A 57671-nucleotide genomic window follows, 5' to 3' on the forward strand; every position below is an offset into this window, starting at 1 on the left:
GAATCGAATTAATAAGAATCCGATGGAAACCATCGATCGTCTGCTTGTTCGGTTATGATCTTAAGTGCGCTCTATATAACTCGTTAACTTTTACAGAGTACCAAGTAAGTTCTCGTTCCTTACCAGATGTCCAGATGCTCCTATCATTAGTTCTATATAAATCATAGATGACCTGAATAATTCCAGTGCTCGTACTATGAAACATTGTTTTTGAATCTTCCTTCAAAAATTGCATATTAACAACACTGATTTCATCTTCATAATAAACAATCTTTACATTTTCAAAATGCGGTGCTACATCATTAAATAAGAGCTCTCGAACAGTTTTATCTTTCGCAGAATAAGAATTCATCACATTGTCTTCGAGAAGCGCACTTGCAGAAGAAATAAATCGTGCTAATTCAGTCATTGCTAAAGGCGATTCGAATGCAGCCTTTTTCAAATGAAATCGAGGATGACTTATTTCTCTCAACTCTTTATTTGTTGATTTATATTTTTCAGTCCAATCGAACATAAAAGTTATCGGCTCTTCGCTCTATTGGATGGGCAATGCTCGAAAAAATAGTGTAATAGCCATGCAAATTCGTAAGAGTTTCTTTAAAACAGGGTATAAATGGGAGAGGGTAAAAAGGATTTAGACCCTGCGTGCTCCAAGCGCTGGAAGCCGAAGTTTGTTCGCGGTCATATAAACCATAGCAATCAGATTATGAACGTTTCTGTACCCCCGGGCTTTTCGTTTGGCAGCTTGCACAAGGCCATTAATGCCTTCGAGTAGACCGTTTGTCATCTTGCTGTGAAACCAACGAAGAATGCCTTCTTCATGGTTTTTCACCGTATTAGCAAGATCGATCATGGGTTCCAACTGGGAACGTCTCGCCCAACCTAACCATGCGCGTAAATAGACGTCAGCGAGTAGATGCGGCGTCGTCCATAGATCCTGCAAAGCCAACTTCAAGCGGTAGGCTCGGCCGGTTTTCAAGTTACTTCTAGTCAGATTGTTCAGTTGTTCTTTCTGTTCTGCTTTTAGGTTGGTTTCATTTTTCAACCATAAATATTTCGTTCGCTTTAGTTCTGGGTTTTCTTTTTGTTCGGCCTTGCGCACGTCATCAACGGCTTCATTCACCATTTTCATGACGTGAAACTTATCAAAGGTTATTTCTGCTGTGGGGAATTGCTCCTCAATTCCTCGAATAAATGCGACAGACATATCGCAGCAGATCTCCTGTATTTGTGCGGTTTCTGCGCCTTTATCATGCAGATGTTGGTTGAAACGCGCAAGGGTATCTTTCCCTTTTCCTTCTGTAGCGAACAGCACCGTCTTGGTATCCACATCCACAAACAACGTAATGTAGCGGTGACCGCGGCGTGATGAAGTTTCATCGATCGCTATTCGGCTGACTGAAGTTAGATCCACCTCAGCCATAGCTTGGTCGACGTAGTGATGGAAGATCCGCCACATCCGGGTGTCATGCTCTCGTAATTCACGAGCTGCTGCATTCACCGGCATTTCAGCCATTAATCGCATGGCCCATGCGTCAAATTGCAAGGTGAAATGCGATTTGGGACGTGACCATTTCACGGGTACTAGCGTTACCTTATTACAGTTCTTGCAGTCCGTTCTTGGAACTCTGGCATGCAAATAGGTTTTCCAGTTCCAGAAGTCGAGATGACGCCACATTTTTTTCTCTGTATCGTAAGCCTTACATGCGGTTCCGCAATTCGGACATGGAAACAGAGCTCCACGTTCAAAGTCGATAAATAAAGACCAAGCTTCATCTTGTTCATCGTACTCAATATGAGTTAATTTCCATGGTTCTTCAAGGGCTAACGCAACGTTGAACATGTCTGAAATTAGATTTTCGTTATGGCTGAATGAGGTCCACATCGTATATACCACCCTATTAATAGTCTTAATAGGCAGTATGCTCAACTTCTCTAGTGAACAGACATCTGCCATTCACTGTAGCGAGGAAGCAAAACATCTTGCATTATGATTCATATACAGAATATCTTCATAATGTCCAGGTACAACAAAGCCGTCTCCATATCTCTCTAAGTTGGTTCGATTATATTCAACCAGCTTCCTCACAAACTCTTCAACTTGGGGGATTCTTAACATCTCATCATATACATATCCCAAGCGCTCATGAGTTGCGAATGGACCCACTGCTACATCTAACCTTGGAGAATATATCGAGAGGCTATACTCATCCCTCATTGAAGACCATTCTTCCTGAATAGCATCAATATTAAATATTTGCTTTAAATAATCTTTCAGTTGCAATTGATACGAGCGAAGAACATTATTTCCAAATCTTCCCCTAGGATCTCTCACAAAATCAGTCCATTCAAGTGAATTTATTCCGTTCCATCCTCGTCATCTTCGTCATCCTCGCCTGTATAAAACACAGCCGTTTCAGCTAGTGTTGAAACTACTGGAAGCAACTGGTCTTCTTCATTCCAACAAATCCCGCCTGCTGGCACATCTTTCGTAAAATCTAACAAACTGGATAAAAGACTTTCCACAACCGAGAATAACTCCTCGTTCTTCTTTAATTGTATTAATGCGTTATACGGTTTGCCTGATTTAATAACCTGTCCAAAATATGCCCCTTCAAAATTCGGTAATGAAGCAACTACTCTTACTTTACTTGGAGCTACAGCTTCATTAACCACTCCTACAATATTATTATTCTGTGCCCACGCTGAGTTTCTCCTTTTACCATCCTTAGTTCGAGGAAAGTCACTGTCATGCAACACCGAATAACCTGAGCCAAAATGATTTAATATCTTACAAAGTGATACAATTGTAGCCTTGCCTCGTGCCCTTATAATATGCACGTTCTTGTAAAGATCAGGCCTTTTTGAAATTATGTACTTAAAGGCTGTATATTCAGTGTCACCTTCAACAATAATTGAATGTCCGCCAAAGAAAAATTCAGCCACATGCGGATCAAACATGTTTAACAGCTTAAGATGTTCGCGGTCGTTGTCATCAAGCTTTACCTTTTCTGGACGAAAAACGGTTGTGCCTAAAATCTCGCCATTGTCAGCCCTCTCCACTCTGACGATAGTTGTGTTATCTCTTGATACATCAATAAATGCTGGGGAATGCGTAGTAACCATCACTTGCCAGTCACTTTTGGCAGGAAGATCATATAATACTTTACAGGCCTCTCTAACGGCATTAGGATGAAGGCACAATTCAGGTTCGTCTAATAAAAGAACATGCGGACGGGATGATTTTGATTTCTTAGCAGTCTCAGCCTGAGCTATTAGTCTAAGAGCAGACCACAATAATGTTCTCCTAGCCCCACTCCCTTGTTTATCAATAGCACTTTGATAACCAAGCTCAGGGCCCATTAGTAATTTGGACGATGTTTTAAATAAAGAAAGATCGTTTTCAATGTTGTCATCCGCTTTGGAATCAAATTTCACTACATACCCTGGAAATATACTCGAAATGGCTACGGATAGTTCTGTTTCAATTGATTCTATCTCCGACTTGGACTCATCCAGTATTTTTTTCCGAATACCGGAAAGTTGATTAAGGAGTCTAGCATACTCTGTTTCCTCCCCGTCGTCAGTAGAAGCTTGCTGTATTGCTTTAACACGCTCTTTAACAATAGCAGTCAGTAGTTCAACTATTTGTTTCTCTTGCTCCAGAGGATGAGCAAAAGCTTCTACCATGTGTGGTTGGGGTCTATTTTCCTTTGCAACATTAGGTGCTCCCCAAGGGACTTGATTATCCCATTCATTTTTTTCAACATCAAAGCCTTGACGCTTAGGGTCTGTGTTGGGAGAACTCCAAATCCAGCGCTCTCTGACCAGTGCTTCCTCGTTTTCATTGTTTTTTTGAACCCATCGAGTTGCGGGTGAGGTATCCCCGTTAACAATAGTATGTAGTTCAATTTCCGGAAGATTATCAGAGTCAACAATACCATTTGGAAAATCAGCTTCAGTGAGTCGTGCCTTATTAGAACCATGGCTCATAACTACTTCATATGCTTTCAATATTGAGCTTTTGCCAGCATTGTTTGAGCCGACTAAAACTACGATTTCGTCCAAATCTATTGCTACAGGGCTACTGCCTATACAACGATAGTTCTTAATAATCATTCTTCTAAGCTTTGGACGACTTGCTTCAAACCATGAAAATAGGTCTTCAGTAACCTCTTGAGCCTTCTTCTTAGGTGGCATCCGCATCACTCCAATGGTTAAATTTTACTTATTTAATAGGATTATAGCACCATTGGAAGTGTTGTTCCACATATAAACAGAACTATATACAAGCCCAGCAAAACGCGTTCCTACCGCCAAGAACACGTCACTGACATCAATCGCCTTCAACAAGAAACTCAGACCTTTCTTAAAGCTCTTCTGATTCATCAGCAACTGACTCCAACTGTGCAAACAGAAACAATGAAAAAATTTCAAAGTCCTTAAGGAGCCTGTGGCAATCGTTCATACTCACAAAAATCATATTTGAATCATGATCAAAACTCATATCCACGGCAAATATTTTTTCAAACTGCTTATCTGTCTCCGCAGTTCCATAATGATGTGTTAGTAAATTCCTCACTTCTAACCATTCAATTACCCTTTTATACTCAGAACTCTTGCTTAGTTTCAATTTAAAAAGTGCATCAAAATAGTTGGCGACATTTCTAATCCCGCTCCCATGCACATCCTTATGGCTGACCCCTATTTCTAAAGCCCTTTGCACCACCTCGCAAACCAGGATAAGGTGGTACTCAAACCTGCCACAAGTCGTAATCATTAGTCCACTATGAAGAGAGTGGATGATTTCATTCTTCGCAACTGTTTCGTCTCCTTCGAACTCGAAATAATCCGTAGTAGTTAGCTTGCTTAGGGAGTTGACAATCCCCATCTGTTCAAACCTATTCTGTAGAAAACTAAGATTCTTCTTCTCTTGTTCAATGAAATTACGGAATTGATGTTTATAGGTCTCTATACTCGAAAGAAAATCATCCCTGTCGAAGATCATTTTCGCATCCTCCTACTGAATATTTTTGCCGTCACTTATGGTGCTGTTCCCCCGATTAATCTAATCGCCCGATACATCTGCTCTAGCAGTGCACATGCATCAGTTGGTGCGAATAGATCAGCGGCCAAATGAGAGCTCCCTGTCGGCGCGTGAGCAGCCGCGATGCGATTGGTTAATGGGTACAGATATGAAATCATAAATCAATTTTATTACGGTAACACTGGCCCTAATTTAAAACGAACTTTTGAGAAAATTTCAAGCGCGTAGGCTATATTGTCTATAACTTCAAGTGAAAAGATTAATACTGTCCCAAAATTAGCATTCAGATTTGTTAACTCTTTTCTCAAAATTGATATGTTTTCCTTTATCCAAATCTCATAAAGACTAAGTTGATTAAAACAAAAATCGCTTACTCGAAGAACTTCCGCATTCAATCCTGAAGTTGTATAGCCTCCCCCTAAAGGACCATAGATGACTCCATCCCTCATTTCTAGTACCGTATTAACATGTAACCTTCTCAAGCTTTTTCGGACCTCGTCTGTAATCTCTTTGTCTAGCCTATCTATTTTCATTCTGAACTGTGCTATTGATTCTGGCCAATTTTCATGAACCGTAGTAATTATTTCTTTCTTAGTCCAACTGCCGTGAGGCAATACATTAATTAAATATGCTCTAGCGTTATCGAACCTTGCCAAGAGCAAAGGGCCTGTACGCTCGACAAATCCTTCATTGTCTAAAGAAGTCCCCAAATGTAGGTGGTGAACTCCCCAATCATTCAATAAATCATCGTTATATTCTAGATTCACGATTTTTTTACTTAAATTAGATTTTATAGACTCGCCTTTGGCTATTTTCTCTACGACAGAATCCAGACCAGCTTGAAGCTGAACCGGACAAGCAAAGTTATTAGAGAATAACAGTTCTCTCGGGACAGGTATAACCAAACGACGTTGTAAATTGAAGTATTGTAAGCTTATATTTTCGTCCGATGTCCCTTGTCTGACTTTATATCCTTGTGACTCAATATTATGTTTCAGTAATCTTGCCCAATCTCTATGAAAGTCAATCTTGACTTGATATGTAAAAGGCATTACGTACCCGCCCCCTGTTAAGTCCCGCTCATATGAATTAACATTGCCTCCAGATGCAATGGAAGCAATGTAGCTTCTATGGGTCCATCCTTTCCAGTTAGAATCAGGTGAACAAAGACCATCAAGTGCAAATATTAAAGACAAAAACCTTGCTTCATCATAAATTGTCACTAGCGTTGCATAAACCTTCACAATAAAATAAATTGAATATTCAAACACACTATCGATGTCAACAAAACCAAAAGGTCGAACTCCTCTCAAAGGTAGTCCTGTCCATTTGGTAGTTTATGTATATTCTGCTACGTGAATACCAACAGGCCTCAGGCCCTTTTGCTCAGGTTGAATTCAACCTTCGGCGTCCTGCCGACTTGCGGCTCGGTGGCCGATGAATCCGCCTTAACCATTGCTCTGCCGGCTTCCACAACAGTACCCGGAGCCAGCGGCTTAGCATCAGCAGCGAATGCGGCGTCTGCGTCTTTTTTTTCACCAGCACGAGCAGGCAGTAGGCAATGAGCGCCATCCAGACCTGGTTTTGCACGGCCCGTTCGCTGGTGCCGTAAAACCGTTTGATTCGAAGATGCTGCTTCATCCACTTGAAGAACGTTTCAATTGCCCAGCGGCTCCGGTACATATCCGAAATCTCGTCGCACGTCAGTTCGAAGCGGTTGGTCACTAGGATGAGCAGATTTCCTTCCGAATCCGCCGTTTCAATCATGCGGTACTCCCGCTTAGCCCGCTTGGACGCCGATCCGATCCGTACGCGTTCATCCATCGTCACCCTGCTTTCCATCGGGATGGGGAAGGATTCTAGGGGTTCAATGACAGCGTTGTTTTTCAGCCGGGTGACGAAGTGGATGCCGCGCTCCGTGTAATCATCGAACGCCTTGTAATCCACATAACCGCGATCGAATAGATACGTGGCGCCTTCCTCGTCGATAAGGGCGTCCATCTGTGTACGGTCGTTTTTCTTCGCCGTCGTAATTGTCGCACGCTCAGGCAGAACGCTCTCTTTCCCCATAAACGCCAGACGTAGATGAATCTTAATGCCCGCTTTGGTTTGACGGAATTCGGCCCATTTGTATCTCTGCAGGCACAGGGAAATGGTGGTCGAGTCGATCACCTGGACGGTTTTACGATCTGCAGCCGTGGCGCCTTCGCTACGTAGGACCTTCCTGGCTAGCTGCTCAAACAGATTTTCGAGCAAGGCAGGATTCACCTGGTTGTTCTTGCGGCATAGCTGGCTAAACGAGATGGACTCAAAACCCAGTTCTTGCTGAAAGTCTTTGCTCAGGACATCATCTGCAATGCTCCGGAGTCCTTCGCGCTGTTGAAGCTGGGCATGCAAGAATAGTTTCAAATAGGCCGGAACCGTAAGCTTCTTGACGTAGGCATCTGCGTGATTCTGAGCAAGTTGATCTAAAAACGTTGTTGAAAAAATGGGTGCAACCCATTTACCAAATGAAGAAAATAGGGTATCCTTATCCATGCGCTGATCCTTTCAGTGGATTATGGACAGGAACTACCTCCCATACCCATTGTAAAGGATCTTTTTTTGTGTCGAAATAGGGAAACTGAAGATTTTGAACATTCGGAAATTATTTATGCAACGCTAGTGATAAATTGTATAAAAAGCCTGGCTTAATGAAATAACTGTACTTCGAATCGATTGTTCAATCTCGTTACTAACTTCGCCTTTAAGTATCCCTGCCAGCCATTCAATAAATGGATCAGATATATATTCTGCCTCTAGCCCCAACCAGTTATTAGTTGTTCTCATAGGATAAACGATATGGATCAACAATTTTTCTTTATATTCTTGCTGTTCAGGAATGATATAAGCTGCTGTAAAACCATCAGCAAGCTGGCCGGCTCTATCTGGTAGATATTCAATTCTACTATAACTACAATGAGTAATCCTTAATAAGTCCAAAGCTGGATCTGCTTGTTCACTTGCAATCCGAAGTAGTTTCATTTCTGATCTTAAATCTTTATCCAACCCAAAAAGTTCTGTCTCATTTACTTCAATTGTTAACTCAATTTGTGGATAACGAAGTAGGTCTATTTCGTTTCTTATTTCTTCATCCCGGTCCTCGATGTATTCTTCACCATGTAGTTGGTAACCACCAAAATAATCAACCCACGGGCTTTCTAAGTCTCTAGGAGACCAAAACTTGTAATCTCCTATTTGAAAAGAATTTTCAATTTGGAGACTTCTGATTGGTACTAGGATATTACAATCTAATTTTCGACCTACTAATAATTCTTTCATTTTATCATTCAATTCTGATAATTCACACTACTCTATTTCTATCCAACTAAATGAGTTTGCGAAATCTTCCAATGCTTGTTCTGAACAATAATTATCTCTGGAAAATGTAATTCCATCCCCTTCAGATAAAGCACTGACCCCGTATCCAAGTTCTCTGATTCCCTCAATAGATTTAATTACTCCCGTAGGGAGTTGTCCGCAGCTCCGCCTTCCTTGCAATTACTTCAGAAGATCGAGGGCCGGATGGCCCAATGCATGATCGGGATGTTATGTGATGTCCCCGCTCCACTTCGAAATTTATTCAAAGCCCTTGTTCATAATCCATTACTTTAGATTTCTCTTCCCATGAAGAAAATAAAAAGTCAGCCATGGCTCCTGCAAGATTAACAGCTAATTGCGCATGTCGCTTCGACGGTTTTGGTGCTTTATGACTTCTACCATGTGCATCGCTATGCTTATTTCGCAATGAACCTAATCCATTAACAACAGAAGAGCACCCACCTAATATTTGTTTAAATATGTCTTCGGTATGGTTATCGGGCGATAAGTTCAATACCGATTGCACTCCCTTATAAAGTTGAGACATTTCCCACTTATCCTCATATTTAATTCCTTCTTGATCCATAATAAATTTACAAACACTTTCTAATAACGTACGTGCGATTGTAATTGCGCCTTCCGGGTCTGATTCTCTTCGTTCAAGAGATTTTGTCCAAGCCTCTTGAATATACTGAGCATTTACTTTGTTTGATAGAGCCTCGGTAATAATATTATCTGCTGGCACTTCACCCTCGTTCTCTAAAAGGGTTAGCACTTCATCAAATTCATCTCTCAAATAATCACGGCGACCCTGATAAGTGTCTGATTTCTGCTTTACGTATCCCCAAAATTCAGATACAGTACGGCAAGTATGTAAAAATCGCGGTAGATTTTTGTTTATTCGTTGGTTCTTAAGTAATGCTTCTCTTAGATTTCTATAATCAAATTCATTAGCAACGCCTCCAGTTGCCTTTGAAACTAACATATTCTTTAGTGTCTCAACTTGTATTAAAGTGGCCTTCAAGCCGATCACATCCTTTGACATTTTTTAATTTGCGGAGATGTCTTAATAATGTTTCTGACACTGACGAACTTCACGATATAGCCCGTTCTAGCCTATTAGCCATATCTTTATGTTAATTATCCTTCATCACAAAGATCAAGAACAGGGCGAATATATGGCGAGACGAACTTTTTTACCAAGTTTTTTTGCCGTCACTTTTGGAATTATCCCCCAATAATCTAGTCGTTCGAAAACTGTTCCACCAACAGTGACACCCGCATCAACTGATGCGGGTAGGTGGGCGACTGTGTTCGGTTGTTAATGCTTTACTGCTTCAGAAATGCCTTGTTGAATCCTTAAATAACTGCTGCCGACCGAGGACTCTATGGCCGATAGTGCATTGGGTGTTACGCGTAGTTAATGCCCTTTTCGAATGCACTGTAGTTATTCTTGTTTCAATTAATCCTTTGCAGGCACTATATTTAATCCATCTGGGACATCATTTTTTTGATTTTCATTTTTAAATCTTCCCAATGGCATACTTACTTCTGATATAAACTGCATTAAAAATCCAAGGATAAAGTCTTTTTGCAATTCAAACAAATCATGATCAAAGCCGCCATCTTTATTCTTATGTCCCTCAATATCCATGTAAATCATTCTGTTCTTGTTTGGGTATTTTTCTTGAGCATTCTTAACTAAAGTAAACAAAATTTCTGCCGATTTCTCGGCTCTAGCTCGAGATCAGCGGTTGACGAGGTAAATCGAGGTTGAAAATAGAAAAACATCCGTAAATCCTGTATTGTTGTAAGTCCTACCCAACAACAAATGAGGATAAACAGATGCCACTCCAGTATATCAACGAAATGCTAGGATTACCAGAACTAGAGATCCATGAAATTCTATCCATAGGTGAAAACGAGGTGCACCTTCGAGCATATCCAACAGCCCGATTGCAGCCTTGTCCCATTTGCCATTCTGAACATTTCGTGAAACGAGAAGGCAAAAATACACCTCGTAAAATTAGGCATTTGTCCTTATTCGGCAAAAAGAGTTATTTACATGTGCCAGCACTCCGGTTGTCCTGTTCACGTTGTCGAATCGGCTTCGTGTGGGCCTATTATTTTGTGGGTCCTAAACAGCGCTACAGTCGACTCTTTCGTAATCAAACGGTGGAGCAAGCGCTTGGGTCCACGGCAGCGCATAGCGCAAAAATGCAAGAGACTCCAGCCAGCACGGTACAGCGGATGCATCAAGACGCTATTCCCGCAGAGAGTGAGCGACTCGTGCAACAAGCTTGGAATGAAGCCAAGCAGATGGAGGGTTTGGTGCTGGGAATCGATGATTTTGCGATCAAGAAAGGGCATACCTACAATACCGGCATTCACAATTTACGGGGCGAAACTATGCTAGATCTGCTTGCTGGCCGCAAGCTAGAAGACTTGCGTGCTTATGCTCGCCAGCACCCTGAGTTCCTTGGCCTTCAACCTAAAGCCGTTGTTATGGATTTAGCCAAGGGATATCACACGTGGATAAACGAATGCTTTCCCAAGGCTATTCGTATTGCCGACCGATTTCATGTCCATGGTTATGTCATAGAAGCTGTTCAAGCTGTGCGTAAATCGGTACAACTCCTATTGACTCCAAAAGCCAAAGAAATGCTAAAGCGACACCACAGACTACTGAATCCACAAGCGGAAACACTGCCTGAACAAGAACTCAGTATGCTTCATACGCTGCTTGGCTACTCTTCGCTTTTGCGTAGCGTCTGGGAATGGAAAGAGTCCTTCTCTCGTTGGTATGATTATTCAGCGAATGTTAGCCTTGCTCAGATTGGTTTTAATCGTTGGTGTCAGCAAGGCACTCAGATCGATCATGAGGCGGTGCGAAGCGCCTTGAAAACCATGCGTAATTGGGAAGAAGAGATCGTGAATTACCACCGTTGTCGTTGGACCAATGCGACGGTAGAAGGTCGTCATAATCGCATCAAAGCCTACCAACGACGACATTACTTCACTCGTAATCGTGATTGTTACAAAGCTGGTATATTAATCGAATGCAATCGACATAAGCTGTTTGGATAAACGGTCAACCACTGATTTTGGGTTAGAGCCGATTTCTCAAACCCTTCTTTTCTTTTAACTACATGGTAGATTGCAATTCCACGATCGTTTTCTTTCATTCTTCATGTCTCCTTTACTATTAACAGTAATTCAGCATAACGTTCTTGTATTGACGAACTTCATTAATATCTTCGTAATGGCCTTGTATCCGAAACCAATTGCCTATTCTTCATAATATCATATTTTGGAAAATAGTGGGTGATTACCTAATCAAAAAGAACTACGAACTCCTGAAACATAAGAACTCAGAGGCTCTGCAAATTCTTATGTCACACTCACTCCCCTGCCATATCCAACACCCCGACTTTTCGCCGTCACTTATGGTAGGGTTCCCCCCGATTAATCTTCACCGCCCGGTAAACCTGCTCCACCAGCACCAGCCTCATCAACTGATGAGGCAGCGTCATGCGCCCGAAGCAAAGCTTCTGCTGCGCCCGCCGCAGCACGTCGTCGCTCAACCCGTGGCTGCCACCGATGACAAACACAACATGACTGCTGCCGTACGTGCCGAGCCGATCCATCTCGCGGGCCAGATCCTCCGAGCTCCACAGCGCGCCGTCCAGACTGAGCGCCACGACATGTGCGTCCGGCTTAATCTGTGCCAGGATACGCTCGCCTTCTTTGCCCTTAACGATGCCCACCTCAGCGTCGCTAAGCGTATCAGGCGCTTTTTCGTCCGCAACCTCGATTACCTGGAACTTCAAATAAGGTGCCAGACGCTTCGCGTATTCAGCGATCCCCAGCACCAGATATTTCTCCTTGAGCTTGCCGACACCGATAATCTGTATGAACATAATTCCTTATCCAACCTCTCTTCGCCCCCGCATAACAGGACAGGCATATCCGATTTAAAATCCACTGTCGCTATCATACCTTAATGGGGCTCTATTCCCTAGTCGGACCAGCCGTACGATCCATCCTGTTCCCCAGTTCTTCCTTCGAGGCCATAACTTTTTCCTCTCTTTTTGCATCCAATCGTTCCCCATAAAGCCCTACAATTTTTGACACGAAATTTGTCGAATTATGCGTACAAAGTTTACAGAAAGCGGTATAATTCGAGTGAGAATTATGATCGACGGAGGAATACATGAAAACGCTTCCCAATTTACGAGTCTTAGCCTCTATGGCCCTAGTTATAATACTTTTGCTGTCATGGCCTTCAATTATTTATGCGTCCGCCCCTCCAACTGCGCTTGATCGCTGGCAGGTCATGCTGATCGGTGCAGCTGAGGAGCCCGGAACGGCACCTCCAGTCAGCGGCAATTGGAAAAAAGCCAATGCCGGCGAGACGTTGGTAGAGCTGCCACCGGGCGCCAAAGGCGTTTGGATTCGGCTGCAAATTCCATCAACGGAAGACTGGCATCGTCCTGGCATTCTCGCGGGCCGGATGTACGGTCTCAATATAAACGTCTACAAAGATGGCGAGCTGCTTTATGAAACGAAGCGCGACTTTCAGGTCGAATTGTCCCGTCTGCTCCTGCCGGTCGACTCCTCTCCTGAAAAGAGCAAGCTGGATGTGCTCATCCTGACGAACGGCGAGCGAGCCGGGTTTTTAGCACCCGTTCAGTTAGGAGAGTTCGACGCTCTGGATAAAAGTTATATCCGCACCGAGCTGCCCAGCCTGTTGCTCGGCGCCTCGATTGTCTTTTTGGCGCTGCTAATGTCCGTTTGCTCCATCTTTCTAAGCAAGCATCAGCGTAATTTCTGGATTTCGCTTTGCATTATCGCTCTTAGCACCGGCCTATTAATTGCGTCCTATTCGCCGCTCCCATATCTGTACTATCCGTCGGGAGGGCCTATTTTCCTGGCTATGTTCGAGCTGTCGCTCTTCACGATGTTCCCCGCGCTGGGTTACTTCGTGAGTGAGACGTTTGAACGCAAATCGCCCCGTTTTCACCGTTTTACCCGCTGGCAGGCGTATTACTCCGTCTTCGGCGTGCTCTCGTTCCTTGCCTACAGCCTGGTGGGAGATAGGCTCTACCCTTTCTACTCTATCGTATCGGTCGTAGCAGTCGGGGTGCTCATGCTTGTCCAGATGGTTTGGATTTCTATCCTATCCGTTTCCTATTGGCGCCGCGGCGACAGCCAAGCAAGCGTTCTGTCGCTTGGTCTGCTGGCTTTTGCAGGAACCAGTGCCACGGACTTGATTCTTTATTATGCCAACGACAAAGGCTACGTACTTTTTCTTTGGAAGCTCGGCTTTGTCGCTTTCATCTTGTCGCTGGTCATTATTCTCGCACGGCGCATTTCGAACGACTACAAAACGTTGTTATCCTATTCCAAACAGCTGGAGCTGTTTAACCTGTCTCTGGAGCGGACGGAGAAGCTCAAAATCATTAGCGATCTGGCGGCGTCCGTAGCGCATGAAGTTCGCAATCCGCTGCAGGTAACAAGAGGTTTTCTCCAGCTGCTTTCCAAAAAAGACGATCAGCAAAGCCAGGGCTACATCACGATTGCAGTCAACGAGCTGGACCGGGCCGCCGAAATCATCACCGACTTTCTCACCTTCGCCAAGCCGGAGCTCGAAGCCATTTCGCGATTGGATATTCGTGAACTGTTGGAGCAGCTCGATCTAATCATGGGCCCACATGCCTCGATGCATGGAGGAAGGCTCGTCATTGTTTCGGAAGAGAAAATGGAGATTATGGGCAGCGCCTCCAAGCTAAAGCAAGCGCTCATTAATCTGATCAAAAACAGCGTGGAAGCTTTCAGAGAAGAGGGCCTGATTGAGCTTTCCGCCCGGGCCGAAGGCAGGGAAGTGGTTCTGCGGATTAAAGATAACGGTGAAGGCATGGACTCGGAGCAGTTGTCCAAGCTCGGCGTGCCCTATTTCTCTACCAAATCCAAGGGCACTGGACTGGGAACGATGGTGACGATGCGTATTATCGAGGTAATGAACGGCAGCATTATTTTCCAGAGTCAAAAAGGAAAGGGAACCGAAGTGACGATTCGGTTCCCCCTGGTAGACCAGCTTGCCCCTTCTACGGTAAAACTACCACATTAGCTCAACATTACCCGTGCCGTTTGCCACATCTTCCGGGTTCGGCGGAAGAACAAAGTAAAGGTTCTTGTCCGATTCGGCTACAGCCGTCAGTTGGATGTCGTCCGGAATCTCAACGCCGAAGGCGTCCTTGATTGCGGTTTTTGGATTAGCTAGCAACTGTTGCTTGAAGGCCTCGTCTTTCCATGCTTTTTGAATGATTTGAACTTTCAACGATTGGGAAGAAGACATACGATCACAGCCTCTCGTAAGATATGGGTAATTATTCCTATAACTTAGCATATTTTATACCAAAAGTCCCTATTTATTTTAGGCTATTCGACACAAAATGAGAGAATCCCCCTTGGGCGGCCAGATTGCTGGCCGTTTGTCGTATCGACTGAACATCGGCCTCGACGCCTTCCAGCACCGCTTGCTGAAAGCCCACCAACCCCGGCGGCGCTTCGCCAAGCCCGGACAGACTGCACCGATGATCATGGATCAGCACCGTCAACTTATCCAACGCATCATAATGAAAAATTGCCCGGCGTACGAGCTTCTCTGTCAGCTGCTGCTCCTCCGGCAGATCGAGCGCCCGGCGTGCCAAGGTTAGAAAGGCATTGCTGCGCTCTTCGCCAGCGGTCAGATCCTCCTGCCAGTCAGCCCAGTCGTCCGCCAACTGCAGCGAGGCGAGCGCCAGCTCAACAGCCTGCTCCGCAACGGGAATACGCTCTGGCTTCCCCGCCGCCAGCCAGGCAGCAGCCGCGCCGATTTTGACCGGTGCAGACTTGAGCGCCAGCCCTATTGCATTCCTGGGCTCTGCTTGCCGAATTCCCTCTTGCGACACCGCCGTGCTCCATTGCTCTGTGTAGGAGTAATAATAGTTCCATAGTCCCGCACTTCCGTTAAAATGACGCCCATACCGCTCGACAAACATCGTGTGCAGAAGCTGGCCTGCCGCCAGCGATGCTTTTGGCCCGAAGTCCATCTCCTCACCGTCCATTACATCGTCCAAAAGGAAATAATGCAGCATCATATACACGCTGCCCACGGCAAAATCGCGGGATAAAGAAGCCGGGATTCCCGCTTCTTCCCCAACCCAAATAGGCAGAAGATAGGTCATATAGTTGGACCCTCCTTCACGGACGGACGGATCGCAACGATCTATCAGCTTTTGCAGCATGTCGCGTAAAGGCTCCGGACACTGCGCCGTTCCGTCTCTCGCCTCAGCAAAAATCACACCTGCTTCGCGTTTTGCATCCACAAGGCTCCATTTCATAGCTATAACCTCCCCTTCACAGCTCTTAAAGAAGCGTTCATTATTCTCGATCGTTTATTCTGGTCCTTTGGTTATCTAGAGCTTTCGATATTTGAAATCGGATCTGCGATGGCGTTACGTTAGTCATCATAGAAAATTTATGTAATACGTGAGTCCCCGCAGAAAAAACCAGAACCGCAGTCTCCGCCGCAGCTCTGGTCCTAACCCAGAGCTCTGTTTAACTGACCATAATTATTGTCACAGTTCACTGGTATATTTCTTATCTTTTTTATCTCATATTCATGAAAGGTATAGGTCAATTGTTCCGCCCGATCCCTCTCAGAACTTAATATTAATTGGATCAGCAATAATCATTCTATCGATAGCACTCGTTCCTACTTGTCCATATGTATTGTCACCCCAACTATAAGCGAGTGCATTGCTTCCAAGTGCGATTGTATGATAGTATCCAGTATTTAATATGTGTATATCAGATATTCCATTCAATTTTACCGGCGTTAATTGATCTTTATTGGTCCCATTCCCCAACTGACCGTACTCATTCCAGCCCCATGTCCAGACTCCTCCGTCTTTCGCAAGTGCAATTGAATGGTTGAATCCACCTTCAACGGCTTGAATGTCTTTTAATCCTTTTATTTTAATAGGCTTGCCTTTATTATGATTACTCTGCAAAGAGCCATCCTCGGCGTATACATTTGCAGTGCCATCTCCTATTTGACCATTTGAATTGTATCCCCATGACCACACTAAGCCGTCTTTTGCTAAAGCAATAGAATGGTTGTCACCAGCACTAACTTTAATAACCTTTAAGTTTGGCACTTTTATAGGTTTAGTTTCATCCTTATCGCTACCATTGCCGAGTTGATTGAAAGAGTTCCTGCCCCATGCCCATACAGTTCCATCTTTAGATAATGCAAGTGCAAAATCACCACCCGCTTCTATTTGAACAATATCATGAATAGATATAATCTTCCGGGGCAGTGGGTTATCTTCTCCATTACCATTACCATTACCATTACCTAATTGACCGTATAAATTAGATCCCCAAGACCACACAGTCCCGTGCTTATCAAGTGCAAGCGAGAACGATCCGCCAGCGCTTACGCTAACTATATCATCCAGACCTTGAATGAGTACTGGGGTAGGATGGACTTCATCCCTACCATCAATCCGTCCATCTGGATTGTACCCCCAAGCCCAGACTTGTCCTTCTTTCGTAACAGCCAGCGTATGATCTACTTTACCGCTCAATGCAATTATATTTTCTAGCCCGTTAATTTTACTTGGCTCAAATCTGTCTATCGATAGTCCATCGCCAAGTTGACCTACATTATTCCGACCCCACGACCAAACGGTGCCATCCTTTTTTAAAGCAACCGAATGATAGCCTCCTGCTTCAACAACCGTAATATCGCTCTCATGATTGGTTTTTTTATTCTGGTTTGACACATTTGACTGCTGGCCACAACTGCTAAGCATAGATGTAATTATAATCATAGTTATTACAATAATAATATTATGCATGTTACTACGCTGGGATTGACTAATCTTCAAAATAATTCGATTCTCCTTTTTGACTATTATTGCTGCATCTAAAAAATTCATTAGAATTTTCGCATCTTCCGCAACTACGGCTAAAGGCCTATATCGACAAAAAGAGGGCCAGCTTTTAGCCGCCCTCTCGTAAAACTCCAAATCATACATAACTTTCTATATGGTTAAGTCCCGCAGAACGTCCGATAAGGACGGTCGCAACTCTCTGGGAGCGATGTATACTCTTCCTGCTCAGCTGAGTAGGCGTACGGATCGGCAAGAACGGCGAGTAGCCGTTCCATCACACCTAAATCCCCCTGAACAGCAGCGGCGGCCAGTGCTTCTTCGACCCGATGATTCCGCGCAATAACTGCCGGGTTGCTGCGGCGCATCAGCTCCTGTGAGCGTAGAAGGCCTTCTGCCTTATCACCGCTCTCATTGACCAACCGTCCCTGTCTCTCCCGCCATTTCCCCAGCCAATCCGTGAACTCCGACGTCCCATGCAGCGGTGTATCTTCCGGCTTACCCAAAGTCAACAAGCGGAACGTATTCGTATAATCCGCTCGATGCTCCTTCATCAAAGTCAGCAGCCCGCTCGCAAGTGCCTCGTCCTCCGGCTCCTCCCCGAACAGGCCCAACTTCGCTCTCATCCCGGCAAGCCAGTGGCCATGGTATTGCTCGGTAAAACCGGCCAACACCTGCTCGGCCAGCTTAAGTGCCTGTTCCTGCTCCTCATGAAGCAATGGCAGCAGCGCTTCCGCCAAACGCGCCAAATTCCACGCGCCAATATATGGCTGGTTGCCATAAGCATAGCGACCTTGAGCGTCGATAGAGCTGAACACCGTGGCTGGATCAAAAGTATCCAAAAAAGCGCATGGACCGTAATCGATCGTTTCCCCGCTGATCGACATATTATCGGTGTTCATGACGCCATGCACGAAGCCAACGAGCTGCCATTTAGCAATAAGCTTGGCTTGCCGGCCGACAACCTGCTCCAGCAGATGAAGGTACTTGTTCGCCCCCTCTGCGGGCTCCGAATAATGCCGCTCCAGCGCATAGTCCGCGAGCGCCTGAAGCTCCTCCAGCGTGCCCCATTGCGCGGCAAATTGGAACGTACCCACGCGCAAATGGCTCGCCGCCACCCGCGTCATAATCGCACCCGGCTCAAGCGATTCCCTTACGATCTCCTCGCCCGTCAGTACAACCGCCAAGCTTCGCGTCGTTGGGATACCCAGCCCGTGCATAGCTTCGCTAATAATGTACTCGCGCAGCATCGGGCCAAGCCCTGCACGGCCGTCCCCGCCGCGTGAATACGGCGTGCGCCCAGAGCCTTTGTACTGAATATCGAACCGCTCGCCCTGCGGAGTGATTTGCTCCCCTAACAGCACAGCCCGTCCATCTCCGAGACGATTAAAGTATCCGAATTGATGTCCGCCGTAGGCTTGAGCCAGCGGCTCCGCTCCTTCAGGGATGCGATTTCCCGCTAGCGTTGCAATTCCTTCCTGGCTGGCCAGCGCTCCTGGACTTAGTCCCAAAGCAGCAGCATGCTTGTCATTCAGAATCGCCAACTTCGGTGCGCGTACTGGTGTCGGCCCTTGCTTGGTGAACAGATTTTCCGGCAAACGAGCGTAGCTATTATCAAAATTCCACCCGGCTTCATGTGCATGGGATGCGTGATTGGTTTCGGTCATGGGATCTCCTTTGGCCATGAAAATTCTATTGGTTTTATTATACCCCTTTTCACTCGGAGACGTGCTTCATAAGGCAGGAATGGCCGATTTCTTCACCTATCCTTCATTAATGTATCGTAATCTTGTCGTGAATAAGGAGATAAGTTATGTGGGAAAATAAAGCAATGTCCGCCTCCAGAACCAGGAAAGACACTACGGAATCGCGAGAAATGACGAATCGACTCAAATCTGTCACGGATCTCCGGGAGGTTCACTGCATAAATAACAGGTTCAAGACGTTATATTTATGTTAAAATACTCTTTAGACAAGTTGCGCTGATTTACACGGCCTTGCCATTCTCATGATGGAACTTCTATTATGAGAAGAAACCAGCTGCAGACATAAGACATTAGGAGGAGTTACAATGGCACTCGTTTCCATGAAGGACATGCTGAACAAAGCACTCGAAGAGGGCTACGCGGTAGGCCAATTCAACATTAACAACCTGGAGTGGACGCAAGCGATTCTGGCTGCTGCAGAGGAAGAGAAATCCCCAGTTATCCTCGGCGTATCCGAAGGCGCAGCTCGTTACATGGGCGGCTTCAAAGTCATCACGGCTATGGTAGGCGCACTAATCGACGAGATGAAAATCACCGTTCCAGTTGCGATTCACCTCGACCACGGTTCCAGCTTCGACAAATGTAAAGAAGCAATCGACGCCGGATTCACTTCCGTTATGATCGACGCTTCCCACCATCCTTTCGACGAAAACGTTGAAACGACTAAAAAAGTCGTTGAATACGCGCATAGCAAAGGCGTTTCCGTTGAAGCCGAGCTCGGCACGGTTGGTGGACAAGAAGACGACGTTATTGCAGACGGCGTTATTTACGCTGATCCGAAGGAATGCTTCGAGCTCGTTAAGCAGACTGGCATCGACTGCCTGGCTCCAGCTCTTGGTTCCGTTCACGGCCCTTACAAAGGCGAGCCTAACCTTGGTTTCAAGGAAATGGAAGAGATCTGCCAAATGATCAAGCTGCCACTCGTGCTTCATGGCGGAACGGGTATCCCAACGGATCACATCAAGAAATCCATCTCCCTTGGTACGGCTAAAATCAACGTGAACACCGAGAACCAAATCGAGTTCACGAAAAAAGTTCGCGAAATCGTGACTAAGGACCTCGAAGTTTACGATCCACGTAAATTCCTGATGCCTGGCCGCGATGCGATCAAAAAGACCGTTCAAGGCAAAATGCGCGAATTCGGTTCCGCCAACAAAGCCTAAGGCGAGTTGACTTCAACCGAACTTTCATAAAAAATGAGCCTGTCCTCCGCTAAGGAGGACAGGCTTTTTTCATTTTGTAAGATCCCGGACGGAGTGTTATATTCTATATCTACGACGATCTCTCGCTACTTTTACAGCGCATCATTAGCCCCTCCAGTAAATCCATGTTTACGATAGTGGCGACTGATTATCCGCTCTGTATGAAAAGAAATACTAAGTAACACTGGGTATCATCTAGTATTACCATCCATTCAATCCCCTGTCCCTACAGCCTTTTCAGCCACCCTCAACCCTTTTTCAACATATGGAGCTGATCCGCCAGATCGGCTTGCATCGCCAACTGCTTGGGATCCTTCACGATCCCCGAGTTATCTTCCAGTCTTCTAAGCTCAAGCTCGAAGCCGTTCCAACTTTTAGGCACAGGCATCTGGAGCGCCCAATCGACAGCCTCATCCTCCGTCTCCACCTCAATGAGAGTGTATCCAGCGACCAGCCCCTGTTCCAACGGAAAAGGCCCTCTTTCGATTAATGCCGGTGACGCATGCTCTAAGTCCGCAAGATGAGAAATACGTATCCCTCTGGAGCTTGGCTGCAGCTCCTCGGCGGCAACAAGTACTCCAGCCCTCAACAACGAATGCCGATAGGCTTCAAGCGCAGCAGTGTCCTCCAACCCCGGTTTGATGCCTGCTTCCGAATAACCCGTTCCTTTGACCATTAACATGAATCGCATCTTTGACTTCCTCCTCATGGGGAGGTTGATTCAAGGCCGTACCTTTCAACAGCCTATCGTTCTCCCTACTCACACGACGAACAAATACCGCCGGAATCGACAGAGAGCATAATCATTTCTCAGGGACATCAGAGCTGTCGCATACATTCAGTAGCCCGTTTCAGCAAAAGCTCGCGCTCGCGGATGTTCCGAGTCATCGCCGCCGCCCGCTCAAATTCAGCACGGGCTTCATGGAGCTGCCCCAGCTTCATCAGCAGGTCACCGCGAACGCTCGGAAGCAAATGATACTCCTTCAGAGAAGGCTCGGAACAAAGTGCATCGACAATTTGCAGCCCAAAAACGGGACTGAACGCCATCGATACGGCAACAGCCCGGTTCAGCTCAACGATTGGTGAAGGCATGACTTGGGACAACGCTTCATACAGGGCTGCAATGCGAATCCAGTTCGTGTCGGCAGCTGCAGTCGCCTTAGCATGGCAAGCTGAAATCTCTGCCTGCAGCAAATAAGGGCCATATGACTTCCCGAGCTGTTTCCCACGCTCCAAAGCAGCCAGCCCACGCCGGATCAGAAGGCGATCCCACTGTGCCCGATTCTGGTCTAGCAGCAGTATAGGTTCCCCGCTGGGACCCATTCGGGTTTTCAGACGGGACGATTGAATTTCCATCAAAGCGACTAAGCCATGTACTTCCGGCTCAAGAGGGGCATGTTCTGCCAGCACGCGGCCCAGCCGAAGCGCTTCCTGACACAGCAGCGGCCGAACCCAGCTGTCTCCCGAGGTTGCCGAAAATCCTTCGTTGAACATGAGCTAAATCGCCTCAAGCACGGCTGCCAGACGCTCTGCCAACTCTTCTCCTGCAGGGACCTCGAAAGCAATTTTTTCCTTGTTGAGCATCTTTTTAGCCCGGACAATTCGCTGCGCGATCGTCGATTCGGCTACGAGAAAAGAACGAGCAATCTCATCCGTGGTCAGCCGGCATAACAGCCGGAGCGTAAGAGCAACCCTTGCTTCCTGGGACAGAACCGGATGGCAAGTCATAAAGATCAGACGAAGGAGATCGTCGCCGATCTCCCCGTCTAATATCCGATCCATATCATCCTCTGTAAATAGCGGCGCGCTGCCCGCAATCTCCGCGTATTTCTGCTCCCTCAGCTTGCTCCTACGCAAAAGATCGATGGCGCGACGTTTCGACGCCGTCATCAGCCACGCTCCCGGATTATCCGGTATGCCGGTTTCCGGCCACCGCTCCAGAGCGATAACCAAAGCGTCTTGAGCCAAATCCTCGGCAAGCCCGACATCCCGAACCATTCGTGTGAGCCCGGCTATCAGCTTGGGCGATTCCATTTTCCATATTGCGTCAATGGTCCGATGGGCAGCGGGAAGAGTCACGCTTTTTTCTGCTCCTCTATTTGTGCCCGTAGAACAGCTTCTTTTTCCAGAGTGTCAGGATCGGTCATCAAATCCTCTACATCAAACACCTGTCTAAGCTCGATTTGACCTTGCCCGTATCCATGCGGGTCCGGCATGCGCAAAGCCCACTGGATCGCTTCCTCTCTGGACTTCACCTCAATAAGCGTATATCCGGCAATCACTTCTTTTGACTCTGTAAATGGACCATCGATGACTTTCGGCTTGCCGCCGGGCTCCGGGTAAGAAATCCTGATTCCGTTAGAACTCGGTTGAAGACCGTCCGCTGCAAGCAGAACGCCTGCCCTCACCAATTCCTCGTTATATTTCTGCATGGCCTCGATAAGCTCTTGACTAGGCATAACACCCGCCTCTGAATCGGTGCTTGCTTTTACAATCATCATGAACCTCATTATATGACCTCCTTATTTTCAAAAAAGGTGGAAAGCTCCGTTGAGATAAGTCGGCTATTCAGCTTTTTCGTATGCCCAAGTCCTTTTCCGCTCCGCAGCTTGGCGTTCGGTAGAACGCGTGCCAGAGCCTGTGCTCCGTGCCGCAGCGACGACGGGCTCTCTGTACCTTCGATGACGAGCGTCGGAATTATAACACGGCTCCACTCGGAGGCGGATAGAGGCTTTCCGTCCATGTACCCGTCAAGCAACGCCGCATCGTAGGGCAGCGTGGGGGCTACTGCCATCAGATTGGACCACACCCCAGGCATCAGCCGCATCATCGTGACGACAAAAGACGGCGCACCCATACCTTTCGTCATAAAGTACTTGATCGCCTCCTCACGGCGGTTTTCGGCTATTAACTCCTTAACCTTCACAGCGAAGTCTGCCGGCGGCTTGCGATCCCCTGGCTCGACTACTAAAGGCGGCTCATGCAGAGCCAGCCTTGTAATGCTCGCTCCGCCTGCAGCTGCTTTCAGCGCCAACATAGCGCCGGATGATAATGCCCACACCCCCGCCGAACCGCCGGCCGCATCCAAGACAGCCTTAAGATCTTCAATCTCCCGCTCAATGGCGTAGAAATTAGCATCTCCGCTGTCACCGCGCCCCCGACGGTCATAGGTATAAACCGTGAAACGGTCGGACAGCAGCTCAGCTAACTGGATCAGCGCCGGGAACTTCCGGTAACTGAACGCTCCTGTGACTAACACAAGCGCCGGTCCTTGACCGACTTTGTCATAAGCGATTTGGGTTCCATCTTTAGAAATCAGGCTGTACATAGTAAGCTCCTTTTTGGTTCAGAGCAGAAGCTCTTCTGGTCCGACCGGGGAATTTTGTCCTTTACTAGATCGACGAACGGATAACGCGGAGATCGACATGCCGGAAAAAGTTATTAAAATCTATTTCACAAGTTCCTATTTACGCTTCTGTGAACATGTGGATATCATCAAGTAAACACAAAAATGCCATTATCCCCGCTTCATCCACAGGCCACAGTCTATAATTCATAACTCACAATCGGCAATCCACAGCCACAGCCCGTCGGCCCAGAGCTAGAAAAAACAAAAAACCTCCGTCCCATTAGGACCGAGGTTTCCCCACTTAAATGCATATGATAGTCAAACGATCAGGAACTCCGCTTTTTCCTCGCACAAGTCACATTTTACCGGCGGGTCCCAATTCGCAAAATGCGTCTCATTCAGATTCACCATATCCGGCGCATCCTCATAATCATCCACGAACTTGTCCAATGCCAGCTCAATATGCTCCTTGCACACGCAATACATTCGATGACCTACCCCTATTCCTGTTCCTGAAATAAACGCTAATTACCGCTATTATACCATAAATCGCGCATGCAATAACGGCTCCACATAAGGCTTGTCTGCACCTAAAAAAATCCAGCCCCACCGAGGGCTGGATTATGCTTAACACCGAAGCTGCCACGAGCGGCTGCCTCCGCTATTATTCTTCTTCCTCTTCGCTCTTGTCCAGCAGCTTGAACGTCACACTGTCCTGCTTGCCGCCGCGGTAGAAAGTAACCTCGATCTTATCGCCGATCTGCTTCTTGCCGTACAGATACTTGCGCAGCTCCATCGTGCTGCGAATTGGCTGATCATCGAGTTTCGTAATGACGTCGTTGAACTGTAGACCAGCATCCAGAGCCGGACCTACCGACTCCAGCACGATGACGCCCTCCGTCACCTCAGCCGGTATCTCAGGGCCGCCGCTGCCAGGCTCTTCGGCTTCCTCGCCGTTCTCTGTGCCCTCTTCGATGCCACCCTCAACACCGCCTCCGAAGCCCTGCTGAGCAAAATACGATTCCAGATCCAGCGTATACACGCCCAGATAAGGACGCGGCACTTTACCCTGCTTCATCAGCTGGTCAACGATCGGCATGACGTTGTTAACCGGAATGGCGAAGCCAACTCCCTCAACACCAACATCGGAAATCTTCATGCTGTTGATGCCGATGACTTTGCCCTTCATGTCAATCAGCGGACCGCCGCTGTTGCCCTGGTTGATGGAAGCGTCGGTCTGGATGACCTCCTGCTCCCAATCGTAGTTGCCGTCTTGGCTGAGCGACACCGGGATAACCTGCTTCGTTTTGCTGATAATGCCCATCGAGAGAGAATCGCCGAGGCCGAGCGGATTGCCGATAGCCATGACCATCTCTCCGGATTGAAGCTTGGAGGAGTCACCCATTTCAGCCACTACGTCAATTCCCTTGCCATCGATCTCCAGTACGGCCAGGTCGGTAATATAATCACCGCCGATCAACTTCGCCGGACGCGACTCGCCGTTGATCATGACGGCCTTCAGTCCAGCGGCGCCCTCGATCACATGATTGTTCGTGATGATGTACGCCTTGCCGTCCTTCTTGGCGAAAATAACTCCGCTGCCCACGCTGGCCGGCTGCAGTTCACCCTCCACACCGCCTTCCGGCAACGGGAGACCTTCCTCGCCCTCAACCTGAGGCAGCATCGTCGCCTGTTCATTGACGATGCTAACGACCGCTGGACGGACCTTTGCCGAGGCAGTGACCGTCTGCTGAATGGCATCACCGGGAGCGACGAGGCCAGAGGCAGCGAGCGCAGACGCCTCTGAGACGGTCGCCTTGCCGTCTCCGCCGCCCAAGGCCAGCGTCAGCACGAGGACGATTGCCGCGCCTGATGCAGCTGACAAAGCCGCCAGCCGGCCAATTCCCCAGTCCTTGCGGCTGCGCAGCGGAAAGCCCGGCATCTGCTTCCGCCCTATTTTGTTCGTGCGTCGGGAGATACGCGTCGAATAGAACTCATCATCGAACAAACCCACTGTTACCCGCTCCTCCCGTGATATATGCACGTGCTCAGCTGTTATATGGTTAAGCATACGTGGTTGCTTCAACTTCAACTACAGGATGTTTTTTCTCTTCTTGGAATGATTTCGGAAGATTCGTCTAGAATAATAATAGGCAAGCCCATCTCCCATATTTGACGGGGTCCAGGGCTCAAAAGTTGCACGAATACACCGATAAATCCTTATGCCGACCCTAAACTGCCTTTGAGAAGGAAGGGAGTACTATGGACATAAAGCTCATTACCTCACCAGCCGCTAGTCTTAACACTTGGGATCAAATTGCCGTCATGAGCAAGCTCGGCGATCTCAGCGATACGCAGTACCGCACTCTGCTGGCGCTCAGCGCCATGCTGGAGCTGCTCGTTGACAAAGGTATCCTTACCCGTGAAGAACTGGAGCAGAAGTCTGCCCAGCTGGAGGCTGGTGACAGCGAGCCACTTAAAGCGATTTCCGCTTTATTTGATCCCATGGAGTAGGCTGATGCGGGTATGTATCCCTCAGCGGATGCTCATCCTTGCGGAAGAAATGGCCCCGATCCTCCATGACGCTGTTCACCGTAATTCGGGCGAGCTCCATCATGTTATGGTTGAGGCTCAAATGCGCGAGATACACCCGCCTCGTCCGCTCTGTCATCAGCTCACACAGCGCCTCTCCAGCCGCCTCATTGGACAGATGCCCGATGTCGCTCAAGATACGCCGCTTAATGTTCCACGGATACCGCCCCATGCGCAGCATCTCAGGATCATGATTGGATTCCAGCACGAGCACATCGGAGTCGATGATGCTGCGCCGCACCATATCACTGACATAACCAAGATCCGTGGCAAGACTCAGCTTGTAGCCATCATCCATGAACGTATAGCCGACTGGCTCGGCGGCGTCATGGGAGATCGGGTATGAGCGCACTCTCATGCTCCCAAAATCAGCCTCATCACCCGTCCGCATGATCACCCTGCGCTCAGCAGGAACATGCGAAGTATGCCGCTCCAGGGCTCCCCAAGTCGCCTCATTGGCGTACACGGGCAGCTCATATTTGCGTGCGAGCGCGTTGAGTCCCTTGATATGGTCAGAATGCTCATGCGTGATGAGCACCGCGTCGATGTCATGGCCGCTGACCCCTTGCTGGCTCATCAGCTCCTCTAGCTTCTTGAGGCTGTGACCGGCGTCTACCAGCACCATTTTGTCCCCGCTCTGCACGAGGGTGGCGTTGCCAGTCGAACCGCTGGCCAACACGGTGAATCTGAATTCCATGGTTGCTGCCTTCCCTTCCATTCCGTTCCAAGAGCTTGCCATTTTATATGATTATATCAATATAATAGTGAAATATCCGCGAGATAGCATAATCCCTGCAAGGGTCTATTGTACCATTGTCCGCCGGGTGGCTCTACACCTATATGGAAAATAGTTCGAACCTTTTATGCTTCCTTCCAGAAAAAGAGAAAATAAGCGGAAAACAGCCTGCAGGGGTATCCCTGCAGGCTGTTCAAATGTCGGTTATCGGCTTGCATCCGGAGAAGCAGCCGGAGGCTGCGGCTTATCGGTAAGCACTTCGCCGCTGTAAGCCTGGAGATAAATTACGCCGCCGTCTTCCAGCAAAATCCGCCACGATGGCGTCGAAACTTGGGTATCGGAATCGAATAATTGGACTTCCTTGTAGCCGAGCCTGATCTCCTTGATCGAGGCGCCTTCTGGCACGTATTTCTCAATAATCTCGGGTCTAATCGCCCGCGAGGCCGGCAATATCGGCTGTGGACGCTGCTGTTGATCCCCTGGCAGCAGCTTGATCTGGTCCTGACGGTATCCAATAATCTGCTGGTTTCGGTAAAACAGCTCAATCCGCACATTGAACATCGGTCGCCCGTCCACCATCCGGTACAACACGAACTTGAGGTCATCGAAGCCCGGTGTATCCATTTCATACTGGTCCAGCTCCGCAATGACGCCTCCTAGCGCCTCCAGCAGCTCCTCCCGCTGGAATACGACGCGGCTATCAACCGGCGTTTGCAGTGGAATGACGCCCGCGTAGGGATCGCTGTCCGGCAGTCCAGACTCTCCAGCGTTCTGTTTCGAATCTGCAGCACCTTCCGACGCTACTCCAGACGCTTCGCGATCCACATAACGGTAAGTTAAGTCATGCAGCTCCGGCGTTTCCTTCGGGATGCTTCCAGAGAGCTCGATCCCCTTGGCCTTCATAGCTTCGAGCGTGTCCGGCGAAAGCTCAGCCGGATTGCTGCTTGGCTGCACACGCTCACGCACATCACTCCAAAGTTGATAGCCAAGTAGTAGATTAAGCAGCAGAAATGCCAGGATCAAGACACTTTTTGCCCTTCCCCAATCCATCTGCCCCTCACCTCCTTCCGCTATCGCGAAGATTATTCAGTCCGGAGCTGTCCGGACCGGGCGAGCTAGTGGCATGGTCAGAGGCTCTGGGATCCGGCGTCGCTCTTGGGGATAGATCATTACTGGAGTTAGGGATGTAACCTTCGCCTGTCCCCGCACTAAGGTTCGAACGAGTTATGCCTGCACCATCAAAACCCTCCGCAAGCGGCCCGACAAGCGTCTCCTCCGTACCATCCTCCAGATGCACCGCCCAGACGGGCACGAAGCGCAGCTGCCCAGCTTCGGCAGGGTACGCCTTGACCGCCGGGTAGAGCGCCTTGATCTCGGCGCGTCGCTCGTATCTCGCCAGCACTGCCTCAAGCTGCTGCCCGCCGGGCAGCGAGCGCGCTGACTTTTGAGTCGGTGACGATGCAAGCGTAATAAGCGAACGCTCGTAATTGGTCACGAGCCCCTGCTGCACCGATAGTCGGATGAAGCCGAAGCGGAAGTCTGGCGATGGCACGACGGGCAACAAGCGATTTTCGCCAAAGCGGAAATACTGCCGGAAAAGCAACGTATGCTGCTCGTCTACACTACCTGTCCCGGACGGTTGACCCGAGTTCGGGACAGTGCCTGCCTTGCTCCCGCTCAGCCCGACTAACTGATGCAGGCCGTCCCAGCCTCCATGCTGGTTGACGAATTGCATGGCGCTGCTCATGCTTCCAGCAGGATTACTGCCGGAGGGACCTGTACCGCTGAGGGGGGCCGCAGGATCGGTGTAGTTGATCCACTGGCTGTTTTGCTCCACCTGCAGCGCACGTTTTCCATCCGTGTACACCTGCGATCCGTCCCGATCCTTGATCATTCGCGTTGTACCGGGATCAACGAACAGATTGCGCTGCATCAGCTCGGCCGAATACGACTGGTAGCCAATGCGCGCTTGCGCCGCCTCTACCGGCTGTTGCGGCACGTACACTCCAAAGGCATCCGGTTGGTACGGTGTCCAGAACTCGCCCAGGCCGACGTCATCCTCCACATCGCGGACGGTCAGATCCGCTTGAGTCGCTTCATAGACTGCATTTCCATCCCGGCTGAAAAAGAACGTCCGGACCTCTTCGCTGCTGCTCCGGAAAATCCAAATTCGGTCAATCGTATCGCTGAGGAAAGTATTGTCGCTGCTTTCCAGTTGCAGCATGCGGGATAACAGCGACACCGGCAAGCCGGATCCTAGTCGCAGCTCAAGCCCCAGGTTGCGCTCGCGGATTTCGCTCCAGCGGACGACCGATTCCGTCGTCCGCTGGAAACCGCGGAACTCGCGTCCTTTGAGCTTGCTCATAATGAGGTTGTAAAACGGCAGATCGCCGGGATTCAGCACCGTATGGTTTCCGTTGCCAAAATGCAAAATGAGCTGCTCGGGGAACAAGACGTCCTCGGTTTTGCTTACTGGGCCCATCTGCTCGGTGTTGACATAATTCTGCGCCGTGCGAATCGCCGCGCCCGGGGTACTGTAAGCAAGCATATAACTCTGAACAAGGCTGAGAGCGACGAGTGAGGCAAGAGCAATCGTTTTCAGTCTTTCCTTCATGACTGCTCCCCCTTCTCCTGCAGTTGAGGCAAAATGAAGGTCACCGTCGTACCGACATCCGGCTCAGACTCCAGCGTGATCGTGCCGCCATGCGCCTTGATCATTTCCCGGGCAATCGAAAGGCCAAGCCCCGTGCCACCCATTTCCCGCGAACGGGCCTTGTCCACTCGGTAGAACCGATCAAAAATTCGGCTCAGATCCCGTTTCGGAATACCGATGCCGGAGTCTTTGACGCTGACCGCCAGCGCATCGTTGTCCTGCAGCCGGGCGGACAGCTCAATTCGGCCTCCTTCAAGTGTGTACTTGATGGCATTGGATACCAAATTGTCGAGCACCTGATCGATCTGGTCGCGGTCCAGTATCGCTTTGCCCACACGCTTGTCGACCCCCACGACGGCGCGGATCGCCTTCTTGCGCATCTGCACGGAGAATCGATCCGCAACCTCCTCAAGCATCTCCTCAACATCCGTATCGCGGCGGCGCAGCGTTGATTGCTGCGAATCAAGCCGCGACAGATGGAGCAGATCGGTGACGAGCCGGATCATGCGCTCCGTCTCGTTGCGGATGACGCCGACGAATCTGCCGGCAAGCTCCGGCTCGCCAAGCGCGCCGTCGTCGAGCGCCTCGGCATAGCTGCGGATCGTCGTCAGCGGCGTGCGCAGCTCATGAGATACATTCGCTACAAATTCTCGCCGCGACTGATCCAGCTTCTCCTGCTCCGTAATGTCCTGGAGCAACGCGATCGTGCCCGTAATGCCGTGTCCTCGGCGGTGAATTGGGCTGAGCGTGACACGCAGCACCCAGCGCTCCTCGCGATCCGGCGATTCCTTCACGAGCACCGCAGCCAAGCCACGTGAGCCCCGCAGCGCTTCGAGCCGTTCCTGCGGTAGCTCCAAAACATCCGTAAGCGGACAGCCTTCACACTCTTCCACGCCTAGCAGCTCTAGCGCACGGCGATTGGACACCATAACAGTGCCATGCTCATCAGCGGCCATGACTCCGTCGCTCATGTTGGAGAGTACCGACTGCAGCTTATCGTTCTCTTCCTCATTGACCGACAACGCCTCGCGTAGTCGCTGGGTCATCTCATTGAACGCCTCGCTGAGTCGGCCTATCTCATCATCGGCGAGCACGGGTACATGCTGATCAAAGCGGCCCTCAGCGACCGCTTCCGCCTGGCGGGTAAGTCCTTTGATGGGACTCGTAATCGTATGTGCCAGAATAATACCGAGCACACCGGTCAGACCGAGTGCAATTAGCGTGCCGGAGACAAAAATCTGATTGACCCGGTCGACCGTCGCGTTGATCTCAGTCATTTGAGCAACGATATAAACCGCTCCAATAACCCGGTTATCCGGTGATTTGATCGGCTGGGTGATAATCTTTTTGCGCACATTGTCGTCGTCGAGAATGTCCTGCTCATTGTCCGGGATACCCTGTAGCGCCTGGCTAACCATCAGCGAGGTGTTCTTCTTCCCGATTAAAGCGCTATAGGCATCCGATGTTGCCAATACGCGCCCACTCGTATCCAGCACTTGCAGTTCAGCACCAGTTCGGCTGAACAGGCTGTTGACGTAATCGGACAGAGAGATGGCGTCGCCTTCTGCACCGCTACCGGAAGCGAGCGTGCCTTCGGTCAGCTTGTCCGCCGCGAGCACAGCCAGAGCGCGCGCCTGATCGTTGAGACTGTTCGTGAACGAGTCGGTAAGCGAGCTTTTGACCGTACTGACAAAATAGACCGCAATCAGCTGAATGGAGATCAGAACCAGCAGCATGTAAATCGCAATCAGCTTGACCTGGATCGTGCTGAACCAGCGCCTGCCCTTCATTAGCCGCCAATGCCTCCCAGCTTCGGATTGCGCATGAGATAACCAAGGCCGCGCCGCGTCAGGATGTACTCCGGACGACTTGGATCATCCTCAATCTTCTCCCGCAGCCTGCGGATCGTCACATCTACCGTGCGCACATCGCCGAAGTATTCAAAGCCCCATACCGCCTGCAGCAAATGCTCGCGGGTCATCACTTTGCCATTGTGGCGCGCCAAATAGTAAACCAGCTCATACTCCCGATGCGTCAAATCGAGCGGCTGATCGTCTTTATATACAACATACATATCCGTATCGATAAAAAGATTGAACAGCCCCAAACCCTGCTTCTCCGGCTCCGCATTCGGCCCAGCCTCTGCCGCCATCGCCTCCCGGGTCTTTTGGGTGCGCCGCAAATGAGCCTTCACGCGCGCAAGTAGCTCCCGCGTACCGAATGGCTTGGTGACATAGTCATCTGCGCCCAGCTCTAGGCCAAGCACCTTGTCTATTTCCGTGTCTTTGGCCGTCAGCATGATGATCGGTGTCTGCAAGCGGGTCCGTACCTCACGGCATACATCCATGCCGTCCTTCACCGGTAACATTAAATCCAGCAAAATCAGGTCGGGCAGCTCTTCGAAAGCGACGCGCACCGCTTCCCCGCCGTCGAAGGCACAAATGACCTCGTAGCCTTCCTTTTCCAGGTTGAATTTCAGGATATCTGCAATCGGCCGCTCATCGTCGACCACGAGAATTTTTCCCTGCATCGTTGCTGTCCGCTCCCTTCAATACCGTTGCTCCCCTTAGGGGAAGCTTCTAGGCCAATCTATACTTCCATGTTACCACAATGGCTACTTCGTTCGCGCCTGCCGGTCCCACAAGCTTGCTACCCAGCTACAAGAAGCTACAAGAAGCTACAAGATACCGCCGCACTTTCCGTTGCCATACATGTTCAAATGAGCTCGAGAAACCCGAGGACTATGCAGCGGAAATTCCAGCAGCACAAAAAAATCCGGACAGTCCCTAGGGACCGTCCGGATTCATATAGATTCAAGCAAGCGCTAATGGATTAAATATATATTACAAGTACCGAAGCGGATTTTGCAGCTTGCCGTTTTTATAGATTTCAAAATGAAGATGGATACCGGTAGAGTTACCCGTATTGCCCATAACCCCCATACGTTGTCCACGATCGACGGTTTGGCCGGTTTTCACCGAGAGGCTGTCGAGATGAGCATAAAGCGTTTTGTAGCCATTGTTATGGTCGATGATAATGGCGTTTCCATATCCGTTTTTCTTGCCGGCGAACTCGACTACACCGTCGTCTGCTGCTTTGATCGCGCTGCCTCCGACAAGATCAAGACCTTTGTGCAGACGGCCCCAACGACTGCCGTACGTACTCGTAATGCGATATCCAGATACCGGCATGGCGAATGTGCCGCTGCCCTCGCGAGAACCGATTTCCGTGGAACTGCTCTCACTGCTGACCACTTTCGTACCACGTACGATTATTTTGGGTACTGACTTCGTAATGACTTCGATGCTGACGAGATCTTCACTCATCTTATAGCCGTTCTGCTTGACGACCGAGTAGGTGAGTCGCTTCGAGCCCGGCTTGCCCTCCTGGATGACCTTGAACTGCCCGGCATTCAGCGTTGCCTTCTTCTGAGTGATAACCTGCGGCTCGCTCGTGATCATTTCCGTTTGGCTCTCCGTCGTAATAACATTGACGACCGGTTTATTCACCGTCAGATCCAGTACATCTCCGGCCTTGATCAGATCATTTTCGATAGAGGGATTATTCTTATAAATAATTTCCCGCGAAATGTCGAACTTACTCGCAATACAGCCAACACAGTCTCCCGGCTGGACGGTGTATTTCGTATTTTTTTCCGTACCGCCGCTCACTAGTCGCAGCAGTTGGTTCTGTCCGAGCACCTGCGAAGGATCGAGCTGGGTCTCATTGATGCTGATCTCCTCTGCGAACTTTACACCACTGATTCGGTCAGCCGGTGCTTCATTCTTGGAGGCCGTGGACAGCAATTGGACTTTTGACAAAGCGCTCTTCATTCGGGAAGGCGGGGCATATTTGTTCTGAAGCTGCTTTAGAACCGCCTGAGCCGTTTCCTCATTTTTGACAACGCCGATTACCTTGCCCGCGATCTTGACCTCCGTACCTGACGCCTTCATCTGGAAGGAAGACTCTAGCTTGGTCAAAGCCGCCTCAGGCTGTGCTTCGCCCTTGTACTCGGTGACCTTTTCATACGTAATGTCGCCTGTAAGGAGAGTCATGCTGAGATTGGGATAGGTCGACTCCATCTCGGCGGTTTTGTTCTTGACGAGCTCCTCCACGACAGCGGGATCTGGAACGGTGCCGACGGCTTGTCCGTCCACTAAAACCTTATAGTAATCATTTGTGTTGCTCTTGATATATTGATTGGCTCCAACATATCCGGCACCCAACAGAATAGCTGCGATGACTGCGGCAATCCAGAGCGTCTTAATCCAGCGCTTGCGCGATGGCGACTCCGTTGCCTGAGAGTAAGATGCTGTTGAGGAGTGCTGTTTCGGCTTGAAAGCATTCATTAAAGGTGATCTCCTTCTGTTTTATGCTCTTCGCTTGCGCATGCGTCATTCCCCTTGCAATGTCGCCGCAACATCATCTCTTAAAACCTAGCGCTAAGGCTTTAAGAGTCTTGCGGCAAAAAACGACGAATCCTCCCTATCGAAGAATTCGTTTCTAACTTTACCATAGCTCGATTTACCCGTTCAACCGCTTCTCTCCTCCTAGCGGATTAAACTTTTTTCAGAATTAAGTGACTTCACCTGACAAATATCCACAAATTTGAATTGTATGGAATATATACAAACACTCTGCGAGTTTGATTGATCCGCATAAAAAAGCCGTTCCCTGCAGCAGGGAGCGGCTTTAACTAGGTATGGGTATCCGTTGAATCTCTGGCGAATTCATACGTAGGATCTTGGATTATAGGTTCGATTGGGATAAATCCAAAGATTAGTATTACTTAATATTCTCTAGTAATACTTTTAAGTCTGAACTCGCTTTCCCTTGCCTGACTACATATTCTGAGGCTTACCTGGAAGAGATGTTCCCGGTTCTGAATCTGGCGCTGGAGTTGGCTCATACAAGGGAGAGTCTCCTGTTGAAGGAGCTCCGCCTGGGCTTGCTGCGGGAGTGTCTTCTGTGTCCTTACCAGGTGAAAAATAGGGGGCTGTCCCGCCCTCGGAAGATGGATTGTCCAGTCTGCTATCTGCGCCGGTATCAATTCCATTTCCGCCAGGCGCGTTAGTACCGGGCTCTGTAGAGTCCTCTCCCGCCTCTGGACTAGGCGTTCCACTATATTGGCCGTTGGTCTTGCCATCCATTCCACTTGCCCCTGCATCCGTATCTATGCCGCCGGCAGATGACCCTCCATCGCCACCATCATCGCCGTTCGCTTGAATGTCCGTCTGGCCATCCGTAGGGTTATCCTCCCCAGGGCTGCCGCTTGGATCAGCCGATGGCAGCGCGCTTGAGCCCTCGCTATCGCTCGCTCCCGGGGTTTCGATTGGCGCAGTAGCGGGAAGGGCGCTCTCAGGAGCTTGCTCCGCCCCCCATAAACGCCCCCACACGCCGTTCATCGTCAGCGGCTGCACTTGCAGCGGGATGTGGAACTGCTTCAGCAACACCTCTACATAACTGGTGACGATATATCCTGTCGTCCATATGGATAGAAAGCTGACCAGCAGCGCAGCTGCGGCCATTTTCCCGAACCATGCGGCGGTTTTCTTGTAATTCACGAATAAGTCCTCCCTTCCATTGCCACTATCCTCTCTATCAGTATGGACAAGGCAGCTAGAAGCCATTCTTCAACCCATCGGCTACAATAAATCTCCAAGAAGCGCGTACAATACGCCCCTTTCTCCTCATCAGTCAGCGAACTATTATCCCAGCGCGACAAAAAGAAGCTGCAGCCCCTCTCGGGAACTGCGGCTTCAATCAATGGTTGCCCTCTTATTCGTAGATCGGGAGAACTGGGTTCGTCTGCTCGCGATTGCGGCCAACCGAGAAGATTGCGATCGGAATGCCAGTCAGCTCGGAAACACGCTCCACATAACGGCGCGTATTTTCTGGCAAGTCGTCCAGTGTCTTCGCGCCGGAAATGTCCTCGGACCAGCCCGGCAGCTCTTCATACACTGCTTCGCATTCCGACAACAGCTTCAAGCTAGCCGGATAGTGCTCTATAACTTCATCGCGCAGCTTGTAGCCGGTGCAGATTTTCACCGTTTCCAGGCCGCTCATGACATCGAGAGAATTCAGTGACAGGCCAGTGATACCGCTGACACGACGTGCATGGCGCACAACGACTGTATCGAACCAGCCAACGCGGCGTGGCCGCCCCGTAACCGTACCATACTCATGGCCGGTCTCACGGATTTGATCGCCGATAGCATTATGCAGCTCAGTCGGGAACGGGCCGTCGCCGACGCGAGTTGTATAGGCTTTGGCTACGCCGATGACCTGTTGAATCTTAGACGGGCCAACGCCGGAACCGATACATACACCGCCTGCAGTCGGATTCGAGGATGTCACGTAAGGGTACGTGCCTTGGTCGATATCCAGCATAACACCCTGAGCACCCTCGAAAAGCACATGTTTACCAGAGTCGATAGCATCATTCAGGACAACAGATGTATCCGTCACGTAAGGGCGAATGCGTTCCGCGTGAGTTAAATATTCACCGAGGATGTTGTCAGCGTTCAGCGGTTCGCCACCGTATACTTGCTGGATTACTTGGTTCTTTTCAGTCACGAGGTGGCGCAGCTTGCCTTCGAATTCCTCTGCGTCCATCAGGTCCGCGATGCGGATGCCGTTCCGGGCAGCTTTGTCCATATAACAAGGACCGATGCCCTTACGGGTCGTACCGATTTTATTGTCGCCTTTGCGCTCCTCTTCCAGCCCGTCTAGGATGAGATGGTAAGGCATAATGACATGAGCGCGATCGCTGATTTTCAGGTTCTCGGTAGAGAAGCCGTTCTCGTGGATATAATCAATTTCGTCGAGCAGGGCAGCCGGATTAATAACCATTCCGTTGCCGATGACGCATGTTTTATTATGATTAAAAATACCGGATGGAATCATCGTCAGCTTATATTTCTTGTTGTCGATGAGAATAGTATGACCGGCGTTGTTACCGCCTTGATAACGGGCTACCACTTCGGCACCGTCGGCCAGATAGTCGGTAATTTTACCTTTTCCTTCGTCTCCCCACTGCGTGCCGACAACAACAACCGTAGACATGATCATACCTCCGCTTAGCTTGCTTGGAATTTACTGCTTTATCGTTTACATCCGCCTGTTCTGCCATACTTCGCTGCGTCACGTTACCACATGCAAGTTATGGGGCGGCCAAAAAAGCAGCAAACTTAGTTTATCAGCCCTGTCATGCCATGTCAAATATAAAAGCGAACAATCTATATATAGAGCCATGAATTGTTCGGAATTTAGAGGTGATTATGATCGACTCTCATGTTAAAAGAACAATATTTATAAAACAACATAAATCAGATCTAAAAACCTAACTATGCCATTAACGGAGAGGCCAGCGGAAACGGTTGATCAGATCGAACCCGGTAAGCGAGTTGAGGAGTTGGAATTCCATCTCCTAAGTACAGAAAACCTCCGTTGAATCCAAAAGCCGCCTTTCGAGTTCAGTCATTCCGAAAGGGACCTCTGTTCAACGGAGGTTAGTTTTGTCTAGGCTTGACTCATGCGTTCGCTGACCGAAGCGCACGAGCCCTATGATGCTGGCTCGTGCGTTCGGTCTAAGCTAACAAATTTATTAAAATTCTTGAGAAAAGCGAGCTCAACGGTACCGACAGGCCCGTTACGCTGCTTAGCGATAATGATCTCGATAATATTCTTCTTCTCGGTCTCTTTATCGTAGTAGTCGTCCCGGTACAGGAACGCGACGATGTCGGCATCTTGCTCGATCGAGCCCGATTCCCGCAAGTCACTCATCATCGGACGTTTGTCCTGACGCTGCTCAACACCCCGGCTAAGCTGCGACAGAGCGATAACAGGAACTTCTAACTCACGAGCGATCTGTTTGAGCGTCCGTGAAATCTCAGAAACCTCCTGCTGGCGATTCTCCCCTGCCTTGCCGCGGCCCTGAATGAGCTGCAAATAGTCGATGAGAATCATGCCGAGATTACGTTCCTTTTTGAGCCGACGGCATTTGGCACGAATATCGCTGACGGTAATACCAGGCGTATCGTCGATATAGATCTCCGCCTCCGACAGCGCTCCAATGGCCATCGTGAGCTTCTCCCAGTCGTCGCCTTCCAGGAAGCCTGTCCGCATACGGCCGGCGTCTACGTTGGACTCCGCGCATACCATACGCTGCACGAGCTGTGCAGCGCTCATCTCTAGCGAGAAGATCGCCACTGTCTCGCGCGAGCGAACGCCGACGTTTTGAGCAATATTGAGCGCAAACGCCGTTTTACCGACCGAAGGACGCGCAGCAACGATGATGAGGTCATTTTTCTGGAAGCCGCTCGTCATTTTGTCCAAATCGATAAAACCCGACGGAATACCCGTAGATCCGCCTTTGTTCGTATATAAAAACTCAACCCGCTCGAATACTTCCATCAGCACATCGCGGATGGACACAAAACCGCTGCTGGAGCGCCGGTTGGCGATCTCCATAATGCGGGACTCCGCTTCGCTGAGCATGAGGCCGATGTCGTCGGCTGAGCCGTAACCGTCGGAGACGATCGTCGTCGCCGTGCGGATCAAACGCCGCAGCATCGACTTCTCTTCGACGATCTGAGCGTAATACTCAACGTTCGCCGCAGTCGGCACGACGGTGGCAAGCTTGGCCAAATAGCTGACCCCGCCTACCTCCTCCAATTGCGCGCGGTCGCTGAGATAAGCCGTGAGCGTCACGAGGTCAATCGGCTGATTGTTTTCTCCGAGCTCGATCATCGCTTCATAGATGAGCTGATGAGAAGTGAGATAGAAGTCCTCGGCACGGATTTTCTCCATCGCCGTAATCAACGTTTCCGCCTGCAGCAGTACAGCGCCCAGCACTGCCTGCTCGGCTTCCAGGTTTTGAGGGGGGACCCGGTCGAACATCAAGCCGTCTTGGTTCATCCCTCTTGAGCCTCCATTCTCATTCTTCTGCCGCCTGCACCTTTAGCTTGCCCTTAACCTGCGGATGCAGCTTTACTTCCAGATTCGTGAAGCCGAGCGCGCGAATCGGCTCCTGCATCTCGATCTTGCGCTTGTCGAGCTTGATGCCCTCTTGCTTCTCCAGTGCCTCGGCAATCTGCTTCGTCGTAATAGCTCCGAAGAGACGGCCACCCTCGCCAGCCTTGGTACGAACGACGATCGTAAGCTCCGCCAGCTTGTCAGCCAACGCTTGGGCATCCGCCTTCTCTTGAGCTTTGCGTTTGTCCTCGGATGCCTTCTGCATCTCAAGCGTCTTGATATTACCTGCCTCAGCAGCCTTTACCAGACCCTTCGGCAACAGGAAGTTACGCACGTAGCCCTCCGACACTTCCTTGATCTCTCCACGCTTGCCTTGACCCTTTACATCTTGCAGAAAAATGACTTTCATTCAAATAACCCCTCTTCCTCATGGATTTGCTGCAACACAAGCTTCAGCTTAGCTTCTACTTCCGGAACGGTGCCCTCTTGCTGGCAGGCAGCATTGGTAAGATGTCCGCCTCCGCCCATCCGCTCCATTACGATCTGTACGTTCATTTGGCCGAGCGAACGAGCACTTATGTTGACGACGCCGTCCTGACGCTCCCCAATAACAAAGGAAGCCTGAATGCCCGTCATATTAAGCAGTGTATCGGCAGACTGCGCGATCAACAGCTGTGAATAGCGCTTGCCAGGCTCCGTCACCGCTAATGCAATATGACTATATAAAACCTCAGCATGTTTGATGATATCCGCTTTTTTAAGGAATTCCTCGAGATCTTCTTTGAGCATTCGTTGCACGATCGAAGTATCCGCTCCGTTGCGTCTCAGGAACGATGCCGCCTCGAACGTCCGTGCACCAGTGCGCATCGCAAAGCTCTTCGTGTCAACGGTAATACCGGCGAGAAGCACGGTTGCTTCCCGAATATCAAGCACAAGCCGATCGTGGATGTATTGGAGCAACTCCGTCACCAGCTCGCAGGCCGATGATGCATATGGCTCCATATAAACAAGCACCGAGTTCGGAATAAATTCCTCGCCACGCCGATGATGATCAATGACGACGATCCGGTTCGTCTGACTCAGAATGCGCGGTTCCTTGAGCATCGATGCCTTATGCGTATCAACAACGACTACGAGCGTACGTCCGTCAACGAGAGCTACACTCTGTTCCGGCGAAATGAAGCGACGGTATAACCGCTCATCCTCTCGGATCATTTCCATCATCTTTTGGATAGCCGGATTGACCCCCTCAAGTACGATGAACGCTTCCTTGCCCAAATGCTGAGCCATCTTAGCCACGCCGACCGCCGCGCCGATAGCATCCATATCCGGCATTTTGTGGCCGACAATAACTACCTTTTCACTCTCGCGGATCATATCCCGCAGCGCATGGGCCACAACCCGAGCTCGCACACGCGTGCGCTTCTCAACAGCATTGGACTTGCCGCCGTAAAAGCTCGTGCGCTCGCCAACTTTAACGGCCGCCTGATCACCGCCGCGACCAAGCGCCATATCCAAACTGACCTGTGCCCATTGGCCGAGCTCCTGAATGCTACCCGCTCCTGCGGCGAAGCCGATGCTCAGCGTCATCGGAATTTTCATATCTCCTGTCATCTCCCGGACCTCGTCCAGGATGATGAACTTGGAAAGTTCCAGCTGGCGTAGCGTCCGCTGATCCGTAATGAGTAGGAAGCGATCGGAGTTAAGCCGCTTCAGGTAAAGATTTTCGCGCTGTGACCATTCTGTAATCTCAGCTGTTACGCGAGACAGCAACATCGTGCGCTGCTGATCGTCCATCGACTGCGTGACCTCATCAAGGTTGTCGATGAAGACGATGCCGAGCGCCGACTTCTCTTCCTCATACCGCTTGGAGAGCTGCCACATATCGGTAATATCACGCACGTACAGCAGCTTCTCAGCCGGCTTGTAAAGCAACTCGTATATATCGGCTCCAATAGCTATCTCTAGCTTGCCTGGACGATCTTTTGTTTGCGCCAGCGCAGGAAACAGCTCCAGCAGCGGTACACCGATGACGGAATCCTCCTCCATCATCTCCGACACGAACGGGTTATGCCATTCCACTACGCGATCATCATTGAATAAAATAATACCGAGAGGCAACTCTTGAATGACCTCGCTGCCGACTTTTTTAATTCGGTAGGAGAGGGTTCCAAGGTATTTCTTGAGATCGCGCCGAAAGGCCCGCTCCGCCAAATACGTGTAGACGCCACAGCCGACCGTCAAGGCGAAGGCGATGATTCCGAGCAGCAAGTTGTAGGTTAGCAGCGCCGCCGTAAGCAACACCATAGAGATCAGCCAACTTACAACATGCAGCCCGTGCCAGCGCTTGAGAAGCAATTTAGGCATAATTCACGCCCCTGTTCAAGGTTTCTGGAACGATTTGCGAATCGGGAACGCCGCATCCAGTACCCCGATTAAGCTAAGAGGCGGGAATACGAGCAACAGGAAGCCAATGAAAACCGGCACGCCCTTCGGCCATCGCTTCTCATGCGCCAGGAAGAAGAAAAAGCCTATAGCCTGCACCGTAAACACGAACCGCAGCAGTGGAACCAGATTGACCAGCGCTGTCGTCATAAACGAATCGTCCCCTGCAGGAACGAACAGTTGCAGCAGTAGAGCAATCAGGTAATACGTAACAAGCAAACGTGGAACCCGCCATTCATGCGCAGGCGGAAGTCCCTTCACATTGATGCCGTAGGAAGACAATGCCCTCCTGGATATATATTGGGCAATCGCCGTCAGCATGAAAGCAGACAGCAGCAAAGCCTGCGGAATGACTTGTACCGTGGACTCTACTAGCTGATCGATCATTTCCGGCGTCCACAGACTACTTACGGCAGGCTCGCTTGCGACCGTATTGGCTACAGATCGGATTTGATCCTGCAGCGCGCCGATGACCGACAGATCCAGCACGGCATCAAAAACGAGCAATTCAAGCAGTACGATGGCGACGATGCTGACCAGTACAGCAGTCATCCTGGAGCGTACCGGCTTATCGGTTCGATAATAATGGCCCATGACTATAGCGGGTACGAGGAAAAAGAGTCCAACAATTAATGGAGCCGGGCCGACCATAAAAAATGCAAGGATCCATACTGGAATCAAGTGGGCAAAAAACAGGCCCTTTGGCAAAGTAGTGTATAACACCACGTAAGGCACCATCAACAAGGTGACGGTAAGCACATTGAGCAGCGGCACTCCTATCGAGAGCAGCAGCAAGAGAGCGGCAACGCTCCACAGGATGGATTTACCACCGGTTTTCAAGCCCGTTCACCTCATATCTTCATCGTTCGTCTAAGCCTGTCTTGAGGCAGGCTCGTAAGAAGCTGTACCACCCATTATACCACAAATCGCTGTCCTACAAGCGGATTCGCACCGGCTTGCCAGCCTGTCTCCAGACACCACCTAGCACTTCCATAATGCGACTCCATACGTCAGCAATAGATAAAAAATGAAAAAGCCCTGTTCCCCGCAAAAGCGGTTCACTAGGGCTATTGATGTTTCTACAATTGTTAGTCCCGGCCGACGGCCGATTCTTCTTCACCGCGGAACAGACCTTCTGCGCAATAGTCGATAATATCACTACGACGCACAATACCGATGAAGCGATTCATGTCATCCACAACGGGTACGAAGTTCTGCACCTTAGCCAGCGAGATCAGATCTTCCATGTTGGCGTCAATGCGAACCGGCTTCAGATTCACACGCATTGGAACCTCGGCAAGCCTAACCCGATTCGTCTGATCAAAGTTCAAGTTGGCGTTTTTCATGAACCAGAGCAAATCGCCTTCTGTCACCGTTGCCGCGTAGGCGCCGTGTTGGTCTAATATCGGTACTGCTGTGTAACGATGATGCTCCATCTTCTCTAGCGTTTGGCGCAGCGTAGCCTCCAGGGTCAACGTAATCACTTCTGCTTTTGGAAGGAGGAAAAAAGCAATGTTCATCTTGAAAGACACTCCCATTCTCTTGCCGAAGGCGCTATTAATCCGAGCCGACAGATGATGTGGTTACCACCTGATCCAAGCTCTTTACGTCTTCTACAGCATCCAGCGTATCCTTTTGGGCCGAGCCCCCGTTGCCGGTCAGATCCACCATTGTTTTATCCGGATTCATCCAGTCAATAATGAGCTGTTTGCTCTTCTCAACATCCTCTTCATCCGCAAAATAATACCAGGCCCCGGTGTCGCTATGTCTACCGCCCTCACCTTTGAGGGTATGCGTGTAGATCGCCCGATTATTGCCTTGAATCATCGCCTTGGCCATTTCAATCATATCGCTTGGAGGAATGTCCGTCGCGAAGTTCTCTCCCATAATGCCGACATATTCCGGTATGCGGGGCCAAGAAGACATGCCTGAAGCTTCATCCATAATAGCTTCAACAAAAGTCTGCTGACGCTCCGTGCGACTGAGGTCACCACCGGCATCCTCACGATAGCGAACAAAGTTCAGAGCATCCCTTCCCATGTATTTATCTTGTCCGGCTTTAACGACAAATTTCTCATGGCCCGGGTCATCATTGACTAGGTCCTTCTCAACGGGCAGGGAAATACCGCCCATCGCGTCGATCAGCGCCTTGAAACCGTTAAAGTTGACGGCTGCATAGTAGTCCACCTCGTTGCCGAGTAGGTTCTCCACCGTGTCTACCGCCATTTTGGCTCCGCCGAACGCATAGGCATGAGTAATTTTATCTTCCCTATCCCTTCCGACAATTTCTGTGTACGTATCGCGCGGAATCGACACCATTAAAATCGCGCCATCTGTGGGACGAACAACGGTATACATCATCGTGTCGGAACGACCTTGCTCCGCATCTCGGGCGTCTACACCAAGCAATAACACGGAGTAGGGATCGGCTTTTGTGTATTTTACCTTTTCTGTAGCTGGATTACTGTCAATTGGTTTATAAGATGGTTCGAGTTTTTTCTTCACGTCACTGGCCAGGAACATGTCGAATCCCCAAAGGGCCAAAGTAGTCCGGTTATAATACCCGGCTGCGCCGAGGATGAGCAGCACCGCCATAATAGAAGCAGTCCACGTCCAAATCCGGCGGGTACGTGATTTTTTTGGCTTCATATGATAAAGTTCCTTTCTATTTGAGCATATAAGCTTCATTTAGTTTAGCCTAAGTGTAGACGAGTATCCTTAAAGAATAGTTACAAAACTCTTAAAATGATTTAGTTCAGAAATAAAGTTGCATTGCAATAGCGGCGCGTAAGCGCATGGAAGTAAGCTGCCTGTACGGAAAAAACCGCAATTAGCAGCATATTACCGAGCATTTCTTTATCCAGCTCCTCAAGCCCATTCAGCCGACTGACATAACGGCCAGCTGCTTCGCGAACGCGCAGCTCCAGCGTCCCGTTGCCGCTGTCTTCCACCATTTCGGGACCTGAATCCAGAATTTGATCTCCGTCCGCATCCATCTCCTCAAACAGGGAAGAATAGGCCCGATAAAACTCGATCGGCCCAAGCAGCGGGCAGCAGGAGCCGTCCGCCGAAGCACGGAACAATCGCTCGAACAGCTTGCGGATCGATTCAAAATCGAGACTAGCCTTCAGATCATCCACGATGAAAAGAAGCGCCGCCTGCTCAAGAGAGTATTTTTTGCCGGCCTTGGGTGATTCAAAAAAGGGCTTGAAGTCCCTTTTGACCCAATTTTGCATCGCCGTTATCGAAAGTGAAGAATATTCGACCCGACCTCCCAATGCTGCTGCTTCCTGCAGCGATACGCCCTTGATGCCTTGCCCTTTAATTAGCTTCTCCAGTACTAACGGCCATTCCGTAGAGAGGAAAGCTGGCAGCGCTTTTCCTGAAGCAACTTGGTCATGATGCTCTTTTTTCCAGGCTTCCTGGACGATCTGAATCGGGCTTCGTGAGCCGCCGCCATTAAGCGACAGAAGCAGGTCTGCCATCTGGAACCGAGTCAGCATAAAGGATTCCACTACCGCTTCCTCCTTTCGAAATAAGGGTGGAGTTCATATGAACCTATCATAAGTCCGCCTTCTGCGCGTGTAAAGAAGGGCTTCAAGGAGAAAAAGTCCGATTGGACCCCTCTGTGAGGCTTACAATGCCTTATACCGTCCTTAACGAGCTTTCAAACAGTTGCTGTACGAGCAATAGGTTCGTTATACTGGTTCATAAGAACTTATTCTAGTTAGATAAAGGATGTCGATGATTTAGAATGGACGGTAGTAGTATAGGGTTGAATTTGGGCTTGGTTGCATTGCTGATTTGCTTCACTGCCTTCTTCGTGGCGACGGAATTCGCTATTATCCGGATTCGCCCCAGCCGTGTCAATCAGCTGGTCATAGAGGGGCGCAAAGGTGCTTTGGCCGTGCAGAAAGTGACGAGCAATCTGGATGGATACCTGTCTGCCTGTCAGCTTGGGATAACGATTACCGCGCTCGGCCTCGGCTGGCTCGGCGAGCCAACGGTAGAAGAAATCCTACATCCGCTCTTTAACCAATTTCAGCTTAACGACAATCTGGCCGGTATCCTGTCCTTTCTCATTGCCTTTCTGTTCGTGACTTATTTGCATGTTGTAGTTGGTGAGCTCGCACCTAAAACCTGGGCGATCCAAAAAGCCGAGTTTATCAGCTTTCTGGTTGCAAGGCCGATCATCTTGTTCCACCGCATTCTTTATCCGTTCATCTGGTTGCTCAACGGTTCCGCTAACGCTCTGGTCCGCCTGTTCGGCCTGCATGCCGTCAGCGAACATGAAGATTCCCACTCGGAGGAAGAAATTCAGATCATTCTGAGCGAGAGCCTTCAGAGCGGTAAGATCAACAATACCGAGTATGGCTATGTTAGCCGAATCTTTGCTTTTGATGAGATGGTCGCTCGCGAGATCATGGTTCCACGTACCGATATGGTTTGTCTTTATACGAACCATTCCCGTGAAGAGAATCTCGCCGTCATCCAAAAAGAGCAATATACGCGCTTCCCCGTTGCCTCCGAGAGCAAAGACAATATCGTGGGCATGATTAACACGAAGCAGCTTTTCCTGACGTACCATGAAGATCCAGAATTCAACTTCCGTGATCTGATTCATCCGGTTGTATCCGTACCTGAGAGCATTCCCGTCAAGCAGCTTCTCAAGCGCATGCAGCAAGAACGTGTTCACATCGCAATGCTTGTAGATGAATACGGCGGAACTTCCGGTTTAATTACGATCGAGGATATTCTTGAAGAGATCGTCGGCGAGATCCGTGACGAATTCGATGAGGACGAACGGCGCGATGTCGAGAAGCTTGAAGAGAACTGTTATCTGCTGGACGGCAAGGTTTCGCTCGATGAGCTCGGCGTTCTGACCCAGCATGACTTTGATAATGAAGATACCGACACGGTCGGTGGCTGGCTCTACACCCGCCTACAGGCACCTAAACCAGGCGTTCGCTATGAACATGATAATCTGACCTTCATCATCCGCGAAACGACCAAAAACCGTATTCGCAAAGTGGAGCTCATTATTCATACAGAAGACGAAATTTCTTCGGCTGAAGCGCAAGCTCAGGCTCAAACACAAGCTCAAGCCGGAATGAACGAAGAGTCTACAACCTAACAAATCGTTTTAACCGGTTGCCCCGAATGGGCAGCCGGTTTTTTTGTCTTTCAGGCGAACTCATCCCTGGATGATCCCCATTTCCACACAAAAAAAACAGCCCCTCCGTAAGGAAGAGCTGCTTTCTGAGACGGTTTAGTTGTCCGTCGTATAAGGCAGCAGAGCCACTTGGCGAGAGCGTTTGATCGCAATCGTCAGGGCGCGCTGGTATTTCGCACTTGTGCCCGTCACACGACGTGGCAAAATTTTGCCGCGCTCGCTGATGAACTTGCGGAGCAGGTCCGTGTCTTTATAATCAATGCTCTTGATTTTATTCACGGTGAAGTAGCAGACTTTACGGCGCTTGTTACGGCCGCCTTTGCGGAACTTGCGTTCTGGACGCTCGCCGTTGTCTTCTCTTTGTTTGAAACCCATGGTCTATCCGTCCTTTCCTTTAAAATGGCAAATCATCTTCGGAGATGTCGATAGGACGTCCGTCATCCGAGAAAGGATCTCGGCTGTTGGAAGAACCTCCGCCACCGCGATTGCCCCCGTAGGAACCTCCGCCTTGGCTTCCGCCGCCTGATTGACCGCCGCCGCTATTGTTGCCGCCATAATTACCGCCGCCACCGTTGTTGCTGCTGTTGCCTCCACTGCCTCCACTATAAGTAGAGCCCTCTTCACGCGAACCGCCTTCGCGGTTACCGGATTCCAGGAACCGAACGTTGTCGGCAATTATTTCGGTCACGTAGACACGCTTGCCTTCATTGTTTTCGTAGTTCCGTACTTGCATCCGGCCTTCGACCGCCGTCAGACGGCCTTTGCGCAGATAGTTGGCGCAGGTTTCAGCCAGCTGCCTCCAGGTGACAATTGGAATAAAGTCGGCTTCGCGCTCGCCGGACTGGCTGTTAAAGGGCCGGTCCACCGCCAGCGTGAATTGCGTTACCGCAACTCCTGCAGGGGTATAGCGAAGCTCCGGATCTTTGGTCAGTCTGCCGATCAGAATGACACGGTTCAACATCGTACCAACCTCCCAAGTCAGCTAAATCTTGGCTTACGCCGCGTCTTTGACGATCAGGAAACGGATAACATCATCCGTGATCTTGATAACGCGATCCAGCTCATTGACCACTTCGGTTGTACCCGTAAAGTGGACAAGAACGTAGATCCCGTCACGGATCTTGTTGATCTCATACGCAAGACGGCGTTTACCGAGAACGTCGGACTTGGATACTTCTCCGCCATTCGCGATGATGCCATTGAATTTTTCGACGAGAGCTTGAACTGCTTCTTGCTCCGTCTCCGGACGAATGATATACATCAGTTCGTATTTGCGCACTATGATTCACCTCCTCTTGGACTAAGCGGCCCTCTCATCCAAATGGACGTAAGAGCAAGGAGCGAGGATTAACTCGCATACCAATCTACTATAGCAGAACAGCTTGTCTGACGCAAGCTTAGCGCATTCCTGACGAGGCTGACTTCCGGCTATCCATGCGAATTATTGCCGCTGATGATTTCGATCCCTTCGGTAAAAAATAAGCATCCGGCCCCGAACGATGGAACACGCCGGATTGGCTCCATAAGAAGCTCAGAAATGTCTGGGAACATCCCTTAGACCATGAGGTTACGGTATGGAAAGCCATCTGTCGTCGGTTTTCGGGGCCGAATCCGAGCTGAAGGTGGAGATACGGTATGGGCGAGCGTACCAAGTTTGAGGCCGGCTTCAAAGCACCCAATGACGGATGGTATATGGAAGCGGGAGAAGATTCCTTCCACATGGGCATCTCCCATCCCAAAAAGATTTCATTGAAAAAGGGACAACATTTTCCAAAGAACTCAAACCATAACCGGGTCTGGGTCAAAATGCCGAAGGTTTAAAGCGGCATGTGCTAAAAGGCTGAATAAAATATTGCTGAGCAGCCATACTATCTTCGACGGCGCGACAAGATGAGGGCGTGGTTCCGTTGGCCTTAAAAAGCGCAAGGACACTGCAAAGGATTCCAGTTCACGACAACAGAGAAGCGAGGGGTTGCGCCAAAGACACTTGTGTTTAGGGCCTTCGCCGCAGCAGGTGCAAAAGTCCTCGGACATTTGGCAGCCGGGCGGTATTCCGCACGTATTCAATGAGGAAGTGCAGCTTGTTTGATCTTGCAACCCATTAAGCGCCGTCAGCAGCGCCCAGCCGAAAGGCTGGGCGCTTGTTCGTTGTTCATTCATTGTTTCGTTGTTCGTTGTTTTTGTTGGTTGTTCAATTTGTATGGCTAGTTGTTCGATGTACTCGATGTACATTGTTCGTTCGTTTTCACCTAGCATCGCATCGTTTAATGTAGAGCATACAACTCGCGTTGGTTGTATCTTCTTCAATAGAAGCCAGGCAGTGTTGCCTATTCCCGCTCATCCTCAGTATCCTTTACCTATAAGGCTTAGCGGCCTAATTCATAATGAAGGAGCTGATTGGTTTGAGTGTACAAATTAGGCAAGCGGAGCCCCGCGATGTTAAGGCTTTATCCGGACTTTTTGAGGAGCTCATGGGGTATGAATCCGATACGCAGGCAATGCAGAGGCAGCTGGAGCTTATTTCGTCCGAGCCTCATTATTATGTCGCTGTCGCGGAGTGGGAGCAGGAGCTTGTAGGTACCGCTATGGGCATCGTATGTCGTGATCTGGTTGGGAACTGTGCCCCTTTTCTTCTCGTTGAAAATGTCGTTGTGTCCGGAAAAGTCCGTGGCAAGGGCGTTGGAAAGCTGCTTATGCAAAGGCTTGAGCAGTACGGAAGCGAGCACAGATGCAGTTACGTCATACTTGCATCAAGCAATATACGAACTGACGCCCACCAATTTTATGCGAGCATTGGGTACAGGGGCGCAAAGCGTGGCTTCGTCAAAGATCTTGTTTCGCAAAGTTAGGTCTCGCAGACAGAGGCTCCTGCCGGCCCGGAGTGGCTGCCAGAGCTCTTCCCTTGCGTCTATCCCGGATAATTCACGAAAAAAAACCTCCTACATGATGTAGGAGGTTCTGATTTGCTGAAGAATGGCGGAAAGGGTGGGATTCGAACCCACGCACGCCGTGAGACGCCTAACTGATTTCGAGTCAGCCCCCTTGGGCCACTTGGGTACCTTTCCGCAGCAAGGTAGATCATAACATATCTTGGGCATTAGCGCAATAAGTTTTTAAATTGTCCTCAAGCTTCGCTTTTATCCGCCGCTTGCCGAAGCACTTTTTTCATATTTTTCTCGAATTTTGCCCGGGGAATAAGCACGCTGTGTTTGCAACCGGTGCACTTGATACGGATATCCATGCCCATGCGGATAATCTCCATCTCATTAGTCCCACAGGGATGGGGCTTCTTCATCTGAACCACATCGTTCAGCTCAAACTGCTTACGCTCCATACCCCTCACCTCTCCTTCGACCGCTACACCGCGCACTTCGGTAATAACCGTGGCTGCACGCGGGCGGTCCAGTTGTTTCCATCTTACACTGTCCTACCGCTTCTAGGCCAGTTCTTCTTGTGGCTCGTCCCGTCCTCGTAATAGTCGCTGCAGCTCCATGTTAATCTGACGCGATACTACCGCTTCCGTATTCGGCAGGCACTCCGCAACGATGCGCAGCTTGTAGTCCGCCGTTGTTAACGAGGCAACGCCCAGCAGATCGGGTACCTTCACAAGATTCGGATTTTCGAGCTTCTCCAACATCTCACGAATGATGTCCGCCGCCTCATCCGGCTTATAATGGTTAGGCAAGTCAACATCCACGACAGCCAGCGAATGGTTGAGTGAGAAATTCGTTACCTGTGCAATCAAGCCGTTAGGAATGATATGCACCTCTCCCGTCCATGTTTTCAGACGTGTCGTCCGCAGGCCGATCAGCTCCACCGTTCCTTTGAACGTCCCCGTCTGAATGACATCACCGACTGCGAACTGATCTTCCAAAACGATGAAAAAGCCGCTGATGACATCTTTCACGAGACTTTGCGCACCGAATCCGATAGCTAGGCCGAGTACGCCTGCGCCAGCCAGCAACGGACCGATATTGATGCTTAGCATAGGCAGTACGAGCATTGCAGTAATGAAATATACAACGTAGGAAGCGACATTTTTGAGCAGTCGTCCCATCGTCACGACACGCCTCGTACGTTGCTGTACCTTGGATTCCCGCTCCAGCACCTTGTCGATTGATTTGTTCACAATGAAAATAATCAATCGTCCAATCAACAGGACAAGGGCGATTTTTACACATACGATAAGAGCATTAATCCAAAATTGGCTGTCGAACCGCTCCGACATCGCAGTCCAAAACTGATTCGTTTTTGCCGCTACCTCGCCGGGAATATCAGTTAAGTTCATCGGCTCTGCGTTTTCTGGTCCCGCTGCGTTGTTGGCCGTTCCTGTCCCCGTATTATTGTTCGCTCCGGTATTTTCCGGTCCGGCGTTCGTATTGGCTGATGCCAGCAGAACGAATGGATTCATTTTATCGCTCTCCCTTCTCTTCGACTGTAACTTCCCCACCCAAGTGGGATGGGGAAATGCGTATTGCTTGTCGTACTAGAATGTTTACCTTCTTGGTAACCTTCTCGTACTTCCTGCGCATACGTGCCCGTCCAAAAGGACGGGAAATGCGTATTGCTTGATAATAAAAGAAGCCTCACCGCTATGCAAGCAGTAGGCTGTTTTACTTCCCTTGCAAATAAATTGCTACTCCAAGCTCGTTCAGCTGGCTTCTAAATCGCTTCATACCCTTCCGCAGTTTCGCGGAATATGCCACGGATTGCTACAGACTGCTCAATCAGAATCTCTCTGACCCGCTCCAGCTCCTCATCCGGAAAATCAATCGACAAGGCACAGCCCGCCGTAATCGTCTTCGGTGTTGGACGGATATCAATCTCAATATCAGCGTATTCAAGCAGCATTTCAGTCCGAAGTGCTTGTTGCGTGGAATCAAAGGCGATCAACATCAGCCAGGCTCCTTTTCATAGTGAACGGACAAGTATAAATTCCTCGCCTCTACCATATACTAGTAACAGTTCATATTAGCGGAGGGGAATCTATGAAACGTCCTGCTGCAATCCGGGAAATCCCGCTCAAAGTGCCTCATACAGATCCCGATGCTGCCCGTCAGCTGACCAGCCGCCTGCAGCTTCATCTTCATCCCGTACCAGCAGATCGCCGGATTGCCGTCGTCTGCATTGGCACGGATCGTTCTACCGGCGACGCCCTCGGGCCGATCATCGGCTCCCATCTGGACAAGCAACGCGGCTCACTGTTCGAGTTGTACGGCACACTGGATGAGCCTGTGCATGCGATGAATCTGGAAAGCACCCTGCAGGACATCAACCGCAGCATCTCCAAGCCTTTCATCATCGGTATCGATGCCTGTCTTGGCCAGTTGAGCAGCGTAGGCTGCATCCAGCTCGGTCCTGGCCCTGTGCGTCCAGGTGCCGGCGTGAACAAGGAGCTCCCGCCCGTTGGCGATATTCATATGACGGGCATCGTGAACGTCGGTGGATTCATGGAATATTTTGTACTCCAAAACACCCGGCTTAATCTGGTTATGCGTATGGCCGAGTTAATGTCAGATACACTTGTCCAGGCTATTCGCGATTGCCGCTCTTACCCGGTTCACGCTGCGACGCAAGAGTAATCGCCTGCTCCTCTTCCGCTGTAAGCGGATAGGACGAGTTTCCCATCTGCAATGGTTTGGCATACATGTAAGTCTCATCACGGCCATGCAGGCCGGTTAGAACAACACCGGTTTTTTCTTCATTAATGATTGCGATCGAGAAGCTCATATCGCTGCCCTGGTTGGAGAAAGCATTGTAGCGCAGCACGCCCACTCTGCCTTTTGTCTCCCTCAAAAGCTGTCCGAATTCCGCAAACTGCCCATCGTAATGCTCTAATCTTGCTCCCTGCTCATCAAGAGAGAGGCGCAGATCCACAATAACATCTTCCAGGCTGGTTACACCAGTCTGTCCCATTACCTGAACATATTGTCTTCTCAGTTTCGTCAGCCTGCGGCCTAGAGCAGCAATCCAGATTACGAGAAGCAACAGCGCCAATACCATCACAACAATTGCTGCGCCATAGAAAGGTGCTTCCACCCATGCCTCATACCATTCATTCATCTTTCCCGTAACGCTCCTAATCTTCTCCCTAGAGGGGATAATGGGTCCGAATCTCGCGTACAGCAAGCACAAGTGCCTCCGCTTCCTCGTCCGTTGTAGAGAAACCGATACTTGCTCTTACTGCGCCTGAATCGGCTGTCCCGGCGCTCCAATGCGCCAGCGGGGTGCAATGATAGCCTGATCTTACGGCAATACCATAATGCTGATCCAATATAAAAGAAAGCTCCGATGCCTCAACGCCTTCCATCGTGAGTGCGCATATCCCGGTCCTTGGGCGCCCTTCAACCGGCCCAAGCAGCCTGATTCCCGCCACGGTCGAAAGCCCGTCCCGTATGCGGTTTATCAGCTCAGTCTCCCGGGCGTGTATAACTGCCGGAGTTACTTCCAGTACATGCTTCACACCTGCTGCTAGCCCGGCCATGCCGGGCGTATTTGGCGTTCCGGCTTCATAACGATCCGGCCTTACGGTCGGCTGAGTCGCCGACTCCGACTGGCTTCCGGTCCCTCCATGCAGCAAGGGGACTGGGTCTAATCTCGGATGAATGTACAGCCCTCCCGTGCCTTGAGGGCCAAGTAACGCTTTATGACCAGGGAAGGCCAGTAGGTCAATCCCCATCGCCTCAACGTCAATGTCCAGGATGCCAGCAGACTGAGCCGCATCAACGAGGAAAGGAATTCCTTGTCGGCGAGTAATCTCTCCAATCTCGGCTATAGGCAGAATTGAACCCAATAGATTAGAGCTATGCGTCGCTACGACTAGCGTTGTATTGGGCTGGATCGCCTCGCGAATCCGGGTTGCCTCAAGCTCACCATGGGCATCCGTCTCTACATAGGTGACACTGATTCCAAGACTCTCTTTCAAATATTCCAGAGGTCTGCGGACGGAATTATGCTCCACGGCAGTCGCCACAACGTGATCGCCGGACTTCAGTATGCCCTTGATGGCCATATTCAGCCCAACCGTCGTATTCGCGGTCAGTGCAATGTCATTAGGATTCGATATCCGCAGCAGCTTGGCCAGGTTTTTTCTTGCTTCGAACAGCACCCGTCCTGACTGGACCGCCATGCGATGGCTCCCTCTTCCTGGGTTAGCCGCACCTCGCATAAGCGTCTCCGTAACCGCATTCACGACGGCCTCAGGTTTGGGCCAAGATGTCGCAGCATGATCGAGGTATATTAACGGCTGATCAACGGCTATGACGCCCACTCACCTTTCCTGACGAGCATAAACGTAACCTTCATTGTGCTCTGTCGAATTTCCCATTAAAAAGCAATAGCATACCTAAGTTTAATCCCTGTCGTAGCAGATTACAACCGAGGTATGCTACTTTAACGAGCTGCTTTCATCTAAAGCTTCAAAGCTTGAGTCATTCATTCCGTATACCTGGTACACAAGAAGAAGTGTTGCTGTAAGTACGGTTCCAGCTCATAGCCCTACTCTGAAAAAATTGATTCGCCACAGGTCATTTCAGACGTTTCCTTCTCGAGTTCAGGACTTTAAAAGGTCCAAAATCCGTTCCAGGTCCTGCTTGTTGTAATAGGCCAGCTCAATTTTCCCGCGCTCGCGGGATGCTTTGATTTTGACCGAGGTTTTGAATCTCTCCCTCAGGTTCTCTTCCAACTCTTCCAGATAAGGGTCGCGCTTCTGCAGCTTATTTTTAGCCGCAGTAGGCTCCAACGGTTTCTTATCCAGCGTTTGGATCGCCTGCTCAAGCTCGCGTACACTCCACTCACTTGATATAGCCTGCTTAGCCAGCTCCTTGCGCAGCTTGTCTTCTTTGAGTCCTGCCAGAGCACGCGCATGTCCCATCGATAATGTTCCACGTGAAACATTATCCTTGATCTCAGACGGCAAGCTCAACAGACGTAGGAAGTTGGCGATATGGGAACGGGATTTACCGACCTTAAGTGAAAGCTCCTCTTGCGTTAAATTGAACTTGTCCATGATGGCATGATAAGCAGCCGCCAGATCAATCGCGTTCAAATCCTCACGCTGAAGATTCTCGATGAGGGCGATTTCCATCGCCTGCTGATCCGTGAAGCTACGAATAACAGCCGGTATGCTTTTCAGCCCACAAAGCTGAGAGGCACGGAAACGACGTTCACCAGCAATGATTTCGTAACCCTTAAGCACGGATCGAACGAGAATCGGTTGAATGACGCCATGCTGCTTGATCGATTCCGCCAGTTCATGAATGGATTCATCATGGAAGGTTATCCTTGGCTGATACGGGTTCGGGCGTAGCTGCTTCAGGTCGATCTCGACCACCTTGTCACCTTCTTGGATCGAAAGAGACGGAATGAGCGCATCCAGTCCTCTACCTAGCCGCTTGCTCATATTGAATCACTTCCTTCGCCAGTTCGAGATAAACTTCGGCGCCTTTGGAACGAGGATCGTAAGTAATGATAGCCTGTCCATGAGACGGCGCCTCACTCAGACGCACATTCCTTGGGATGATCGTTTGATACACCTTTTGTTGGAAGTACTTTTTGACTTCCTCTATAACCTGGATACCCAGATTTGTACGAGCATCGAACATCGTCAACAGTACGCCTTCAATTTTTAGCGATGTATTGAGATGTTTTTGGACGAGCCGAACCGTATTGAGTAGCTGGCTTAGCCCTTCCAACGCGTAGTATTCACACTGAATAGGAATAATGACAGAATCAGCCGCCGTCAAAGAGTTAATAGTAAGAATGCCAAGCGATGGCGGGCAATCGATTAAAATATAATCGTATTCCTGCCGCAGCTGCGAGAGCGACTTTTTAAGCCTAACTTCGCGAGAGATAGTCGGGACCAGCTCGATTTCCGCTCCAGCCAATTGAATCGTAGCGGGAATGATGCTTAAATTGGGAACCGCAGTTGGCGTGACCGCATCATGAGGATCCACTTCATTGATCAAGACGTCGTAAATACTATTTTCCACATCAGCCTTATTAATGCCGACGCCGCTGGTCGTGTTGCCTTGCGGGTCAATATCAACTAGCAGCACCTTCTTCCCTAAGGAAGCGAGGCATGCCCCCAGATTAACGGATGTGGTCGTTTTACCGACCCCGCCCTTCTGGTTCGTTATGGCGATTATTTTGGACAACCTTGTCACCTCAATATTCCCAATCTCGTACAACTGTTCCTACTGCACAATCAAAGATCCGGTATTCACAACCGGGTAGCGTTTGCACAAATAAGTCTGAGGTACGGCGGCCGTAGATGCTGGTAGGCTGGAATCGCCCACACTGTCGAACAATGTATAAAACATGGCCATCTAAAGATAAAAAAAAGCGGCTGCTGCCGCTTATCCTGCGAATCAAGAAGATAGCTGTGGGCAGTTTTGTCGGCATTGTCATGATGAATTCCGCCCGCGTCGCGCATAAAACGCGTCAATCAAGATGAATTAAGTATAAAGGAAACCTTCACGGAATGAAACGGCTTGCGCGGGGATTCAACGCTTCGGAATTTTAATGATGATCTCGTAATGATCCTCATAGTCCTTCTCGTCCGTTTTGATCTGGAGCCCGGAGCCCGACACCATATCAATGGATTGACGGATCGTATTTAAGGCCAGACGAACATCTTTCGTAAAGGAGACTCGCTTCGACTTTTTGGCTTTGGACGTTTCTTTGTAAAAGGCGACTCTCGCCTCGGTCTGCTTGACATTAAGCTCCTTGGACAACACGTCTTCAAGCACCTTCTGTTGCAACTCGGTGGAATCAAGAGCAAGCAGAGACCTTGCATGACGCTCCGTAATTTTGCGCTGGGTAAGGGCCCTCTTAACCGGCTCACTCAGGCCGAGTAATCGGATCTTGTTTGCAATTGTCGATTGACTCTTACCAAGACGTTGAGCCAGGCTTTCCTGTGTCAGACTATGCAGATCAATTAACTTCTGGTAGGCTACCGCTTCTTCAATCGCGCTCAAGCCTTCGCGTTGCAGATTCTCAATCAACGCAATCGAGGCTGCTTGGGAATCATTGAATTCCCGAACTATGGCTGGAATCGTCTCCAGGCCTAGCTTCGTGACAGCACGCCAACGACGCTCACCAGCGATGATTTCATAACGGTCGCCTCTGAGACGGACGACGATCGGCTGAATGACGCCATGTGTACGAATCGTCTGGCTCAGCTCTTCAATTCTCTCGTCATCAAAGATCGTTCTCGGCTGATACGGACTTGTATCAATGCTGCCGATGGGAATTTGCTTGACCTCATCTAGAGCAGCCTTCGGGTCGGTCAGCCCGAAAAGCCGGGAAAATTGTTCTTTCATCATTCTACAACCACCCGAATTCAATGTGCCAATGTCCTTGCTGTAGGATTCCGTGTTGCGGCCGCGCTGGACTTGCTTGGCCCCCAAAGTCACGGATGCGGCACCAGCACCATACTTCTTCTTCACGCTTCCTTCTGGAAGCGGATGGTCACGGCTATTTCGTGCAGCACGGGCAGATTGGAATGCGGCTCCTGCAAAGAACGGCCGAATAAGGCTGCGCGTCAAGTCTTCCCTGCCTGTGAAGGCCGGAAGCATCGCCTCGCGAATCGAGAGCACGCATCCAAACATCACTCTTTCCAATTCGTTGAAGGTCCTTAAATATCCTGCTGGATTTCGCGTTTGCAAGAAGTTTTCACAACTTGCACCTTCTCATCTATGTTCCACGTGGAACATAGATGGAATCTCAGAGGGCAGCTAGCCCTCTTTTAAAGAGCTGATCTCATTTTTGCAAAGGCTGTTTCAGCGGCACGCCCGCCTTACGTGGATAAGCCTTGGGCGTTGAATCTGTTTTACGAATCAAAACGATCGCGCGTTCCGATTGTTCATCGGGAAGTCGCAGCGTCTCAACCTTGTCGAACTGACCGCGCAGCTCACGGATCGCATAACGGGCTTCATCGAGTTCTTCCTGTGGCTGAGCTCCCTTCATCGCGGCGAAAACGCCACCCTTTTGCACGAAAGGCAAGCATAGCTCGCTCAGCCCGGCTAGACGCGCCACAGCGCGAGCTGTGACAATCGCGTAGCGATCACGATGCTGCGGCAAACGAGCAATATCCTCAGCCCGGCCATGCACACACTCGACCCCCTCCAGTCCAAGCTCCTCGCATACATGCTTGAGGAATGTAATTCGCTTATTGAGCGAATCCACAATGGTTATTTTCAGATGAGGGAAGAAAATTTTAAGTGGTAAACTCGGAAAACCGGCTCCAGAACCTATATCGGCCAAACTTGGAGTCGACGACAGGTCGAGGTAGAAGGCAAGCGTAACGGAATCATAAAAATGCTTCTCGAACACCGCATCGCGCTCTGTAATCCCGGTCAAGTTCATCTTCTCGTTCCATTCCACGAGCAGCTCATAATAACGTTGAAACTGCTCCATTTGCCGAACTGA

General features: G+C 49.8%; 54 protein-coding genes, 1 tRNA gene and 1 pseudogene (1 of these 56 cut by a window edge). 8 read left to right on the plus strand and 48 right to left on the minus strand.

All coding sequences use genetic code 11. The features are described from left to right. Positions 1 to 52: 52 nt before the first annotated feature. The 9 genes from CGZ75_RS16040 to CGZ75_RS16085 all read right to left on the minus strand — a co-directional run bounded on the left by CGZ75_RS16040 (position 53) and on the right by CGZ75_RS16085 (position 10061). Complete coding sequence (locus CGZ75_RS16040; protein ID WP_089525276.1) at positions 53 to 514, minus strand: hypothetical protein; 462 nt, start codon at positions 512 to 514, stop codon at positions 53 to 55. A gap of 120 nt (positions 515 to 634) precedes the next feature. Further along, positions 635 to 1885: an ISL3 family transposase gene (locus CGZ75_RS16045; RefSeq protein WP_089525266.1), complete on the minus strand. Its 1251-nt coding sequence runs from the start codon at positions 1883 to 1885 to the stop codon at positions 635 to 637. A 473-nt stretch (positions 1886 to 2358) separates the two neighbouring features. Beyond that, positions 2359 to 4200, minus strand: coding sequence for an ATP-dependent nuclease (locus CGZ75_RS16055; RefSeq protein WP_089525278.1), 1842 nt, complete (start codon positions 4198 to 4200; stop codon positions 2359 to 2361). A gap of 169 nt (positions 4201 to 4369) precedes the next feature. Further along, complete coding sequence (locus tag CGZ75_RS16060; RefSeq protein ID WP_089525279.1) at positions 4370 to 5008, minus strand: hypothetical protein; 639 nt, start codon at positions 5006 to 5008, stop codon at positions 4370 to 4372. 209 nt (positions 5009 to 5217) lie between these two features. Then, complete coding sequence (locus CGZ75_RS16065) at positions 5218 to 6360, minus strand: hypothetical protein (protein WP_176444883.1); 1143 nt, start codon at positions 6358 to 6360, stop codon at positions 5218 to 5220. A gap of 73 nt (positions 6361 to 6433) precedes the next feature. Further along, a complete protein-coding gene (locus CGZ75_RS16070; protein ID WP_089523815.1) occupies positions 6434 to 7585 on the minus strand; it encodes an IS4 family transposase in 1152 nt (383 codons plus the stop codon). Positions 7586 to 7708: 123 nt separating this feature from the next. Continuing rightward, on the minus strand, positions 7709 to 8368 hold the full coding sequence (locus tag CGZ75_RS16075; RefSeq protein WP_089525281.1) for a hypothetical protein: 660 nt from the start codon (positions 8366 to 8368) through the stop codon (positions 7709 to 7711). A 301-nt stretch (positions 8369 to 8669) separates the two neighbouring features. Next, positions 8670 to 9431, minus strand: a complete 762-nt coding sequence (locus CGZ75_RS16080) for an abortive infection family protein (protein WP_217900073.1) — start codon at positions 9429 to 9431, stop codon at positions 8670 to 8672. Between the two features lie 438 nt (positions 9432 to 9869). Continuing rightward, positions 9870 to 10061, minus strand: a complete 192-nt coding sequence (locus CGZ75_RS16085; protein WP_141136798.1) for a hypothetical protein — start codon at positions 10059 to 10061, stop codon at positions 9870 to 9872. A 191-nt stretch (positions 10062 to 10252) separates the two neighbouring features. On the opposite strand from CGZ75_RS16085, the gene CGZ75_RS16090 reads away from it, so the two are divergent. Then, a complete protein-coding gene (locus CGZ75_RS16090; protein ID WP_089525284.1) occupies positions 10253 to 11494 on the plus strand; it encodes an ISL3 family transposase in 1242 nt (413 codons plus the stop codon). Between the two features lie 353 nt (positions 11495 to 11847). Here CGZ75_RS16090 and rlmH read toward each other — a convergent pair whose 3' ends face one another. Continuing rightward, positions 11848 to 12327: a 23S rRNA (pseudouridine(1915)-N(3))-methyltransferase RlmH gene (gene rlmH / locus CGZ75_RS16095; RefSeq protein WP_089525285.1), complete on the minus strand. Its 480-nt coding sequence runs from the start codon at positions 12325 to 12327 to the stop codon at positions 11848 to 11850. A gap of 329 nt (positions 12328 to 12656) precedes the next feature. Here rlmH and CGZ75_RS16100 point away from each other — a divergent pair, with 329 nt between their 5' ends. Beyond that, a complete protein-coding gene (locus CGZ75_RS16100; protein ID WP_176444884.1) occupies positions 12657 to 14537 on the plus strand; it encodes a sensor histidine kinase in 1881 nt (626 codons plus the stop codon). On the opposite strand, the gene CGZ75_RS16105 is transcribed toward CGZ75_RS16100, so the two are convergent. The 4 genes from CGZ75_RS16105 to CGZ75_RS16120 form a co-directional block, all read right to left on the minus strand. After that, positions 14526 to 14765 (minus strand): NHLP leader peptide family RiPP precursor, encoded by a 240-nt coding sequence (locus CGZ75_RS16105; protein ID WP_089525287.1) that lies wholly within the window; start codon positions 14763 to 14765, stop codon positions 14526 to 14528. The genes CGZ75_RS16100 and CGZ75_RS16105 overlap by 12 nt on opposite strands. A 73-nt stretch (positions 14766 to 14838) precedes the next feature. Continuing rightward, positions 14839 to 15792, minus strand: coding sequence for a hypothetical protein (locus tag CGZ75_RS16110; protein WP_089525288.1), 954 nt, complete (start codon positions 15790 to 15792; stop codon positions 14839 to 14841). A 318-nt stretch (positions 15793 to 16110) separates the two neighbouring features. After that, on the minus strand, positions 16111 to 17397 hold the full coding sequence (locus CGZ75_RS16115; RefSeq protein ID WP_176444885.1) for an RCC1 domain-containing protein: 1287 nt from the start codon (positions 17395 to 17397) through the stop codon (positions 16111 to 16113). A gap of 113 nt (positions 17398 to 17510) precedes the next feature. Continuing rightward, the gene (locus CGZ75_RS16120; protein WP_089525290.1) at positions 17511 to 19016 is read right to left on the minus strand and encodes a protein adenylyltransferase SelO; all 1506 of its coding nucleotides are present in this window, start codon (positions 19014 to 19016) and stop codon (positions 17511 to 17513) included. 404 nt (positions 19017 to 19420) lie between these two features. On the opposite strand from CGZ75_RS16120, the gene CGZ75_RS16125 reads away from it, so the two are divergent. Beyond that, positions 19421 to 20278, plus strand: coding sequence for a class II fructose-bisphosphate aldolase (locus CGZ75_RS16125; protein ID WP_089525291.1), 858 nt, complete (start codon positions 19421 to 19423; stop codon positions 20276 to 20278). A gap of 286 nt (positions 20279 to 20564) precedes the next feature. Here CGZ75_RS16125 and CGZ75_RS16130 read toward each other — a convergent pair whose 3' ends face one another. The 6 genes and pseudogenes from CGZ75_RS16130 to CGZ75_RS16155 all read right to left on the minus strand — a co-directional run bounded on the left by CGZ75_RS16130 (position 20565) and on the right by CGZ75_RS16155 (position 25680). After that, the gene (locus CGZ75_RS16130) at positions 20565 to 21008 is read right to left on the minus strand and encodes a YciI family protein (RefSeq protein WP_089525292.1); all 444 of its coding nucleotides are present in this window, start codon (positions 21006 to 21008) and stop codon (positions 20565 to 20567) included. A 128-nt stretch (positions 21009 to 21136) separates the two neighbouring features. Beyond that, positions 21137 to 22351: pseudogene (locus CGZ75_RS16135) on the minus strand (RNA polymerase sigma factor). 41 nt (positions 22352 to 22392) lie between these two features. Beyond that, the gene (locus CGZ75_RS16140; protein ID WP_089525293.1) at positions 22393 to 22827 is read right to left on the minus strand and encodes a YciI family protein; all 435 of its coding nucleotides are present in this window, start codon (positions 22825 to 22827) and stop codon (positions 22393 to 22395) included. Next, positions 22827 to 23645 carry an alpha/beta fold hydrolase gene (locus tag CGZ75_RS16145; protein WP_089525294.1) on the minus strand — a complete coding sequence of 273 codons (819 nt, stop codon included), beginning with the start codon at positions 23643 to 23645 and terminating at the stop codon, positions 22827 to 22829. The genes CGZ75_RS16140 and CGZ75_RS16145 overlap by 1 nt, the downstream gene beginning before the upstream one ends. Positions 23646 to 23984: 339 nt before the next feature. Continuing rightward, a complete protein-coding gene (locus tag CGZ75_RS16150; protein ID WP_089525295.1) occupies positions 23985 to 24152 on the minus strand; it encodes a CxxH/CxxC protein in 168 nt (55 codons plus the stop codon). Between the two features lie 178 nt (positions 24153 to 24330). After that, on the minus strand, positions 24331 to 25680 hold the full coding sequence (locus tag CGZ75_RS16155; protein WP_089525296.1) for a S1C family serine protease: 1350 nt from the start codon (positions 25678 to 25680) through the stop codon (positions 24331 to 24333). Between the two features lie 248 nt (positions 25681 to 25928). Here CGZ75_RS16155 and CGZ75_RS16160 point away from each other — a divergent pair, with 248 nt between their 5' ends. After that, a complete protein-coding gene (locus CGZ75_RS16160; RefSeq protein ID WP_089525297.1) occupies positions 25929 to 26180 on the plus strand; it encodes a hypothetical protein in 252 nt (83 codons plus the stop codon). Here the strand turns inward: CGZ75_RS16160 and CGZ75_RS16165 are convergent. From CGZ75_RS16165 to CGZ75_RS16240, 15 genes are all read right to left on the minus strand, one after another. Continuing rightward, positions 26143 to 26955 carry an MBL fold metallo-hydrolase gene (locus CGZ75_RS16165; RefSeq protein WP_089525298.1) on the minus strand — a complete coding sequence of 271 codons (813 nt, stop codon included), beginning with the start codon at positions 26953 to 26955 and terminating at the stop codon, positions 26143 to 26145. The genes CGZ75_RS16160 and CGZ75_RS16165 overlap by 38 nt on opposite strands. A 243-nt stretch (positions 26956 to 27198) precedes the next feature. After that, positions 27199 to 28044 (minus strand): two-component system regulatory protein YycI, encoded by an 846-nt coding sequence (gene yycI, locus CGZ75_RS16170; RefSeq protein WP_089525299.1) that lies wholly within the window; start codon positions 28042 to 28044, stop codon positions 27199 to 27201. Positions 28045 to 28051: 7 nt separating this feature from the next. Further along, entirely contained in the window at positions 28052 to 29608 is a 1557-nt protein-coding gene (locus CGZ75_RS16175) for a YycH family regulatory protein (RefSeq protein ID WP_089525300.1), read from the minus strand. Then, entirely contained in the window at positions 29605 to 31437 is a 1833-nt protein-coding gene (gene walK, locus CGZ75_RS16180; RefSeq protein WP_089525301.1) for a cell wall metabolism sensor histidine kinase WalK, read from the minus strand. The genes CGZ75_RS16175 and walK overlap by 4 nt, the downstream gene beginning before the upstream one ends. Then, positions 31437 to 32177 carry a response regulator YycF gene (gene yycF, locus CGZ75_RS16185; RefSeq protein ID WP_089525302.1) on the minus strand — a complete coding sequence of 247 codons (741 nt, stop codon included), beginning with the start codon at positions 32175 to 32177 and terminating at the stop codon, positions 31437 to 31439. The genes walK and yycF overlap by 1 nt, the downstream gene beginning before the upstream one ends. Before the next feature lie 313 nt (positions 32178 to 32490). Continuing rightward, on the minus strand, positions 32491 to 33996 hold the full coding sequence (locus tag CGZ75_RS16190) for a M23 family metallopeptidase (RefSeq protein WP_089525303.1): 1506 nt from the start codon (positions 33994 to 33996) through the stop codon (positions 32491 to 32493). A gap of 492 nt (positions 33997 to 34488) precedes the next feature. Further along, on the minus strand, positions 34489 to 35211 hold the full coding sequence (locus CGZ75_RS16195; RefSeq protein WP_089525304.1) for a hypothetical protein: 723 nt from the start codon (positions 35209 to 35211) through the stop codon (positions 34489 to 34491). Positions 35212 to 35425: 214 nt separating this feature from the next. Next, on the minus strand, positions 35426 to 36712 hold the full coding sequence (locus tag CGZ75_RS16205) for an adenylosuccinate synthase (RefSeq protein WP_089525306.1): 1287 nt from the start codon (positions 36710 to 36712) through the stop codon (positions 35426 to 35428). Between the two features lie 498 nt (positions 36713 to 37210). Further along, positions 37211 to 38566 (minus strand): replicative DNA helicase, encoded by a 1356-nt coding sequence (gene dnaB / locus CGZ75_RS16210; protein WP_089525307.1) that lies wholly within the window; start codon positions 38564 to 38566, stop codon positions 37211 to 37213. 19 nt (positions 38567 to 38585) lie between these two features. Next, positions 38586 to 39032, minus strand: a complete 447-nt coding sequence (gene rplI / locus CGZ75_RS16215; protein ID WP_089525308.1) for a 50S ribosomal protein L9 — start codon at positions 39030 to 39032, stop codon at positions 38586 to 38588. After that, on the minus strand, positions 39029 to 40990 hold the full coding sequence (locus tag CGZ75_RS16220; RefSeq protein WP_089525309.1) for a DHH family phosphoesterase: 1962 nt from the start codon (positions 40988 to 40990) through the stop codon (positions 39029 to 39031). The genes rplI and CGZ75_RS16220 overlap by 4 nt, the downstream gene beginning before the upstream one ends. A gap of 15 nt (positions 40991 to 41005) precedes the next feature. Further along, positions 41006 to 41908 carry a DUF2232 domain-containing protein gene (locus tag CGZ75_RS16225; RefSeq protein WP_089525310.1) on the minus strand — a complete coding sequence of 301 codons (903 nt, stop codon included), beginning with the start codon at positions 41906 to 41908 and terminating at the stop codon, positions 41006 to 41008. 248 nt (positions 41909 to 42156) lie between these two features. After that, a complete protein-coding gene (locus CGZ75_RS16230; protein ID WP_089525311.1) occupies positions 42157 to 42588 on the minus strand; it encodes a CBS domain-containing protein in 432 nt (143 codons plus the stop codon). Between the two features lie 37 nt (positions 42589 to 42625). After that, positions 42626 to 43717 carry an LCP family protein gene (locus CGZ75_RS16235; protein ID WP_089525312.1) on the minus strand — a complete coding sequence of 364 codons (1092 nt, stop codon included), beginning with the start codon at positions 43715 to 43717 and terminating at the stop codon, positions 42626 to 42628. 101 nt (positions 43718 to 43818) lie between these two features. Then, positions 43819 to 44583 carry a DUF1836 domain-containing protein gene (locus CGZ75_RS16240; protein ID WP_089525313.1) on the minus strand — a complete coding sequence of 255 codons (765 nt, stop codon included), beginning with the start codon at positions 44581 to 44583 and terminating at the stop codon, positions 43819 to 43821. A gap of 239 nt (positions 44584 to 44822) precedes the next feature. Here CGZ75_RS16240 and CGZ75_RS16245 point away from each other — a divergent pair, with 239 nt between their 5' ends. After that, positions 44823 to 46202, plus strand: a complete 1380-nt coding sequence (locus tag CGZ75_RS16245) for a hemolysin family protein (RefSeq protein ID WP_089525314.1) — start codon at positions 44823 to 44825, stop codon at positions 46200 to 46202. A gap of 135 nt (positions 46203 to 46337) precedes the next feature. Here the strand turns inward: CGZ75_RS16245 and rpsR are convergent, their stop codons facing one another. The 3 genes from rpsR to rpsF are packed head-to-tail and all read right to left on the minus strand — an operon-like array spanning position 46338 to position 47520. Then, a complete protein-coding gene (gene rpsR, locus CGZ75_RS16250; RefSeq protein WP_089525315.1) occupies positions 46338 to 46616 on the minus strand; it encodes a 30S ribosomal protein S18 in 279 nt (92 codons plus the stop codon). Positions 46617 to 46635: 19 nt separating this feature from the next. After that, positions 46636 to 47202 (minus strand): single-stranded DNA-binding protein, encoded by a 567-nt coding sequence (ssb, locus tag CGZ75_RS16255; protein WP_089525316.1) that lies wholly within the window; start codon positions 47200 to 47202, stop codon positions 46636 to 46638. A gap of 33 nt (positions 47203 to 47235) precedes the next feature. Further along, positions 47236 to 47520 (minus strand): 30S ribosomal protein S6, encoded by a 285-nt coding sequence (rpsF, locus tag CGZ75_RS16260; protein WP_089525317.1) that lies wholly within the window; start codon positions 47518 to 47520, stop codon positions 47236 to 47238. Between the two features lie 356 nt (positions 47521 to 47876). Here rpsF and CGZ75_RS16265 point away from each other — a divergent pair, with 356 nt between their 5' ends. Together CGZ75_RS16265 and CGZ75_RS16270 are read left to right on the plus strand one after the other, a co-directional pair. Further along, entirely contained in the window at positions 47877 to 48062 is a 186-nt protein-coding gene (locus tag CGZ75_RS16265; RefSeq protein ID WP_089525318.1) for a YjzC family protein, read from the plus strand. 581 nt (positions 48063 to 48643) lie between these two features. After that, positions 48644 to 49090, plus strand: coding sequence for a GNAT family N-acetyltransferase (locus CGZ75_RS16270; protein WP_245850883.1), 447 nt, complete (start codon positions 48644 to 48646; stop codon positions 49088 to 49090). 125 nt (positions 49091 to 49215) lie between these two features. On the opposite strand, the gene CGZ75_RS16275 is transcribed toward CGZ75_RS16270, so the two are convergent. The 4 genes from CGZ75_RS16275 to CGZ75_RS16290 all read right to left on the minus strand — a co-directional run bounded on the left by CGZ75_RS16275 (position 49216) and on the right by CGZ75_RS16290 (position 51137). Continuing rightward, positions 49216 to 49306, minus strand: a tRNA-Ser gene (locus CGZ75_RS16275). 59 nt (positions 49307 to 49365) lie between these two features. Next, complete coding sequence (locus CGZ75_RS16280; protein ID WP_089525320.1) at positions 49366 to 49575, minus strand: DUF951 domain-containing protein; 210 nt, start codon at positions 49573 to 49575, stop codon at positions 49366 to 49368. Between the two features lie 102 nt (positions 49576 to 49677). Further along, positions 49678 to 50652: a mechanosensitive ion channel family protein gene (locus CGZ75_RS16285; protein ID WP_089525321.1), complete on the minus strand. Its 975-nt coding sequence runs from the start codon at positions 50650 to 50652 to the stop codon at positions 49678 to 49680. A 251-nt stretch (positions 50653 to 50903) separates the two neighbouring features. Further along, complete coding sequence (locus tag CGZ75_RS16290) at positions 50904 to 51137, minus strand: putative Se/S carrier protein (protein ID WP_089525322.1); 234 nt, start codon at positions 51135 to 51137, stop codon at positions 50904 to 50906. A 92-nt stretch (positions 51138 to 51229) separates the two neighbouring features. On the opposite strand from CGZ75_RS16290, the gene yyaC reads away from it, so the two are divergent. Then, positions 51230 to 51823 (plus strand): spore protease YyaC, encoded by a 594-nt coding sequence (gene yyaC, locus CGZ75_RS16295; protein WP_089525323.1) that lies wholly within the window; start codon positions 51230 to 51232, stop codon positions 51821 to 51823. Here the strand turns inward: yyaC and CGZ75_RS16300 are convergent. The 6 genes from CGZ75_RS16300 to rsmG all read right to left on the minus strand — a co-directional run. Beyond that, on the minus strand, positions 51774 to 52304 hold the full coding sequence (locus CGZ75_RS16300) for a DUF4446 family protein (RefSeq protein ID WP_089525324.1): 531 nt from the start codon (positions 52302 to 52304) through the stop codon (positions 51774 to 51776). The genes yyaC and CGZ75_RS16300 overlap by 50 nt on opposite strands. A gap of 28 nt (positions 52305 to 52332) precedes the next feature. Continuing rightward, positions 52333 to 53502: an aminotransferase class V-fold PLP-dependent enzyme gene (locus tag CGZ75_RS16305; RefSeq protein WP_089525922.1), complete on the minus strand. Its 1170-nt coding sequence runs from the start codon at positions 53500 to 53502 to the stop codon at positions 52333 to 52335. A gap of 291 nt (positions 53503 to 53793) precedes the next feature. Then, entirely contained in the window at positions 53794 to 54642 is an 849-nt protein-coding gene (locus tag CGZ75_RS16310) for a ParB/RepB/Spo0J family partition protein (RefSeq protein WP_089525325.1), read from the minus strand. Beyond that, positions 54623 to 55396 (minus strand): ParA family protein, encoded by a 774-nt coding sequence (locus CGZ75_RS16315; RefSeq protein WP_089525326.1) that lies wholly within the window; start codon positions 55394 to 55396, stop codon positions 54623 to 54625. The genes CGZ75_RS16310 and CGZ75_RS16315 overlap by 20 nt, the downstream gene beginning before the upstream one ends. A gap of 348 nt (positions 55397 to 55744) precedes the next feature. Continuing rightward, a complete protein-coding gene (noc, locus tag CGZ75_RS16325) occupies positions 55745 to 56563 on the minus strand; it encodes a nucleoid occlusion protein (protein ID WP_089525923.1) in 819 nt (272 codons plus the stop codon). Positions 56564 to 57002: 439 nt separating this feature from the next. Next, positions 57003 to 57671: the 3' portion of a 16S rRNA (guanine(527)-N(7))-methyltransferase RsmG gene (gene rsmG / locus CGZ75_RS16330; protein WP_089525328.1), read on the minus strand. Its footprint extends 57 nt past the window's final position; 669 of the gene's 726 nt are visible here — the last part of the coding sequence; its start codon lies beyond the right edge, outside the window; it ends in the stop codon at positions 57003 to 57005.

This window comes from Paenibacillus herberti (assembly GCF_002233675.1).
Classification (GTDB): domain Bacteria; phylum Bacillota; class Bacilli; order Paenibacillales; family Paenibacillaceae; genus Paenibacillus_O; species Paenibacillus_O herberti.

Excerpts from the sequence above, each read along its gene's own strand:
- CGZ75_RS16040 (WP_089525276.1), bottom strand. The coding sequence starts at position 514 with ATGTTCGATTGGACTGAAAAATATAAATCAACAAATAAAGAGTTGAGA.
- CGZ75_RS16045 (WP_089525266.1), bottom strand. The coding sequence starts at position 1,885 with ATGTGGACCTCATTCAGCCATAACGAAAATCTAATTTCAGACATGTTC.
- CGZ75_RS16055 (WP_089525278.1), bottom strand. The coding sequence starts at position 4,200 with ATGCCACCTAAGAAGAAGGCTCAAGAGGTTACTGAAGACCTATTTTCA.
- CGZ75_RS16060 (WP_089525279.1), bottom strand. The coding sequence starts at position 5,008 with ATGATCTTCGACAGGGATGATTTTCTTTCGAGTATAGAGACCTATAAA.
- CGZ75_RS16070 (WP_089523815.1), bottom strand. The coding sequence starts at position 7,585 with ATGGATAAGGATACCCTATTTTCTTCATTTGGTAAATGGGTTGCACCC.
- CGZ75_RS16075 (WP_089525281.1), bottom strand. The coding sequence starts at position 8,368 with ATGAAAGAATTATTAGTAGGTCGAAAATTAGATTGTAATATCCTAGTA.
- CGZ75_RS16085 (WP_141136798.1), bottom strand. The coding sequence starts at position 10,061 with ATGGATATTGAGGGACATAAGAATAAAGATGGCGGCTTTGATCATGAT.
- CGZ75_RS16090 (WP_089525284.1), top strand. The coding sequence starts at position 10,253 with ATGCCACTCCAGTATATCAACGAAATGCTAGGATTACCAGAACTAGAG.
- rlmH (WP_089525285.1), bottom strand. The coding sequence starts at position 12,327 with ATGTTCATACAGATTATCGGTGTCGGCAAGCTCAAGGAGAAATATCTG.
- CGZ75_RS16100 (WP_176444884.1), top strand. The coding sequence starts at position 12,657 with ATGGCCCTAGTTATAATACTTTTGCTGTCATGGCCTTCAATTATTTAT.
- CGZ75_RS16105 (WP_089525287.1), bottom strand. The coding sequence starts at position 14,765 with ATGTCTTCTTCCCAATCGTTGAAAGTTCAAATCATTCAAAAAGCATGG.
- CGZ75_RS16110 (WP_089525288.1), bottom strand. The coding sequence starts at position 15,792 with ATGAAATGGAGCCTTGTGGATGCAAAACGCGAAGCAGGTGTGATTTTT.
- CGZ75_RS16115 (WP_176444885.1), bottom strand. The coding sequence starts at position 17,397 with ATGAATTTTTTAGATGCAGCAATAATAGTCAAAAAGGAGAATCGAATT.
- CGZ75_RS16120 (WP_089525290.1), bottom strand. The coding sequence starts at position 19,016 with ATGACCGAAACCAATCACGCATCCCATGCACATGAAGCCGGGTGGAAT.
- CGZ75_RS16125 (WP_089525291.1), top strand. The coding sequence starts at position 19,421 with ATGGCACTCGTTTCCATGAAGGACATGCTGAACAAAGCACTCGAAGAG.
- CGZ75_RS16130 (WP_089525292.1), bottom strand. The coding sequence starts at position 21,008 with ATGCGATTCATGTTAATGGTCAAAGGAACGGGTTATTCGGAAGCAGGC.
- CGZ75_RS16140 (WP_089525293.1), bottom strand. The coding sequence starts at position 22,827 with ATGAGGTTCATGATGATTGTAAAAGCAAGCACCGATTCAGAGGCGGGT.
- CGZ75_RS16145 (WP_089525294.1), bottom strand. The coding sequence starts at position 23,645 with ATGTACAGCCTGATTTCTAAAGATGGAACCCAAATCGCTTATGACAAA.
- CGZ75_RS16150 (WP_089525295.1), bottom strand. The coding sequence starts at position 24,152 with ATGTATTGCGTGTGCAAGGAGCATATTGAGCTGGCATTGGACAAGTTC.
- CGZ75_RS16160 (WP_089525297.1), top strand. The coding sequence starts at position 25,929 with ATGGACATAAAGCTCATTACCTCACCAGCCGCTAGTCTTAACACTTGG.
- CGZ75_RS16165 (WP_089525298.1), bottom strand. The coding sequence starts at position 26,955 with ATGGAATTCAGATTCACCGTGTTGGCCAGCGGTTCGACTGGCAACGCC.
- yycI (WP_089525299.1), bottom strand. The coding sequence starts at position 28,044 with ATGGATTGGGGAAGGGCAAAAAGTGTCTTGATCCTGGCATTTCTGCTG.
- CGZ75_RS16175 (WP_089525300.1), bottom strand. The coding sequence starts at position 29,608 with ATGAAGGAAAGACTGAAAACGATTGCTCTTGCCTCACTCGTCGCTCTC.
- walK (WP_089525301.1), bottom strand. The coding sequence starts at position 31,437 with ATGAAGGGCAGGCGCTGGTTCAGCACGATCCAGGTCAAGCTGATTGCG.
- yycF (WP_089525302.1), bottom strand. The coding sequence starts at position 32,177 with ATGCAGGGAAAAATTCTCGTGGTCGACGATGAGCGGCCGATTGCAGAT.
- CGZ75_RS16190 (WP_089525303.1), bottom strand. The coding sequence starts at position 33,996 with ATGAATGCTTTCAAGCCGAAACAGCACTCCTCAACAGCATCTTACTCT.
- CGZ75_RS16205 (WP_089525306.1), bottom strand. The coding sequence starts at position 36,712 with ATGTCTACGGTTGTTGTTGTCGGCACGCAGTGGGGAGACGAAGGAAAA.
- dnaB (WP_089525307.1), bottom strand. The coding sequence starts at position 38,566 with ATGAACCAAGACGGCTTGATGTTCGACCGGGTCCCCCCTCAAAACCTG.
- rplI (WP_089525308.1), bottom strand. The coding sequence starts at position 39,032 with ATGAAAGTCATTTTTCTGCAAGATGTAAAGGGTCAAGGCAAGCGTGGA.
- CGZ75_RS16220 (WP_089525309.1), bottom strand. The coding sequence starts at position 40,990 with ATGCCTAAATTGCTTCTCAAGCGCTGGCACGGGCTGCATGTTGTAAGT.
- CGZ75_RS16230 (WP_089525311.1), bottom strand. The coding sequence starts at position 42,588 with ATGAACATTGCTTTTTTCCTCCTTCCAAAAGCAGAAGTGATTACGTTG.
- CGZ75_RS16235 (WP_089525312.1), bottom strand. The coding sequence starts at position 43,717 with ATGAAGCCAAAAAAATCACGTACCCGCCGGATTTGGACGTGGACTGCT.
- CGZ75_RS16245 (WP_089525314.1), top strand. The coding sequence starts at position 44,823 with ATGGACGGTAGTAGTATAGGGTTGAATTTGGGCTTGGTTGCATTGCTG.
- rpsR (WP_089525315.1), bottom strand. The coding sequence starts at position 46,616 with ATGGGTTTCAAACAAAGAGAAGACAACGGCGAGCGTCCAGAACGCAAG.
- ssb (WP_089525316.1), bottom strand. The coding sequence starts at position 47,202 with ATGTTGAACCGTGTCATTCTGATCGGCAGACTGACCAAAGATCCGGAG.
- CGZ75_RS16265 (WP_089525318.1), top strand. The coding sequence starts at position 47,877 with ATGGGCGAGCGTACCAAGTTTGAGGCCGGCTTCAAAGCACCCAATGAC.
- CGZ75_RS16280 (WP_089525320.1), bottom strand. The coding sequence starts at position 49,575 with ATGGAGCGTAAGCAGTTTGAGCTGAACGATGTGGTTCAGATGAAGAAG.
- CGZ75_RS16285 (WP_089525321.1), bottom strand. The coding sequence starts at position 50,652 with ATGAATCCATTCGTTCTGCTGGCATCAGCCAATACGAACGCCGGACCG.
- CGZ75_RS16290 (WP_089525322.1), bottom strand. The coding sequence starts at position 51,137 with ATGTTGATCGCCTTTGATTCCACGCAACAAGCACTTCGGACTGAAATG.
- yyaC (WP_089525323.1), top strand. The coding sequence starts at position 51,230 with ATGAAACGTCCTGCTGCAATCCGGGAAATCCCGCTCAAAGTGCCTCAT.
- CGZ75_RS16300 (WP_089525324.1), bottom strand. The coding sequence starts at position 52,304 with ATGAATGAATGGTATGAGGCATGGGTGGAAGCACCTTTCTATGGCGCA.
- CGZ75_RS16310 (WP_089525325.1), bottom strand. The coding sequence starts at position 54,642 with ATGAGCAAGCGGCTAGGTAGAGGACTGGATGCGCTCATTCCGTCTCTT.
- noc (WP_089525923.1), bottom strand. The coding sequence starts at position 56,563 with ATGAAAGAACAATTTTCCCGGCTTTTCGGGCTGACCGACCCGAAGGCT.